The sequence below is a fragment of the Asticcacaulis solisilvae genome, from assembly GCF_017875235.1.
In the GTDB taxonomy this organism is placed as follows: Bacteria; Pseudomonadota; Alphaproteobacteria; order Caulobacterales; family Caulobacteraceae; genus Asticcacaulis; species Asticcacaulis solisilvae_A.
In genome coordinates, this window is record NZ_JAGGMI010000004.1 from 1 (window position 1) to 57671 (window position 57671).

Below are 57671 nucleotides of genomic sequence, written 5' to 3' on the forward strand. Positions count from 1 at the left end.
AAGGCCAAAGTTGGCACTTGTGACGATCGCTACCATGATGAATCCCCTGTCGCACGGCCCCAAGCCGCACCCTTCAGAGAACTAATCGAACAATCAAAGGTTGCGTTTAGACCAAATCTGTGGATAAGTCGAAAAGGGAGCAATTATTTCGCTGTGCGCCATCACGAAGGGCGGTCTTTCTGCAACGGCATAGTCCAATTCCTCGAAACGTTTACGTTCGAGGCAGACACACACAAAGAGCGGCCTAATGACGGCCGCCCTCTCTACCCGTGCGCGCGAGGCCTGTGAAAAGTGTGCGTTTGGTTTGTGCTGCTTCCAAGAGCGAAATCCGTTAACTTACTGCGCGGCGATATTGACCTCGTCTTCGGCAGTCCACAGACCGCTCATCTTCCACTGCTGTTCCAGCACGCCTGGACCGTAGGTCTTGGAGCCGCCCAGCGTCTCGGCGATGGCTTGCAGGCGCGCGCCTTCTTCCAGGTTCACGATGGTGTTGGCCAAAGCCAGGATGCCCTTGCGGCCCCAGACGGTCGAGCCGCCATTGGCTTCCAGGATGGCGAAGTGGCTCTTATCCTCTTCCAGGCGCTCCAGAATGTAGTTGGCCTCGCCCTGGCGGCGGTCGATATAGACCGGCAGTTCGCGGATGCGCGTCCAGCGCTGGACAGGAACATAAGAGATTTTCAGCGCGCGGTGGGCCTGCGACCAGGCGCCGAGATAGACAGAATGGACGTGGCTGACGGTCGTTATGTCGTCGTGCTTGCGAAAGATCGGCAGGTAGCGGCCGCCACCGCCGGCATTCTTCGCTTCGCCGTAGACGAGGTTGTTGTCGAAGTCATAGACAGCCGGCTTCAACTCGGCGTCGGGGGCGAACGGACCGGGATAGCCGATCGAGACGATCAGCTGTTCGCCGGGGACACGCTCGACGAAATTGACCGTGCCGGCCGGCGAGATGGTGTGGGTATCGCGTAAGGCCCGGAACGCAGTTGCGGCGTCGTTCTTGACCTGTTCGACGAAGGCGAGGACGGTTTCAGACAGTTGGGTCATGGGAGACTCCTTTCAATTATTCGGCTGCAATGGACAGGCTGGCCTGACGGCCACGGACGAGCGGCAGGACTTCTTCGCCGACGCGGTAGGCTTCTTCGAGGTGCGGCGTACCGGCCAGGATGAAGCCATCGGCGCCGAGGGCGATCAGTTCATCGAGGCGTTCGGCGCACTGTTCGTACGACCCGACAATGCCGAGCGCCGGCCCGCCGCGCAGCAGCGAGAAGCCGGTCCACAGGTTGGGCCCGATGATCAGGTCGTCATAGTGTTTGGCATCGGACGCCTTGAACGCGGCCTGGCGCGCGGCGCCGACCGAGTCCGAAGCCTGACGGAAACTGTCCGACCGTTTATGCGCCGTGGCTTCGAAGCCGGCTTTGGCGTCGGCCCAGGCCTCCTCTTCGGTAGGCCGCGCGATCAGGTCGACGCGGATCGAGCATTTGATGCGGCGGCCCAACGCGTCGGTCTTTTCCTTGACGGCAGCGAACTTGGCTTTGAGCTGTTCGAACGGTTCGAGCCAGGTGAGATAGAAGTCGGCGTGCTTCGAAGCCGAAGCCAGCGCGGCATCCGACGATCCCGAGAAGTAGATTTCCGGCAGATCGGTGGCGGCCAATGCGGGCGGAAGCGTGCCGCCTTCGACGGAATAAAAACGGCCATCGTAGCTGAACGGGCCGTCTTTCCAGACGCCTTTCAGGATATCGAGAAATTCGGTCGTGCGGCCATAGCGGTCGTCATGGGCAAAGCTGTCGCCCCACCACAGCTGCGACGGCCCGCCACCACCGGTGATGATGTTGAACAGCGCCCTGCCGCCCGTCGCGCGTTGCAGAGACGCGGTCAGACGCGCCGTTTCGACCGGATTGATAAAGCCCGGCTGGAAGGCGATCATGAAGCGGAAGGTCTTGGTCTCGCGCGCCAGATGCGAAGAGATCACCCACGGATCGTCGGTCATCGGGAAGCTGGGGATCAACCCTCCATGAAAACCGGAAATTTCCGCGGCCTTGGCGATCTGGGCGACGTGGTCGATATAGGTCGTGCCGTCGGACACCCCCTCATAGAGGCCGGGCGCTTGATTGCCTTCTTTCAGGGGAACCCAATCGCCGCGCGACAGGTCGGGATTGCGGACGGATGACGAGCAGCCGTGGGTCGGCAGACGCCAGAAGAAGTCGATTTGGGAAGACATATTGTGTTCCTTCCTTAAGCCGCTTGGCGTTGAGATTGACGCACCAACGGCAGGACGTGCTCGCCGATGCGGTAGGCGGTTTCAAGGCTATTGGGAGCAAAGAGGATGAAGCGGTCGGCGCCAAGACGCGCCAGTTCGGATGCAACGCCGGCAAAGTCGCCGGCCAGGGTATCGGCGTCCTCGCTGAAACTCGCGCGTTCGGCATCGAGACGCGCGCGGGCGGCATCGTCGTGGGTGAAGACTCGCGCCTTGACGGCGATTCGGACCGTGCGGCTGTGTTCGGCGGCCTGGGCCTTCAAGGTCGCGACGCGGTCTTCGAGATCGTAGGTGCCGAGCGCGAAGACATGGACATCGGCGTGTTTGGCGGAGAGTATGAGTGCTTCGTCGCTGTCGCCCGACAGGGTGATTTCCGGCAGGTCGAGGCCGCTCAACGGGCCGCCGAAACCGCCATTGAGCACTTCGAAGAAGCGCCCCTTGAAGGTGAAATCGGCTTGACTGGCAACGCCTTTCGAGACTGTCAGGAATTCTTCGAGACGGGCGGCCAGGTCCGCGTCATTAACGAAATCGCCTAGCGCGCGGCGGGCGGCGCCGTCGGCATTGCTCGCCAGCGCCCAGCCAAGGCGATTGCCGCTGTAACGCTGGAAGGTCACGGCCTGCTTGGCGGCATAGACGGCCGAGCCCAGGCCGGGGCTGAAGTCGATGACCAGTTTCGGGCGGCGAACTTCGCGGGCGATAGCGCCGGCGACGATCCACGCCGATTCGCCTTCGGCATCGTAGGGGATGCTCAGGCCATCGAAACCAGCCATTTCGGCGGCGCGGGCAATCTGGCTCAGATAGTCGAAATTGTTGAACTGGTTACGACGCAGGTCGCGGATGGTGGCATTCGGCGTCGGACGTGTATTGCGGCTAAGTTGGTCAAACGCGCCCGAGCGATTGTCGCCGCCAGTCGGTAATTGCCAATAGAATTCGGTCATAGGAACCTCACGCGATTTCAAGCGATGGCAGGGAAAGGGGTTGAGCAAGGGCTACCTTCAACGGCGCTTCGACAATCCAATCGGCGACGTCGATTGGCGCACTGATCAGGCTGTGACGGCGCAGGAAGTCGGCCTGGTTCTGGAAGGCGGCAATGCGTTCTGCCGACAGGCTGACATCGAAGCTATGGGCTAGTTTGTCGCCATCGCCCTGACGGACAGCGTCGGCCGTGGTGTTGGTCGCGGCCGCGACGATGTCAGCAACCCGGTACGGATTGGCCTTAGCCCAGTCGGAGGCATAGTTCAGCACCTGAAGGTACAAGGCGACCAGCTCCGGCTTGTCGTCGAGGAAGTGACGGTGGACGGTGATCGGACGCGGCGTGCCATTGTTGATACGCAGCGCCAAATCTTCGAGCGTGTTGAGATCGAGCACGACCTCAAGGCCATGCTTTTCCTTCAGCGCCACGGCGGGCGCGCCCTTGGCATAGATGACGTCGACCTCGCCGCTCAGTAGCGCATCCTCGCTGGCCTGTGACCAGGTCCCTCCGCGGCGTTGACCGTTCCAGTTGACCTCAGGCGCGACCAGATCCTTCAGGACCACGTCGCCGAGAGTCAGCCCGGTCAGTTTCAGCGCCGTGTCGTAACCCCGCAGGGCCATGGCGCGCCAGATATCGACGGCGCCCGGCGCATTGGACAGGCCGAGCACCTTGCCGGCCAGTTTCTCCGGTGACAGGTTCGCCCCCGGCCGGGCTAACAGCAATTGCACCTCATCAACCCAGGTCAGGCCAACGACCACCGTGTGATCAAAGCCCTTGTTGGACAGGTTGCGCGCACGATTCCAGAAAGCCGGAACATTTCCACCTTCCCGGAATAACGTCTTCAGTTCGTGATGGAAATGCTGGGCGCGCAGGTTCGGATCATTGGTGTCCTGAAGCGTATGGACCTGGTAGTTGCGTTTGGCGAAGACGTCGGCGAACCAGCGCTGATTGAGGCCGATAGCGGTCGCAGTCGGCACCGGGCAACGGGTGATCCACAGGGTATCGGCGGGAACAAGCGGGGGAAACAGGCTCATTCGGATTCTCCTTGGAACTGGCCTTGATGGATGAAGGTATGCAGGGGGCGACGGGCCGACGGTGTTTCCTGCGCATGGAAGGTTTCGGGCAGATCGCTTAGGCCTGCGCGCCGGCCGATCGTAACGGCGACGTGGACGGCGTGGGTGTTCGGCAGGTTCAGGACGATGGGCGCCGCCTTATGGTCAAACCCGCCGATGGCGCGGGTGGCGTAGCCCAGCAGATGCGCCTGATGGGCAAAGGCCGACCAGGCCGCGCCGGCGTCAAAGGCGTGGCTGTGGACCTGAACGGTCTGGCCGTTGAAGACGAAATCCTTGCGCGACAGGACGAAGATGATCGCCGACGCCTTGTGCGCCCAACTGCGGTTCTTTTCATTGAGCAGACCAAGCAGCCTGCCGAAATCCTCGCTGTCGCGGTGGGCATAGACGAAGCGCACCGGCTGGGCGTTAAAGCCCGACGGCGCCCAGCGCGCGGCTTCGAAACAGGTCAGGAGATCGGTGTCGGGGATCGGCTCGCCCGTCAAGGCGCGCGACGACCAGCGTTCAACAAAGGACGGATGGACGGGGTGTTCGGAGCGGCGGGCATTATCGGCGGTATCGAAGCTCATTGGTCCTGGTCCTTGCGCAAGGGTACGACGGAGCTGGCCTCGACTGGCGGGTTGGTCAGTTCGGCCAGTATCTCGTCCTTAAGGCGGTGCAGGACGGGCGAAGCGCGATCGCGCGGATGGCTGAGACCGACATCAACGGTGTGGACGATGCGGCCGGGATTGGCCTGCATGACGACGACGCGATCGCCGAGATAGATGGCCTCTTCGACATCGTGGGTGATCATGATCATGGTCGCGCCACTGCTGAGCCAGATGCGTTGCAGCTCGGTCTGGAGGTGGACACGCGTCAGGGCATCCAGGGCGCCGAACGGCTCATCCAGCAGCAGAACCTTGGGCTCATTGACCAGGGCGCGGGCGATGGCCGCGCGTTGCGCCATGCCGCCGGACAGCTGGTGCGGCCAGGCCTTCTCGAAGCCCTTGAGACCGACCAGGGCGATATGTTCGGCGACCAGCTTGGCCTTGGCAGCCTTGGACAGCGGCCGGTTGGTCAGGGCCAGGGCAACGTTCTGTTCCAGCGTCATCCACGGGAACAGGCGGTGATCCTGAAAGACCAGGCCGCGTTCCAGCGATGTGCCGGCGACGCGCTGGCCATCGAGCGTAATGACGCCCTCATAGCTGTCGTCGAGCCCGGCGATCAGGCGCAGCAGGGTCGATTTTCCGCAGCCCGACGGGCCGACGATCGAGACGAACTCGCCCGGATTGATGTTGAGGTCGAAACCCGAGAGCACTTTCAGTTCGCGGTCCTTGAACTGGAACTGCTTGCGGATGCCCTTGAGCGTCAGGGAACCGGTCGGCTTGGTCGAGGCGGTCAGTGTTGCAGGAGATACGTAGTCCATGGGTTAGGTCCTCACGGAGCGCCAGGCCAAGAGGCGCTGGCTGAGTTGGCGGATAAGCGTGTTGAGCAGGATGCCGGTCAGGCCGACGAACAGGACGCAGACGACGACGATGTCGAGGCGCGCCTGGAGCTGGGCCGACTGCATCAACGAGCCGAGGCCGAAGCCCGAAGCGAAGAGCAGTTCGACGCCGATGGTCGAAATCCAGGTGAAGGCCAGGGCCTGAAACAGGCCCGTAAAGATGGACAGCAGGGCCGCGGGCCAACGCACCTTCCAGAAGGATTGCCAGGGTGTCAGGCGGTAGACGCGGCTGACGTCAAGCAAGGACGTGTCCGCCTGCTTCAGGCCTTCGAAGGTGAACAGCACTGTTGGATAAAAGGCCGACAGGGCGACGATGATCAGCTTGGAGCCGTCGCCCGAACCAAACCACAGGCCGATGAGCGGCAGCCAGCCCAGGATCGGCACCTGGCGGAAGCTGTTATAGATCGGCTGCAGCGCCCATTCGACCGGCTTGAACAGCCCCATCAGGGCGCCGACTGTGGTGCCCAGAATGCCACCGATAAACAGGCCCGAAAAGGCGCGGGTGATACTGGCGGCATAGGCGCCGGTCAGTTCACCGGAGCTGAAGGTTTCACGCAGGGCGCCGACGATCTGGGCCAGCGAGACGTAGATATGGGCATTGGTGCCTCCTTGTTTCGCCTGATGATCCCACCACAGCAGGAACAGGACCGGCGGGATCAGGCCGAGCAACCAGACGAGATTTTGCGTTTTCAGGATTTTCATGACGGCCTCACGCGGCTTTCCAGCGCAGGGCGTGCGCTTGGATGAGCTGGAACAGGCGGTCGAGCCCGAAGCCGATGACACCAGCGACGATGACCCCGACCATGACGATATCGAGCCGGAACATCTGGCGGCCCATCTCCATCATCTGGCCCAGCCCCGAATCCGCGACGATCAGTTCGGCGGCGACCAGGACCAGCCAGGCCCGCGTCAGGCTGAGGCGCGCGCCGGCCAGGATGTTCGGCAGGGTCGCCGGGATCAGGATGCGGCCAACCAGCACCCACCACGGCGTCTTGTAGAGCGCCGCGACCTCGAAATGGCTCTTCGGCAGGCCCTTGATGCTGTCATAGGCGGCCAAAGCGACCGGGAAGAAGGCGGCCTTGGCGATGATGACGACCTTGAAGACCTCATCGATGCCCAGCAGCAGGATAAGCATGGGAATGAAGGCCAGAACCGGCACCTGACGCAAAGCCTGGAAGGTCGGCCCGAAGATGCGTTCGACCGTCTTGGACAGCGCCAAGGCGACGCCGAAGGCCAGGCCAAAGGTGGCGCCGAAGCCGAAGCCCCAGCCCAAGCGTGTCAGGCTTTCCGACAGGTGGCGTTGCAGCTCGCCGCTGGCGATGATCTCACCGAAGGCGGCAACGACCGCCGCTGGCGACACCAGCACTTCAGGCGGGAAGAGTTTGAGCGCGGTGACGACCTGCCAGAGCAGCAGCAAGGCCACGGGCGAACCGATCGACAGGATCAGGCGCAACCGCCCCCTCTCCCCGCTTTGGCTGCCGCCGAGGCCGGGGAGAGGGCTAGGGTGAGGGGCATTTTTACGTGTGACCTGCCCCTCACCCGGCCCTGTCGGGCCACCCTCTGCCCGTATTGCCTGCCGGCGAGGCCGGGGAGAGGGAAAGAGCGCATCGAGCTTAATCATGAGCAGCTCCCTTGATGACGAAATAGAGGACGGCGGCGGCCAGCCACAGGACAGGCAGCCACAGGAGATAGACGGTCTGGATGGCGACGATCTTGGAGACAAAGCCACCGGCCAGCGCGCCAAGGCTGGAGCCCGTCATCGAAGACAGGTTGTAGAGGCCGGAAATCTTCGACTTTTCGCCGGGGTAATCGCTGAGCAGGCGCATATTGACGAGGTGGACCAGGGCCGAGGCGGCGCTGAGCAGGACCGCGCCCAGGGCCAGTTGCCAGAAGCCGGAGGCCGTGCCGAGCAGGACCAGTGCTGCGGTCGCCAGCACCAGCCCGCCGCCATAGGCCCACCACTTGTTCAACCCCTGCGTCAGACGACCGGCGCCGAACAGGGCCAGGACGGTCGTCGCGCCATGGAACAGCATGATGTGCACGCCGTCTTCCTTGGTCAGGCCGTGGACCTGGGCGGCGACGATGATGACAAAGGCGCCGAACAAGGAGCCCGTCGCCGACGAGATGAACTCGATCAGGCAGGATTCCGACACATTGCGGTTGCGCAGGAGGGTGCGGGCTTCGTCATAGATATGACCGGCGGTCAGGCCCTTTTGCGGGGGCGCGGCCTCATCGGTGAAGAAGTAGAGCGAGCCGACCGCCATGATGGCAAACAGGGCGGCAATGACGACAAAGGCCCAGACGTAGTTGACGTTAGCGACCAGGACGGTGGCCAGGGCCGGACCGATCAGGGCCAGACCCGCCGTCAGCGCGCCGCGATACCAGCCGGCCTTGCCGACGCCGATGCGGTGCAGTTGCGCCAGGAAGGTCGAATTCATCGACACGATGCGGAAGGGAATGCACAGGCCAATCGACAGCCGCGCCGCGGCCAGGGCGATCCAGTGGCCGGCAAACGGCATCAACAGGTTGGCGATCAGCGGTCCGGTCGAGGCGACGGCATAGACGCGGCGGGCGCCGAAGCGGGCGATGACGAAACCCGCCGGTACGGTGACCAGCACCATGCCAATCGATTCCATCGCCATGATCAGGCCAATCTGGAAGGCGTCGGCGCCGATCGACAAGGCGAAGAACTGGGTCACCACCTTGCCAAGGCCGATCGACACGCCGCTGATCAGGGCCAGGGTCGTGAAGCCGGCCAGAAAGCTCCATGGCGACGGTTCGGCCCGGGTCGGCGCAACTATAACTTCAGGGGTGGCGGGATCGGCGCTCATACCGCTGTCACCGGGGTTTCCTTCCAGAAACCCTTCAGGCCCAGGTGATCGAGGCCGGCATTGATAAAGCGCGGATCGACAAAGTCGCGCGTCGCCACCTGGTTCTGCACCAGCTTGTTGGCGAAGGTGTATTTCGACACGTCGTCGAAGTGGCTGACAAAGCCCTGGTCGATAATCGGCGAGAAGTTGTCGCGCCACTCTCCGCCCTTATTGGCCAGGTCGCGTTCGACCACCGAGGTCGGATTGTTGCCGCGCGAGGCCAGCTCCAGATAGGCCTGGCGGTTTTCCGGCAGGGCCGCCCAATGTGCCGCCTTGATATAGGCGTTGACCACATTCTGGGTCAGCTCGGGCTGTTCATCGGTAAAGGCCGTGCGGGCAAAGATGCCGGTGCGCATCTTCCAGTCGGGATTGGACGTCGTCGACCAGATGATCTTGCCGGCGCCCTTGTCCTCTTGGAGGATGGCTTCGGACAGGGTAAAGACGGCATCGACCTTGCCCGCCGCCAGGGCCGAATAGGCCGCCTGAGGGTTCAGGTTATATATCTTGAAGTCTTCGAGCTTGAGCCCTTTGGAATCGAGCAGCTTGGCGAGCGTCAGTTCCCACGGCCGGCCGCGATGGATGGCCAGCGACTTGCCCTTCAGGTCCTCGATCGAGGTGGCATTCAGGCCATTGCGCACGATGAGATAGGCATTGTTGCCCGGCCCTGATGAGGTAATGGCGCGGATATCGACGCCGCCCGACTTGGCGATCAGCGCCGGGAAGTCGCCATAGCCAGCGAAGTCGATGCGCTTGGCAGCGAAGCTTTCGTTGATCAAGGGCCCGCCGACCGCCGTCGACACCGGGAAGAAGGCCAGCTTCACGCCCTTGTCGGCCAGGGTCTTTTCCAGCCAGCCCTGTTCGATGACGACCTGGGTCAGGCCGTTATAGGTCTGCTTGCCCTGATAGGGATAGGAGATGGAGGCGATGGTCACGGTCTGCGGCAGGGTGGACGCTGGCTTGCCAGCGCCCCCCTTCTTTTCGCAGGCAGTCAGCGCCGCCGCAGTGCCCATCAGGCCCGTGATAAAGGTACGTCTGAGCATGGGATATTCTCCTTAGAACTTGGCCGACAGAGTCAGGCCGTAGGTCAGCGGCTCGCCATAGGTGGTCAGGCGGGCGCCCTGCTGGGTGCCGAAGGTCAGGATCTTGTAGGTTTCGTCGGTCAGGTTGCGGACATAGGCCGAGACCTCGTAGCGCTCACCGAAGGCGGCCGTGACGCGGGCATTGCCGAGCGCATAACCCTTTTGCTTCTGGTACTGGCTGACCAGGTAGTCGAGCTTGGATGGATCGCTTTCCTGGGCGTTGACCGTGAACCACTGATCGGTGCGGTAGCTCCAGTCGGTTTGCAGCGTCACGTCGCCGAAGCTTGTCGGGATGCGGTATTCCAGCGCCACCGTCCCTGAGAAGTCCGGCGCGCGGGTGAACTCATTGCCCTTGCCAAACAAAAGGCCGGTGTTCGGATTGTTGGGGATAAAGTCTTCGGTATATTCGGTCTTGAGCGTGCCCAGCGCCGCATCGATGCGGAAATTGGGCGTCGGCCGCGCCGAGATGTCGAGCTCAAGCCCCTTCGACCAGCCCTTTGCGTTGATCAGGCGGGCGGCGAACGAGGTGGTGCCTGCCGTGACGACGGGCACGCCCTGCACCAGGACCTGAGCCTTCTTGTAGTCATAGTAGAAGGCCGACAGGTTGACGCGCAGCTTCTTGTCCCACCATTGCGACTTGAAGCCGCCTTCGTAGGAGAAGAGGTCCTCGGGCTCGATGCCGTTGGCGTCGAACTGGTTGGCCTGCGTGGCGCTGGCCTGGAAAGTGCCTGAACGGAAGCCGCGCGCGTGCTTGGCGTAGACCAGGAAGTCTTCGGAGACCTTGTATTGCGGGGTGATGTCCCAGGTCCAGCGGTTCCAGGTCTTGGACGGTTCCGCCACGAACGGCGTGTACGGCGTCGAGGACGTCACCGAAGAGCGGAGCCACCATTGGCCGGTATTGATGAAGGTGATCAGCGGGCGCGCGGTGGTCGGCGCCGTGGCCGGATCAACCGTGTTGAGGCGACGGTTGGCCGCCTCCCCTACCCCGTTCAGGATGTCGATCTTCGCGTCGCGCTGTTCCGACGTGTAGCGCAGGCCGCCGGTCAGCGAGAACTTGTCCGTCGCGTTCCAGGTCCCCGAACCAAACAAAGCGTAGGATTTGGCGACCTGTTCGTACTGGACGTTCTGGAAATAGGTGTGGCGCCAACGTTGCGCGCCCGTGCCACGGTCGAGATAGGCCGTCGTCTGGATGGTCGCGGTTGACGCGTCAGAGGAGAAGTCTTCGTAGAAGTAGTGGAAGCCGGCGATCCAGTCGAAGACGCCTTCCTTGGGCGATGTGACGCGGAATTCCTGAGTGAACTGGCGGCTTTCGATATCGCTGTAGGATCGCGAGCCTTCAAATGCGGTGAAGTCACCGTCGGACTTCGACACCTGGCGGCCATTGTCGGCAGCGGTGATCGAGGTAAAGGTATAGCCCGCGCGATCCCAGTTGAGTGTCAGGGTCGCGCCCGTCTGGTCGGTCTTGGATGAGCCATCGACATTGGACGACCCGATGCTTGGGGCATCCGTCGCGGCATTGCCGTAGTCGTCAGACGGCGCCGAAGCCCCCTTTGTCGTCACGTTGTCCGGATAGGCCGGCTCGATGTAGCGGGCGATCGGCGTGCCATCCGAACTGCGGGCGCGGAAAGAGAGTAGCGCTTCGAAGTCGTCATTGGGACGATAGAGCAGTTGGAAGCGCCCGGCATTGTCGCTGATCTTGCCGAAATCGTCTTCGCCAGTGATTTTGTTCGTGGCGATACCGCCGCGCTTTTCGGTCGAGAACGACAGACGCGCCGCCAGCTTGTCCGACAGCGGGCCGGTTACCGCACCCTGGGCATTATAGCTCTCGAAATTGCCGATGCCGGCGCGGGCAAAGCCGCCGGTCTGAAACTGGGGTTTCCGAGAAATATAGTGGATCGCGCCGCCGACCGTATTCTTGCCCCACAGCGTGCCTTGCGGGCCGCGCAGGACTTCGACGCGGTCGAGGTCGAAGGCCGGGAAGGCCTGGAACCACGGCGCGTTGAGATAGACTTCGTCGATATAGACGCCGACCGGGTTGACGACATTGGCGCCGGGGTCATTCGAGCCGATGCCGCGGATGAACCAGCGCGGACGGTTGCGCGATTCGGTCTGGGCGGCCGAGGCGTTCGGGATGAAACGGACGACATCGCCGGCCGAGCGGATTTCCTGGCGTTCCAGGGCGGCACCCGACACGACGCTGAGGGCCGTGGGGACCTTTTGCGCGCTTTCGGAGCGCTTGTTGGCCGTGACGATGACGGTCTCGACGGAACCAGCCTTGTCGTTGCGGCGCAGTTCCGCCTCTTCGGCGGCCTGGCGGGTGATCGACTGATCGTCGGCCGCGGCACTGGCGGCTGCCGCGACGACATCCGCCGCAAAGGCAGGCGACGTGAGGGTAAGCAGGGTCGTCGAGGCAAGCAGGAGCGCTCGCCGTCCGGGGAGGAAGGAGGTCATTTTGTCTTTTTCTTGGGTAAGGGTTTTACTGCGCGGCGATCGCCGGCTCGAGCTGCTCTATCGCCTTGTACGACACCCATTCGCGGGCATCGAAGTCGGACCTCAGGAAGCCGTGGCGGAACAGGAAGTCCTTGAAATCGCTCAGGGCGTCAATCGATTCCACATTGAGGAAGGTGTCGAGGTTCTGGTGGACGTTTTCGCCGTAGGCGGCGCGGACGAGGTCTGGGAAGCTCGACGTCTCACGGGCGATGAAGCTATGGGTTTCGGCCGGATGCTTACGCGCCCATTCGCCCGCTTCGACGATGCGCTTGAGGAAGCGGGCAACGATGTCCGGGCGGGCGTCGAGCAGGTCCTGATCGACCGTCAGGGTACGCGGCGCGCCATTATTGATGCGCACCTTCGGATCCGGATGGAAGCCGATGTCGGTGACGATATGGGCCGCCAGGGCGCGAGCGACTTCGACGCCGTAGACGCCCTTGACGAAGATGGCATCGACTTCACCGTTCAGCAGGGCGCGGATCTCGGCCTGATAGCCCGAGCGGCGGCGAATGCGCTGACCCGAGGCGTCAACATCGCTGCCACCCTGGTTTTGCGGGGCCGCGATAACATCGACCAGTTCGACGTCCTTGAGCGCCAGGCCTTCCAGTTCGAGCACCTTGTCATAGGCGCGAAGAGCGGTAGCGCGGTTGAAATCGATCGAGCCGGGATTGACCGGCAGGGCCAGGCGGCGATCCTTCAGGTCCTTCGGCGTTTCGATGCCCGAGCCCGGCAGGGTGATGACCAGGAGAGACTCATCGGTCCAGTTCAGGCCGATGACGCGCGTCTGGCGGCCATTGGCCCGCGCCCAGATCGCTGGGATATTACCACCTTGACGGAAGGAATTACTCAGCGTGTGATCGAAGTGCGATTCCTTGATCGCCGGGTCGAGGCTTTCCTGCAGGGATTTCAGTTCCAGCCCTTCGGCAGCGAACTCATCACGGAAATAGCCGAGCTGGACAGCGAGACCCAGCGGCGTCGGCACCGGGCAACGGGTATACCAGAGATTGGGCAGGTTATGGGGCGTGCTCATGGCGGGGCCTTTCGAAGCATGAGGGGGAGCTTTCACGCGTCTCGAATGGAGACTACGCAGCTTCGGGAAATGGGTGAGACTGTGACGGCGACCCCGTGGTCCAGCCTGTCAATAGCTGCGCTTCGTATGTGCGTTAGCGCGACATCAAAACTCTATAAACTTGGTGGTGATTTTACAATGTAGAAATTCTTACCTATCGAGTAGGAGTTAGCTATTTTCTGCCACGCGACATGGATCCAGTCGTTTGTTCTCACCGGGCACCGTCCAGGGTAGCGCGCCCCTTGGCGTTCTTCCGCCAACCTCGGCCGTCACTTTTAAAAGGCCGATCGTACTGGTTTTGGAATCGCGCCGGCGCGGCGGCTATTGGCGCGCCCATTTGACGGGCTTGCGCCCCATCACGACTTCCAGGCGTCCGCCTTTCATAATGTCGGCCTGACGGATGAAGGCGCGGTCAAGCGGCGCGCCGTTCAGGGTCGCCTTCTGGATATAGATCGCGTCCGGGCCGCTGTTACGCGCCAGGATCTCGAAGGTCTTGCCGTTCTCAAGGTGGATGTCGGTGCGTGGCTGGCGCGGTCCGTGGATGTAGAACAGGTCGCTGCCCAGCTTCGGGAAAAGCCCGATGCGGTTGAAGACATAGTGCGAGCTCATGGCGCCATTGTCCTCGTCGCCCGGATAGGCGTTTGCCGTGAAGCGGCGGAAAATCTGGTCCGCCCAGTAGGCGGACAGGTCCGGCCGGCCGACCTCATGGAACAGCCAGGGCGTCGAGAAGGAGGGCTCGTTGGTAATGTCGATGAGGTTGGCCGACAGGGCGTGCTCCAGCCGCTTGCGGAACATGTCCGGGCCGCCCATGGCCGCGATCATGCCCGGAATATCGTGCAGGATCTGGTAGGAATAGACCCAGGCCGTGCCTTCGTAAAAACCGACATTGTCGTAGGTGACCCCGTCCCAGCCAATCTTCGGGTCGAGGTCCTGGAACGCACCGTCGGCGTATTTGGGAATGATGAAGCCGCTGAAGCCGTCACTGGCGGCGTCAGGGTTCCACACCTTGCGCCAGTTTTTCGAACGCTCCATCAGGAACGCCTGGGCGTCCGCCTGACCGACCTTGCCAGCGACCTGGGCGGCGAAGTAGTCGTTCAGCGCGAAACCGATCGTCGACGAGCCCGATTTGGCCCGTTGGTTGTTCGGTTCCGGGCTGCGATCCCCGACCGCGAAATAACCGTCGACCAGATAGCGCGGACGGCGGCGTTCAAGCGCGTTGAACTGCACGACCTTCCATGCCGCCTGCCAGTCCACGCCCTCGACGCCGCGCAGCAGGCCCTCACCGATGACATTGTCCACCTCGTCGCCGCCCTGGCCGACATGATAGTTGCGGCCGGCGATGATGGCGGTATCGGCTGCGCCGAACTTGTCGAAGGTGTGGACGATCGAAGCGATGTTGGCAGCATATGCCTTCGGCTTGATCAGGGACAGCAGCGGGAATTCCGTCCGGTAGGTGTCCCAGAGCGTATAGTAGTCATCCCAGTTCGGTGCATGCAGTTCGGAATCCGGCTGGTCGACGCTGCGGTCGCGCGGCTGGATCGCCGTGTGGTAGAGAGCGGTATAGAAACGGCGCTGATCGCCTTCCGGCACGCCAGCAATCTCGATCCGGCCGAGTTCCGCATTCCACTTCGATCGCGCCGACTGTTGGACCGCATTGAAATCCCAGTCTGGAATGTCGCGGTCGAGCAGCGCCTGGGCGCGCTCGGCGCTGGTAAAGGAGACCGCGACCTTCATCAGTACGGGCTTGTCAGGCGCCGCCGCGAACGACCACCAGGCGCCGAGACGCTCGTCCGGACCGCTCTTTCCAGTCGTTGCCCCCTCCAGGACCTCGCCGTTCTTGAACACGCCCCACGCCTGAGGCTTGGTATCGATCTGGCCGACGAACCAGATATCGACCTTGGCCGGGTTCCAGTAGCCCTTGGCCTTGACCCTACCGACGATCCGGCCTTCGGCGGGATAGAGGGTGACCTCGGCATTGTCGCTGGCCGTGACGCCCAGGATCTTACGCGTGATATCGAAGACGACGTTGGCTTGGTCGGTCTTCGGGTAGGTCAGGCGATAGAGGGCGGCATGGTGCGCCGGCGTCACCTCCACGCGGGTATCGTAACGCGTCAATCTAACGGAATAGAGGTCGGCGGCCGCGCGCTCCTCGGCCTTCGGCGACAGGTGCGACGCTTCGTCGAACTCGGGCCGGCCGACCTGCGGCGAAACGAGGAATGTGCCATAGGTGGTGACACCGCCCGACCCTTGCGTATGCAGCTGCGCGAATCCGCTGATGTCCGCCTGCGGGTCGTAACCGGCATTGCTGCCCTTCACGGTCTGCGGGCTGGGGTGGATCGAGCCGTGCGGCAGTGCCGGACCGGGCACTGTATCGCCTTCGTTATTGTTGCCTACGCCGACCATCGGATCGACATAGGTGTAGAGCGGACCTTGCGCCGCGCCGGCGGGCGTGACGGCCAGGGCGAACAGGCCAGAAACAAACAGGGCTGAAGCGAACATCACGGCGGATTTCATGGTCTTGTTCCTGAGACGCGGCCGGTGCGAACGGCCCGCGGAAATTCGGATGGCAACGCCGGGCAGCGTTACCGGCTTATGCCTTGCCCCGGTGGGACTTGGCGTAGACGTCGAAGGCGACAGCGGCGACGATGATCAGGCCGATCACCACCTGCTGGAAGTAGGACGAGACGTGCATGATCACGAGGCCGTTCGACAGCACGCCGATCAGGAGCGCGCCGATCAGGGTGCCGCGGATGCTGCCGGAGCCGCCGGACAGGCTGGCGCCGCCGATGACGACGGAGGCGATGACGCGCAGCTCGTAATTTACCCCGGCGACGGCTTCGGCGGAGCCCAGCCGCGCCGCCAGCAGAAACCCGGACAGGCCGGCCAGGACACCGACGATGACATAGACACTGACGATGACGGCCTTGACGTCCACGCCGGACAGGCGGGCGGCCTCGGCATTGCCGCCGACAGCGTAGACCTGACGGCCATATCGCGTATGACGCAGGACGATGTGCCCTAAAAGCGCGACCACGGCGAAGATGATGACCGGCACCGGTACGCCCAGCACATTGCCGGTCCCCCACCAGCGAAAGCCGTCATCGAAGCCCGATATGGGCCCGCCGTCGTTGAGGATCAGCGTGGCTCCACGCCAGACGGTCATTCCGCCCAGGGTGACGATAAAGGCGGGCACCTTGAGCCAGGTCACGCATTTGCCGTGCAGAAACCCCGCCGCCAGGCCGATCAGCGACGCAACGCCGAGCCCGGTCAGCCATTCGGGAACGGCGCCTCCCAGGTGCTGGATGATCCAGGCCGCGGCAATGGCGGCAAAGGCCAGGAGCGAGCCCACGGCAAGGTCGACGCCCGCCGTCAGGATGACGAAGGTCATGCCGACCGCGATCACGCCGTAGATCGACACCTCGGTCAGGATGTTCACGGCGTTACGGACCGAGAGAAACCGCGGGTTCCAGGCGGCGAAGACGGCGATCAGCAGCAGCAGGAACAGCGTGGTGCCCCAGGTGCGCAGAAAACCCACCGTGTCAAAAGGCGGTCGGTCGGTCGATGCGGTCATAATTGTCTTTCCTGTTTCATGCGGCCCGGCCGGTCGCCATGAGGCCCATGAGTGTTTCTTCGTCGGCGGCGCTGCCTTTGACGGTCCCCGCGACCCGTCCCTCGCGGAAGACAACGATGCGGTCGCTCACCGCCATGACCTCGGGCAATTCCGAGGAGACGACGATCACGCCGACGCCGGTCGCCGCCATGTCGAACAGGACCTGGTGAACATCGGCCTTGGCGCCGACGTCGATGCCGCGCGTCGGCTCGTCGACGATCAGTATCTTCGGGGATAGCGCCATGCAGCGCGCCAGCAGCACCTTCTGCTGGTTGCCTCCGGACAGGGTGGAAATCGCCACGCCGTCGTGCGCCATCCGGATATTCAGTCGCTTGCGATAGTCCTCGACCAGCCGCCGTTCCGCTCCCTCGTCCACGAATATGCCCCAGCGTGACAGCCGCCTGAGGCTGGGCAGGGACAGGTTGTGGCGGATGGAGTGATCGAGGAAGCAGCCCTGCTGCTTGCGGTCTTCGGGCACCAGCGCGATGCCCTCCCTCAGGCCGTCGCAGGGCGAAACCAGCTGAAGCTTGCGGCCGTCCATCCGTACGGCGCCCGTGTCCATGCGATCGGCGCCGAACAGTATCCTGACCAGGTCGGTACGCCCGGCCCCGACCAGCCCGGCAAGGCCGACGATTTCACCGGCGCGCACCTCGAACCCGATATCGTGCAGCGAAGTCCCCCTCGCCTCATGCCGGCCGCGCCGGCGGCTGACGCCTTCGACGCTGAGCAGCACCTCGCCGGCAAGGGTGTGGGCCGGCCGCTTCAGGAACTCGACGTCGCGGCCCACCATCAGGCGGATCATGCCGTCTATGCCGATGTCCGCGACCCGGCCCGTGGCGACGAACCGGCCGTCGCGCAGGACGGTGTAGGCGTCGCAAATGCTCTTCACCTCTTTCAGGCGGTGCGTGACATAGATGACCGACACCCCCCGGCCCTTCAGTTCGCGGATGATCCGATGCAGGATGTCGACCTCGCGCGGGCTGAGCGCGGCCGTCGGCTCGTCCATCACGATCAGCCTGGCCTGGATCGTCATGGCGCGGGCGATTTCGACCATCTGCTGGTCGGCGACATTCAGCCGGCTGACCTCGATATCAGGGTCGAGGTCCAGCCCCAGGTCGGTCAGGATGGCCTGAGCATCGGCGCGCATCCGCTTCTGGTCGATCAGTCCAAAGCGTAACGGCTCGCGGCCGAGATACATGTTCTCAGCGACGGTCAGAAAGGGCTGGAGATTGAACTCCTGGTAGATGGTGACTATGCCGGCCGCCTGGCGCTGGAACGGCGTATCGCCCGGCCGCAATACCTTGTCCTGGAAGGTCAGCGTGCCAGCGTCGCAGGCCTGCGCTCCCGCCAGGATCTTCAGGAGGGTCGACTTGCCGGCGCCGTTTTCCCCGAGCAACGCGTGCACCTCGCCGGCTTCGACGGACAGGCGCGCACCATCCAGCGCCAGCACGCCGGGGAAGCGCTTGGACACATCCTGTATCGCCAGCAAAGCCATGACCGTCGCCTCTCCCGATCCGCGCGCTATTTGACTTCGGAAATGCGCGAGGCCGCGGCCAGGTTATCCTTGGTGATCAGGACGGGCGTCAGGCTCCTGGACTGTATTGCTTCCTGGCGTTTCAGATGGCCGACGACGGCGCGCAGGGCGGTGCGAACCTGCTCACCCGGATTTTGTTCGACGGTCGCGGCCATTTCACCGGCCTTGATACGCGCCAGGGCTTCGGGGATGGCGTCGAAGCCCAGAACCTGGACGCGCTTGCCGGAAATGCCGGCGCTGTGAATGGCTTCGAGCGCGCCCATGGCCATGTCGTCGTTGAGACAGAGGATCACGTCCGGCTGGGTCTGCCCCATGGAGGTCAGGATGTTCTGCGTGACGCTGAGGGCCTGGTCGCGCTTCGAATTGCCGGTCTGCTCGGCGACGATGCGGAAGGCCGCGCCGCCGGCTTTCAGTCCCTCATGCACGCCCTTGACACGCTCGATCGACGACGAACTGCCGGGGTCATTGGTGATGATGGCCACCCTGGCCCCTTGCGGGTAGGTCCTGACGACCCAGTCCGCCATGGCGCGGCCGCCGGCGACATTATCGGCCCCGAAATGCGGGACCGGCGTCCTGGCGCCGGAAATCTGCCGGTCGACCGACACGACGGTCACACCGTCCTGGACAAGCGCATCGGCGGCGGAGGCCAGCGCGCGCGAGTCGGTCGGCGCGACGATCACGGCCCTGATGCCCTGGATCCGCGCCGCTTCGAGGTCCGATACCTGCTTGGAGGAATTGTTCTGGCCGTCCAGAACCTGGACCTTCACGCCCAACTGCTTCGCCTCGTCCTCCAGCTCGCGGCGCATGGCCACGAAGAAGGGCTGCGACAGGTCGCTGAAGCTGACCACAACCGTATTGGCATCCGGCGCCGGGGCCGCGGAACAGCCCGAAAGCAGATGAACTCCCAGCATGGCGCTGGCCCACAGCAGCGTGCGGCGGTTGAATGGCATTTTATTCTCTCCCGGTGGACAAACTTAAAATTGTTCGACCAATTGTTAGATTTCTTATAATTGGAATTTTTATTCCAAGTCAATCTTGCCGATGATCAGCTCATGGTCGGAATAACGAAGCTTTGATCGGTGACGACATCGCCCCGGGGCCATTTCTGCGTGACAGTCTTGACCCGGGTATAGAAGCGCACGCCGTCCATGCCGTATTGGTTCAGGTCACCGAAACCCGAGCGCTTCCATCCACCGAAACTGTGATAAGCGACCGGCACCGGGATGGGCACATTGATGCCGACCATCCCCACCTCGACCCGGCTGGCGAAGTCGCGCGCCGCCTCGCCATTGCGCGTGAAGATGGCGACGCCATTGCCGTAGGCGTGGCGGCTCGGCAGTTGAATGGCCTCGTCCAAAGTCCGCGCCCGAACCATCTGCAGCACGGGACCGAATATCTCGTCCTGATAGGACTTCATGTGCGGCTTGACGTAATCGAAGAGCGTTGGCCCCAGGAAATAGCCGCCTTCGGACCCTTGCAGGCTGAAGCCCCGGCCATCCAGCACCAACTCGGCGCCTTCATCGACCCCCATCTGGATATAGTCCTCGATACGCGCCTTGTGCGCCGCCGAGACGACCGGGCCGAAGTGCGCTTCCGCGTCGGTGGATACGCCGACGCGCAGCGCCTCAGCGGCGGCGACCAGCCGTGGACGCAGGGCTTCGGCGGTCTTGTCCCCCACCGGAACGACGACGGGCAGGGCCATGCAGCGCTCGCCCGCCGATCCGTAGGCCGCGCCCATGATATCCGCCACGGCCTGATCGAGATCCGCGTCCGGCAAGACAATGCCGTGGTTCTTTGCGCCGCCCATGCATTGCATGCGCTTACCCGAGGCCGCGCCCTTCTGGTATACGTACTGTGCGATATCCGACGAGCCGACGAAGCTGACGGCCCGGATGTCCGGATGGTCGAGGATGGCGTCGACCGCCACCTTGTCGCCCTGGACCACATTCAAAACACCCTCCGGCAGACCGGCCTCGATCAGCAGCTCGGCCAGGCGCACCGGCACGCTGGGATCACGCTCCGAAGGTTTCAGGATGAAGGCGTTGCCGCACGCCAGCGCCGGGGCCAGCATCCATAGCGGGATCATGGCGGGGAAGTTGAACGGCGTGATGCCGGCCACCACGCCCAGGGGCTGGCGCATGGAATAGACGTCTATGCCCGGGCCCGCGCCTTCGGTGTATTCCCCCTTGAGGAGGTGCGGGATGCCGCAGGCGAATTCGACGACGTCGAGGCCGCGCTGGATGTCCCCCTTCGCATCGGAAATCACCTTGCCGTGCTCGGACGCCAGCAGGTGCGCCAACGGCTCCATGTCCCGTTCCAGCAGGCGCTTGAATTCAAACAGGACCCGCGCGCGCCGCTGCGGATTGATCGCCGCCCATGCCGGCTGGGCCTTACGCGCCGAGGCAACCGCGGCCGCCACGACAGAGGCTTCGCCGAGCTCGACCTGGGCCTGCGTCAGACCGGTATTGGGATCGAAGACTTTTCCGAGCCGTGAACCGTCCACAGACTGCCGTCGACCGTCGATGAAATGTGCAACCTGGCGCATCGGAATCCCCATTCTATTTTCGGAATGATTATTTCATAATATTGCCATTTGCAATAATTGTTTTATATCTGGCCTGCCCATTGAGGCGGCGAGACTGCGCGTCAGAATGACCGGAAACCGGGACAGTACAGGGACAAATCAGATGAAAAGACGCACCACGACGGCGCTCGCCGGCCTGATTGGCGCCGGCCTCCTTCTTGCACCGGCAGGGGCGCAGGCGGCCGACGCCGTACTGTTCGACGGCGCGAACGTGGCCAATGTCATCTATGATTCCCACGGGGCCGGGCGCACCGTCAGGCTCGCAGCCGAGTTGCTGGCGAAGGACCTGACGACCCTAAGCGGCCAGGCATCGACCGCGTCAGGCCGCACCGCCGACTGCCGGAACACCTGCGTCGTCATCGGGCTGCACACAGCGCCGCTGGTCCAAAAGCTGGCGCGGTCGAACAATGAAGATCTTTCAGGCCTGGCCGGCCAATGGGAGATCTATCGCCGCTTCGTCGTGCGCGACAAGGACAAGACCTATGTCGTCATCGCAGGTTCCGACCGGCGCGGCGCGGTTTATGGCGCCGTCGACCTGTCACGGCAGCTGGGCGTATCGCCCTGGGAATGGTGGGCCGACGTGACGACCGCGCGTCACGACCGCCTGGCGCTGAACGATACCCCGCTAACCTCAAAGGCGCCGTCGGTGCAGTATCGCGGGATATTCCTGAATGATGAGGACTGGGGGCTTACGCCCTGGGCCGCCAAGACCTACGACCCGAAAACCGGCAATATCGGCCCCAAAACCTATGCAAAGATCTACGAGCTGATGTGGCGCCTCAAGGCCAACACGGTCTGGCCGGCCATGCACACCATTTCCACGCCCTTCTATGGCATCAAGGAAAACCCTGTCGTCGCCGACGACTACGCCATCGTGGTGGGCACCTCGCACGCCGAACCCATGATGCGCAACAATCTGCGGGAATGGGACGAGCACAGCCGGGGCGCCTTCGATTTTACGAAGAACCGGACGGCGATCCTGGACTACTGGCGGCAGCGGGTCGGCCAGGGCAAGGCGTTCGAAAACATCTATACCGTCGGCCTGAGGGGCATCCACGACGGGCCGATGCAGGGCGCCGGCACCATGGCCGAGCGCCAGGCCATCCTGCAGAACGTCATCGGGCTGCAACGCGAAATTCTGGGCACCACCTATATGAGGCCCGCGAAGACAATCCCGCAGGTCTATGTCGCCTATCACGAGCTTCAGGAAGCCTACGACGCCGGCCTGCGCATTCCCGAAGACGTCACCCTCATGTGGGCTGACGACAACTATGGCTATATCCGCCGCTTCAGCACGCCGGACGAGATGAAGCGATCCGGCGGATCGGGCGTCTATTATCACCTGTCCTACTGGGGCCGGCCGCACGACTATCTGTGGCTCGGCACCACCCACCCCTATCTCATTCACGAACAAATGGGCCGCGCCTGGGACCTGAACGCGCGCCGGATGTGGATCGCCAATGCCGGCGACATCAAGCCGATCGAATACCTGACGCAGTACTTCCTCGACCTGGCGTTCGACGCCGACCGCTTCAAGGAAGCCCCCAGGGCGCACCTCACCGCCTTCATGGCGGACATTTTCGGTCCCTCCCAGGCCGGGGATATCGCCGACGTCATGATGGACTATTACGACCTGGCGTTTGAACGGAAGCCGGAGTTCATGGGCTTCGGACAGACCGAATGGGTGACCCAGAACCGGCACAGCGACTTTGTCCGCGGCGACGGCGAGGAAGCCCAGGCGCGCATCGCCGCCTACGAACGGCTTACGGCGCGCGCCGAAGCCCTGGCGGCGCGGATGCCCGAGGCGCGCAAGGATGCCTTTTTCGAACTGGTCCTGTATCCCGTTCGCGCGAGCTCGGCCCTCAACCAGCGGATCCTGAAACTTGACCTGGCCGATCTTTATGCCGGACAGGACCGCGCCAGTGCGAACCTGTATGTCGACGAGGCGAAAAGCGCGCATCAAAGTCTTGTCCAGGATACCGCCACCTATAATACCCTGGCGGGCGGCAAGTGGCGCGAAATGATGGACATGGCGCCGCGCCGCCTGCCGGTCTTTGACCAGCCCCTCTGGCCGCAATGGTCGCAATCCGCAAAGGACGGGTGCGAACTCGCCGTCACCGGGCAATGGTTCAACGACAACAATACGCTGCCCTTCGTCGCCGGACAGCCGCAGAGCCGGCCGGTCACCGTCTATACACACCGGCCGAAGTCCCTCACCTGGGAAACGCGCCAGAACGTCCCAGGATTTACGCTGTCGCAAACCTCCGGCCGGCTGGACACCGCCGACCGGTATGAAGCCCGGCTGACCCTGAACTACGACGGCACGGCCAAGGCCGGCGATTACACCGTTCCCGTGCAATGCGGCGACACGGTCCTGCCCATCTATATCCGCGTGCTGCCGGCCTTGCCCGCGGGCATGCCCACGGAAAACAACCGGATCGTCACCATCCCCGCCACGGCCGGCACCACGGGGAAGGATTGGCAAACCATAGCCGGATTGGGGAGCATGGGGGCCGCGCTTCGTGCCCGCCTGGACCTTCCGTCCACGCAGGCTAATGCCAGCGCGCTGCCGGATCCGGCAGTCTATGACTTCGCTACGTCGACCGATGTCGGCGCGGTCATGCGGATCATCGCGCTTCCAACCCATGCCCTAAGCCCGGACAAGGGCGTGCGCATCGCTTTCCAGCTCGACGACACGCCGCTGCAAATCGTTGACCTTGCAACCCTGGGGCGGAGCGATGTGTGGCGGAACAATGTCCTGACCAATACGGCGATCGCGACCATATCGCTGAAGCACCTGTCTTCCGGCAAGCACCAGCTCAAGGTCTACCCGCTGGACCCCGGCGTCATGCTGGACCGGGTCGAGATCGACCTCGATCGCGCTCCGGCCCATTATGGCCCTTATACTTTGCGAACACCCTCCCCGTAACAGCCTTAGGTAAACCGGAACCGCCAAAGAGGCCTTACCACTTTTGACAGCACCTATTTATAGTGTGTGCTTGGCGCCGAAAACACGTGCACTTCCGACGAAATTGGCCTGAACTGTTGTGATTTGGTAACATAATTCTCCGAAACACATCCCGGCCAAGCCTCAAGGCGGCGGGTAAAAAAGGCGATATTTTCACAATATAATCATGCTGTTAACGTTTGCGCGGCGTGAGATTTGCTGCCTAAATAATGTCTTTTTCAAATATAACATGAAATGAAAATATCATCCCATATATAATGTGGAATTGACATTTCACATGCTGGCTTTTACTCTCTTTATGTCGTCAGAGTCCGGACCAATCACGGCTCTGCGACCAAAACAACAGGACATCCGTTCTGAAATCAGGGGCCAGTATGTTCTTCCGCAAAGTTTCAGGGAAAGGCCGAAGCGCCTAGTACGACATCGGGTCGGGGCTGCCACATGCTCCTGACCCGGACGTTGGGCGTATAGCTGCGAAAAAATTGGTCGGCCAATTATTTCGCCTGTGAAACTCGGGTGGCGCAACGGCTTTCAGTAGGCAAACACATCCTGCCGGGACAAATTACAGGAGAAAACAATGTTACTGGGGTCAAAAATCAGCGGGAGGAGGTTCAGGCTTGCTCTTCTCGGTGCCACGATCTTGGCCGGCGCGGCGCATGCTGCAGCCGCGCAAGACACAGCTCAAGCGGCGGACAACGATGTCGTTGTGGTTACGGGCTTCAAGAAAAGCTACGCTGACGCCGTCAAGGCCAAGCGCAACAATATCGAAATCAGCGACGGCATCTCGTCCGACGGCCTGGGCCGTTTTCCCGACCTGAACGTCGGTGAAGCCCTGCAGCGCATTCCGGGCATCCAGATCAACCGCGAAGCCGAAGGCCGTAACGCGACCATCGGTCTGCGCGGCATGCCGGGCTATTATGCCCGCACAACGTTGAACGGACAGGCCTTTGCCGAGCCTCCGTACGTGACGACCACTGGCGGTGCCGATGGCACTCCGCTGGGCGCTTTCAACTCGGATATCTTCACAGCCTTCTCGATTCAAAAGTCGCCCATGGCCAACTCCCAGTCGGGCGGTCTGTCGGGCAATATCGACATGCAGATCTCCCCGGCACTCGGCCGCCGGGATGGCGGCTTTGCCAAGGTCGCCTACGAGTATAACACCAACGGCAAGCTTGGCGCGCCAGCCTACACCATCGGCTACAACAAGCACATCAACAGCGATTTCGCAGTGTTCGGCACCTATGCCTATCGCAAGGAAAACTTCCGCCGCGATACGCTGCGCTACAACGGTTATAACCGCCTGACCCTGGCGCAGAGCAAGCTGACGGCGCAGCAGTTCGCCGACGCCTATGGCGCCTACTACGGCACGACCGCCAGCTCCACGACCTTTACCCTGGCCCAGGCGCTGGGTGCTTCGAGCACCTCGAATCCCTGGACCGCGCCGTCCAACGTCGGAAGCTTGTCGCAGAACGGTATCTGGGCGCTGGGGCTTATGCGCCAATATACGCGGATGAACGTCGGTACGCTGCAGTCGGCCTCCGCCGGCGCCGAATGGAAGGTGAACGACAACCTGAAGTTCGGGGTTACGGCCTATCACAGCGATCGTGACCTGCCGGATACCGTCCAGTATTTCCTATTGAACGATCCGTTCGGTACGGCAACGGTCGAGCCCCTCTCCACGCCGGTCGTCATGAGCAACGGCTACTCCGTCGTCCAGCGTACCCGCAATACCAACTTCGACGCCAAGACGTCGACGCGTCTGTTCTCACAAAAGCAATCGGCCGATGGCGTGTTCCTGAACGGCGAATGGAAAGACGAGAAGTGGCGCTTCAGCGGCGTGATTGCCGCGACCAAGTCTTCGAACTACTCCGAAGAAACGGAAATGGATCTCCGCACGGTGACCTTGGGCGGCACGGCCAGCAACGGCCTGGTGGAAATCATGGACACGGGGCTTGGCGAACTGGACGACTACTTCCAGTCGGTCACTCCGGGCCCTCAGAACGTCATGCCCATCATGCCATTCCGCGCCGCCGCGAACGCCGCCGGCTTCCAGGCAGGCTACTGGAACTGGGCGCCGAACCAGCCGGACAATCTGTTCACCTCGGATGGCAGGTATCTGCTGCACGTTGGCGGCACGCACCAATACGCTGAAAAGGCTGTCAATTCGGTACAGTTCGACGTCGAACGCCAGGTCGATTTCGGCCCAATCACCAGCATTCAGGCCGGCATCAGGTCGGAAAGCAACGAATACGAGAAGCACGGCGTCCGTAACATGGCCTACGGCATCCAGACGCAGAACATCACATCTGCCATGCTGATCCGTGCGCCTTCGGTCGATGACTTCATGGAAGGCAAGGCGCCGATCAACAAGGATTGGCTCACGATTGATCCCATTCCATTCATGAACGCCATTCGCCCTGTTACGCAATACGACAATGGCGGGCTTTCGGACCTGGGCTTCAACATCTTCTACGCCGACGGTGGCTTTGCGAACAATAATTACAAGGTGACGAACACGCTTGCGGAAGCCTATGTCCAGGCCAAGTACGACACCAATATATTCGGGCATCGGGTCCGCGGTAACTTCGGCGTTCGCTCGGAATCGACGGATTACGAGGTCACCACGCTCGACCGCACCGCAAGGACGACCAGCAATGGCGGCGTCGGCGCGCTTTCCGATTATACGTGGCACACGTTCAGCAAGAAATACAGCCACATCCTGCCCTCCGCCATCGCGGTTGTCGATGTGATCGATAATCTGGTGTTCCGCACCGCCTACTATAAAACCTATGTCAGGCCCGATCCGCAATCCAGTAGCCCGATCCGCAGCTACGGGTTCTCGAACAACAGCGCGGAATCGACGCTCACCCAGACCGTCACGAACGTAAACATCAACCTGGCGAATGGTCAGTTGAAGCCTTACACGGCCGATAACTTTGACCTGTCGCTGGAATGGTACAACCGCCCCAACGGTCTGGTCTCGTTTGCCTACTTCAAGAAGAAGCTGTCCAACCGCGTTGCCGGCATTGCCGATCCAGCCATTCTTTGCCCTGCCGACGGCAGTGACTGGGGCTTTGGCCCTCTGACCTGGAACGGTACCTACTGTAGCGCGCCAACGGCTAACGACGTCGTGAACGGCGTTCCCAACTCCTACCGGATCTTCGCGTCGGGTAATCAGAACATCGACGCGCCGACCTATGTCAGCGGCATCGAATTCAATATCCAGCAGAACCTCGACTTCCTGCCTGGCTTCTGGAAAAACTTTGGTGGATCGTTCAACTACGCGTTCACCCAGGCAAAGCAGACAGGTGGCGCGGCAGCTCCATTCCCTGGGATTTCCAAGCACGCCTATAACGCGATCGTCTTCTATGAAACGACCAAGTTCGGCATCCGCGGCGTCTATAACTGGCGCTCCGAATACAACCTCGATGGCTCCGGCACCTCCTACGGCCTTGCGCGTAATGCCGCCGCCCGTGGTCAGCTGGATCTCTCGGCGTCGTACAACATCAACGACCGGGTGACCGTCTCACTCGATGCCTATAACCTCACCAACTCCTTCCGTAAGGAGTATCAAGGGGATGAGCGGATGATCCGTCAGATCGACTATGACGGTCAGACCTTCACCGCCAGCGTCAAGGCCACCTTCTAATGGTCCAACGGCCGGGATGATCTCCGTCCCGGCCGTTACTCCACGGTCCGGACGCGTCTCCCTTGTTCCGGATCGAAAGCGTTTGACATTTTCCGGAGTGCCAGACGACCTTCCCTACAGCCTGACCTTCGGTCAGGCTGTTTTTTTATAAGGCGCGCCGGTACCTGCTCGCGGCCGGTGACCAGCTTGGATTAAGGCCGGCCTGACGATTGCGCGCCTCACAATGGAACAATATTATCATTTTTATAAAAAATGAAATTGACGTTTCCCAAGACCTGACCTAGATTCGACGAACAGCCAAGACGCTCGATCCCGCAAATTGGCCGCGAATTTCTGGAAGTTTTCCCAATCCGTCCGCTCACTCAACGCAGCGACCTGCCGGTGAGCGACGCCCTCGAACCCGTCAGCACGACCTTTCCAACTCCCTAATTCGTGCTGAACCTGCAAGCCCGGCATCGCGTATGCCGGGCTTTTTTTGCGGGCTAAGCACACTTTTGGCATGTCGCCTTAGCCGGCGACGATCCATTCGTGCGCCGGATCGTTGCGGAAAATCCACCGGCGCTCGGGCCCGGCCATGACATTGAGATAGTAGAGATCATAGCCATGCGCGGTGCCGACCGGATGGTAGCCGCGCGGCACCATGACGACGTCGCCGTCCTCGATCAGGACCGCTTCGTCCAGTGAGCGGTCGTCGGTATAGACGCGCTGGAAGGCAAAGCCCTGCGACGGGTTAAGCCGGTGATAATAGGTCTCTTCCAGCGCCGTCTCCATCCCCGCCTCTGCTGTGTCATGCTTGTGCGGCGGATAGCTCGACCAGTGCCCGGACGGCGTCACGACCTCGACGACCAGCAGGCTGTGCGCCGGCCTGTCCTGAGGCAGAATATTGCGGATGTAACGCGTATTGGTGCCGCCTCCGCGCACCTCCCGGCTCATTTCCGGGCCGGGAATGGCGCGCGCCTCAAAGCCCGGCGCGCCAGGCGCGGTGCACACGGCCAGCTCGACATCGGACAGGGCGCGAACCGTGTAGTCTTTGCCTGGCGGCACAAACACGGCGCCTGGCGGCGCATCGTCAAAAGGTGACGCCCGGCCGCCAATTGCCGAGAACAGTTTATCCGCCACTGTGATATCGGCGGTTCCAGCAACCAGTACCAGACAGGTTTCGCGCGTCCCTTCTTGCCCTGTAAAGGTCTGGCCCCGTGACAGCCTCACGACGGAAAAACCGACATGCCCCCAGCCGGCGCTCTCCGGCGTGACGGTCAGCACCCGGCCCGCTTCGTCCGGCGCGTGCGGCCGGACCCTGAGGGTGCTCATGCCGCGACCGCTTCGACCAGGCCGGCCCTGCGCGCGGCGTCCTTCAGGGTCTTCAGCCCCATCTCGGCATAGGTGCGCGGATCGGCCTTGGCCGGGTCCTGTTCGGCCTCGATAATGATCCAGCCGCTATATTGAATGGCCTTCAGGCCCTGCATGACGCGGTCGAAGTCGATCGAGCCGTCGCCGGGAACGGTGAACATCCCGGCCAGCACGCCGTTCAGGAAGCTGTCGTCCTTGCCGGCCGTGGCGTCGAAGACGGGCTGACGCACATCCTTGCAATGGACGTGGACGATCCGTTCCGGACGGCTGGCGATCACCTGATGCGGATCGATGCCGCCCAGGACGGCATGGCCGGTGTCGAGCGTGACGCCGACATTGCCGCCGGTGTGGCGGAAGAAGGCCTCAAGGTCCGCGGCGTCCTGGACGACCGTGCCGAGATGGTAGTGATAGGCCAGCTTCAGTCCGCGCGCGCCGACATAGTCGGCCACGGCGCTCAGGCGGGCGCCAAACCGCGCCCAGCCGGCTTCGTCGAGATGCGGCCGGTCTTTCAGCGGCGTCTGCATCTGGCCGTGGATGGCGTTGCTGGTCTCAGCGATGACAAAGACCCGGCTGCCCATGGCCAGCAGCAGGGCGAGATGGTCCTGAAGCGCGGCGATTTCCGCCTCGGCGTCGCGCGTCAGAAGCTCACAGCTGTACCAGCCGCCGACGAGATCGAGGTTGAAGCGGCCGAGAAGCGCCTTCAGCACGGCGGGATCCTTCGGGAAGGCGCCGCCCAGTTCCGAGCCGGCGAAGCCGATCTCGGCAATGTCCTTCAGCACGTTCTCGAGCGGCGTATCCCCGCCCAGCTCAGGCATGTCGTCATTGATCCAGGCAATAGGGCTGACGCCAAATTGGATGCTCATTGGAGATTTTCCCAACCTTTCCCGAGTTCTATGTCTTTTCCGATTTCCGAGCGCTTTTGCGCGTAGGCAGCGCGGGCGGAGCGCACCGCCGCAGATGTCGACACTTCCGGAACAGCGACGTCCCACCAGGTCCCGCCGGCGTCGGTGCCGGCCGTCGCATCAGTCTCGATCACGATCACCTTCACCCCGGGCACAGTTGCGGCGCGGCCGATCGCCTCTTCGAGCGCCGCGATGTCCGCGACCTTTTCAGCCTTGGCGCCCATCGCGGCTGCATGCGCCACGAAGTCGATGTCCGGCATCACTTTTTGCCAGCTGTCGGTCAGGCGATTGTTAAACGGCTCACCGCCCACCGACCGCTGGAGCCGGTGAATGCAGCCGAAGGCACGATTGTCGACGACGATAAGGGTAAGATCGACGCCCATCATCACCGCCGTGGCGATCTCGGAATTCATCATCAGGTAGCTGCCGTCACCGACCAGGACGTAGACCGGGCGGCTGGGCTCAACCAGGGCGACCCCAAGTCCACCGGCAATCTCGTAGCCCATGCAGGAATATCCGTATTCCATGTGATATCCGCCCGAGACGCGCGTGCGCCAGATCTTGTGCATATCCCCGGGAAGACCACCGGCCGCGGCCACGACGATGGCGTTCGGGTCGGCCGTGCGCATGAGCGCGCCAAGAACGCGGGCTTCCGTCGCCTGTCCCGTGGGGGCGATCAACGCGTCGATGACAGCGTCCCAACCCTGTCGCGCGCGCCGCACCTGGTCCGTCCAGGCGGCCGGTGCGGAATAGTCCAGGTCAAGCGCTTCCAGAATGGCACAGACATCGCCGACGACCGGCAAGGCGTCGAACTTATAGGCATCGAACGCCGCGACATTGACAGCGGCCAGCCTGGCATCCGGCCGGAAAAGCGAGGCCGAGGCGGTCGTGAAGTCCTGGAGACGCGTGCCCAGCGCCAGGATGAGATCGGCCTCGGCCGCCGCCTGGTTCGCCGCGTCAGTCCCGGTGACGCCAACAGCGCCCAGGTTCAGCGGATGGTCATAAGGGATCGCACCCTTGCCGGCCTGGGTTTCGCAAAAGGGTATGCCATGACGTTCGGAAAACGCCGCCACCGCTTCTTCGGCGCCTGAATAACGCACGCCACCGCCGACGATCATGAGCGGCTTTTTCGCCGCGGCGACGCGGTCTTTCAATGCCGCAAGCGACGTCGCGTCCGCGGGCGGTCTGCGGATCAGCCATATCCGGGGCGTGAAGAAGCTTTCCGGAAAATCAAAGGCCTCGGCCTGCACGTCCTGGCACAAAGCCAGGGTGACCGGGCCGCAGTCAGCCGGATCGGTCAGGACCGCCATGGCTCTCGGGAGAGCTTTCAGGATCTGTTCCGGCCGCGTGATCCGGTCGAAATAGCGCGATACCGGCCGGAAGCAGTCGTTGGCCGAGACCGTGCCGTCGCCGAAGTCTTCGATCTGCTGCAGGACCGGGTCGGGGCGGCGCGAGGCGAAGACATCGCCTGGCAAAAACAGGACGGGCAGGCGGTTGACGTGAGCCAGCGCGGCCGCCGTCACCATGTTCGTCGCGCCAGGCCCGATGGAGGTCGTGCAGACAAAGGCCCGCTGGCGTTTCCACTGCTTGGCGTAGGCGATGGCGGCATGCGCCATGCCTTGTTCGTTATGGGCCCGGTAGGTTGGCAGGGCGTCGCGCCATTCATAGAGCGCCTCGCCCAAGCCGGCGACATTGCCATGCCCGAAAATGGCCCATACGCCTGGGAAAAACGGCAGCACGCCGTTTTCCGTCTCCACGGATTGCGCCACCAGGTAGCGCGTCAGGGCCTGGGCCATGGTCAGCCGGATGTGGCTCACGCCGCCGTTTCCTTTATGCTCGACGGCCTGGAAACGCCGTCAGGGGCCGCCCGCCGCATCTCCTGCCAACCCGAGACCAGCCGGGACAGCTTCTTCGCCATTTCACGCACGGCGCTATCGTCATCGATCGTCCCGGTCAACCATTGGGCAGCCACATCATGGAAGATGGTGCGGCCGATGGCAAAGCCTTTCACGCATGAGAAGCCAGCCGAGGTCTCAAAGGCGCGCAACAGTTCGTCCTCCGGCGCCGACTGGCCCAGGACGACGATGCCGCGGCACAGCGGATCATTGGCCGACACGACCGCGTCGATGTTTGTCCATACGGCCGTATCGGCGACAGGCTCCAGCTTCCACCAGTCCGGCTTGATGCCCAGGTCGTACATGCGCTGGATCGCACGGCTGCGGGTCTGGGCGTCGGCGGGCATGTCCGGCGGCAGGATGAGTTCGAGAAGCAACTCATGGCCCGACTTGCGGCAGGCGTCGAACAGGATGACGAGCTGGCTTTCCTGCTCGGCCCGCAGGCCCGCCTCATCATCGGGATGATAGAAGACCAGGCATTTCACGACGTGATTGGCAGGCCAGGAGTTGAGTTCCAGGCCGACGTCCGGCCCGGTTTCAAAGCGCAGCGGACGGGATTTCGGCACCTCTACGGGCCGGCCGATCCAGTAGGTCGTGTGCGCGGCCTCGCTCAGGGCCTCCGCGCCGTACTTGCCGTCCAGCAGCACACCGAAGGTTTCATTGCCGTTGGCGAGATCGTCGACGGCGCGCAGGGCCAGCCGCTTGAAGGCGGACACCCGGCTCAGGTCCGCGCCGAATTCGGCCGCGAGTTCCTCGAACTGAAAACGATGATCCATGGCCAGCACGGTCAGCGACTCGTAATCGCGGTGGCGCGTCGTCGCCCAGTGAATATGATCGAGGGCCTCGATGGCGTCCGCCGCCATCGGATGGCGCGCCTGAAGGAAGGCTTCGAGCTCACGGAAGGTTGGCATGGCCGGCGCACAGCCATGCCGGGTGACCACGATGGCGCCGCAGGCATTGCCCCATAGGCCGCATGTATAAAGGTCTTCGCCCCGCAGCCAGCCCCGCAGGAATCCGGCGCTGAACGCATCCCCGGCGCCGAGGACATTCATGACCTCGATCGGGAAACCCGGAACGGTGAGCGCTTCATTAACCTGATCCGGTATCTCGCCGTCGAAGATGGCGCAGCCTTCCGCGCCCAGCTTGCAGACCAGGATGGCATTCGAGACCTTGCGGATGGCCTTCAGGGCGTCGATGACGTTTTCCTGCCCACCGAGAATGCGGATTTCCTCTTCGGTCCCGATAATGAGATCGCAGAGCGGCGCGACGGTGGCGAGGCGCTGCGTAACCTCCGTATTGGACACGTAGCGCTGTTCGCCCATGTCCCGGGATGTTAGGCCCCACAGCACCGGACGATAGTCGATGTCGAAAATAACCTTGCCGCCCGCTGCCTTTACGGTCCGGACCGCCTGGAGACTGGCGTCAAAGACGTTCGGCCGCGAAAGGTGCGTACCATCGATGACCAGCGACCGGGCGGAAGCCAGCCAGCTGGGGTCGATATCGGCGATGTCGATCGCCATGTCCGCGCAGTTCTCACGGTAGAAGATGAGCGGGAAAGTCTCCTTGTCGACAATCCCGAGGATAACCAGGGCGGTAAGGCGCTCCGCGTCGGAAACCACACCTGTGGTATCAACGCCTTCCTTTGCAAGGGTTTCCAGGATGAAGCGCCCCATATGGTCGGCGCCGACCCGGGTTACCAGCCCGGCGCTCAGCCCCAGCCGGGCGGCGCCGATCGCGGTATTGGTCGGACTTCCACCGACATATTTGGCGAAGGACGCCATGTCCTCGAGGCGGCCGCCAATCTGCCCGCCATACAAATCGACGCTGGAACGGCCGAGCGTAATAACGTCTGGTCCCGTCTGCCTGGCATCCATTTGTCGGTTCCCTTCCCCACGGCTAAGCCACCATTTATCGATATGGAATATTTATTCCTTCTTATTAGAAAATGCAATTGTCATTTCACCAACACGCACAACTAGTTGTCGTGTTCCTGGCTGGCAAACGCATAAGAGATCACAAGACTCTGGACGAGACAGAGGGTCGCGGTGAGCGACCGGAAGGAGCGCACCTCGGCATCCCGGACAAGCAGGACCTGCCCGGACCCCTTGACCAGTGGGGAGACGTTCGAATCCGTAATGGACAGGATCGGCGCCCCACGTTCCAGCGCGATGGCGTGGCACTTGACCGTCTCCTCGGCATAGGGCCGGAAGCTGATGGCGATGAGAAGGTCGTCGGGCTGGATGCCGCGAATCTGATTCGCCCATAATCCGCCGGTGCCGTCGATAAAGCATGTGCGCTTGCCGGCGCGTTGCAGCGCGTAGGCCAGGTATGACGCGGGCGGGAAGGCGCGCCGGAAACCGGCGATATAGACCGTGCTGGCCTGGGCGATCGCCGCATTGGCTTCGCGTATCTGGGCGGCGCTGATCGACTGGCGCAAATGATTGAGCGACACCAGGTCCGCTTCGACATATTCCCCCAGGATATTGTCCGTCGCGCCGTCCGCCTCGCCGCTGGCCGCCGTGAACTGCCGCGCACGCTCGCCATAGGCCAGCGTCATATGGTTGGCGAGAAGCTCGTCCCGGATCACCTTCTGCATCTGCGAGGCGCCGGGATAGCCCAGGATCTTGGCGAACCGGACGATGGCCGAAGGCTGGACATCCGCACGTTCCGCGATCACGGCCAGCGTTTCGAAGGCGACGTCCTCCGGCTTGTCCAGGACAAAGGTCGCCACCTGCTTCATACGCCTGGACAGGTCTTCATATACCTGGACGATCGTCGACCTCAGGGTCTCAAGGGTGTCCGGCGCCTCAACCGTGGTATCAGGATCGCCATCCTCGCCTAACATATCTGCGCTCATATTCTCAATCGTCTCATTTTAGAATTCTTATTCCAAGCTTGCGGCTTGACTTTAGTATGATAACCGTAACATCATAAAATCATTCCAACAATGGAATAAAAATTTCGGGCGTCCGCAAAGGACGCCATACACAGGAGCACATGATGGACATCGCGGTTATCGGCGCCGGGCGTATCGGCCGTATCCACGCCAGGAACGTTTTCGATCATCCGCTGCTGCGCCTGCATTCCATCGTCGATCCGGTCGGCGACAACGCCCAGACCCTCGCGCAGGAGTTGGGGGCGAGCGTGAGCACGTTCGACAGCGTGCTGAGCGACCCGTCGGTCAAGGGGATCGTCATCGCCTCACCGACCGACCAGCACCTCGACCAGACGCTGAAGGCCGTCGCCGCGGGCAAGGCCGTCCTGTGCGAAAAGCCCATCGACCAGAGCCTGGCCACGGCCAGGAGCGCCGCCGGCGCGCTGGGCGGCGACAAGCCCTTGCTGCTCGGCTTCAACCGCCGCTTCGACAGACACTTCGGCGCATTGAAGGCGCAGCTTGCCGATGGACGGATCGGGGTATTGGAAAGCGTTTCGATCATAAGCCACGACCCGGCACCGCCACCGATCGCCTATGTCAAGGTCTCGGGCGGCCTGTTCAAGGACATGGCGATCCACGACTTTGACATGGCGCGGTTTCTGCTTGGCGAGGAACCCTCGGAAGTTTTCGCCAGCGCGTCCTGCCTGGTCGATCCGGGCATCGGCGCCGCCGGTGACGTCGATACGGCAAAGACCGTGCTGAAGACGCCGTCGGGCAGGATCTGCGTCATCAGCAATTCGCGCCGGTCCGGTTACGGCTACGACCAGCGGATCGAGGCCTATGGCTCGAAGGGCCTTTTGAAGGCCGACAACGTCCTGGAATCCACGGTTTCGCACTGGGGCGAAAGCGGCCCGGCGCTCGATTCGCTCCAGAACTTCTTTCTCGACCGCTATGCCGAAGCCTACCGCACGGAAATGAACCATTTCGCCGACATTCTTGCCGGCAAGGCCAAGCCCCTTGTCGGCTATGACGATGCCGTCCGCGCCCTGGCCCTGGCCGAAGCCGCCGCGGAATCGGTCGCCTCAGGCCAGGTCGTCAAACTGTAGGGCCGGCGAGAGGACGGCGTTACTTTACCGGTCCGACGCCTTCTTTTGTTGGCGTCACCAGGTTGATGGTGCCGTCCGGATTGTAGGTCATCTCCTCGATGGCGATCGACCGCTTGTGATCGCCGCCGCCCGGCAGCAGCTTGTTGTGGTAGAACAGGAAGGACCGCCCCTTCCGCTCCAGGATAGCCTGGTGATTGGTGCTGATCGGCAGGTAGTCGAGGATGACACCGCGATAGGTATAAGGCCCGATGGGGGAGGTCGAAGTCGCATAGACGATCTGCCCCGGCCATCCGGTCGAGAAGCTGAAATAATAAAGTCCGTTGCGCTTATGCAGGAAGGGCGCCTCGCCATATTTCTTCTTGGGGTCCTCCGCCGGGAAGCCTGTAATCTTCAGATCTTCGATCGGCCCGTCCAGGTGGATCATGTCGCGTTTCAGCTTGACGATCTTGGGGACGCGGGTGCCGAAAAGCATGTAGGCCTGGCCGTCGTCATCGACAAAAACAGCGGGATCGATCGGTTCGGCGCCGACATTGGTATCGCGGGCCTTGTCGACCAGGGCGTCGGACCGCGCGTCCACGTACGGCCCTTCCGGTCTCTTGCTGACGGCCACGCCTATCTTGTCCTGTCCAACCGGGGCATAGAAATAGTATTTGCCGTTACGATAGGCGGCTTCCGGCGCCCAGGCCTTGGCGGTCGGCTTTGCCCATTTGAACACCGTGACCGACAGGAAGGAGCCGTCGTCCGTCCAGTGCGCCATGTCATCCGAACTGAAGAGGCGCCAGTCCGTCGAATCCCAGTCTTTGCCGGAATTGTCCTGGTCATTCGTCGCGTAGACATAGTACCGCCCCTTGAAATAGTGCGGCGACGGATCGGCGTTGAAGCGCGTCGAAATGGGGTTTTCGGCCTGCGCGCCCGGCGCGGACGCCAGCGCAAGGAATGCGGCGGCTGCCGCTGGCAGGCAAAAACCGCTGAAAATGCGAAGCGTCATGGCGAATTCCTCCGTAATTGTCTGACTAAACTACAGGTCACATTTTGATAGGCAAACGAATAAATACCTGAGCACGGGCCTCGAAACCCTACAGCTTGATGATGATGTTGCGCCGATCCATGACGAGACCCAGCAGCCAGCACACCAGCATGTAGGCAATGGCGCAGACCAGAGACCCGAGCGCGCCGGGCAGGACGGCCTGGAACAGGTGAATACCGATCCAGTCGTAAAGGCCAAGACCATCGACCGGAATGAGCTGCAAGGTGGTTACCAGCAGTTCGGAAAACAGGTAGATGACCAGGGGGTTCTTGCCGAAGATTTCGAAGAACCGCGTCCCATCGCTCCGGTTCGCCAGGTCGACATAGCTGATCAGCGCCCCCAGCAGCACCAGGTCGATACCTATGGTCAGCAGGGCGAAGGAACTGGTCCACAGGCGCTTGGCAAGCGGAAAACCGAGGCTCCAGACCAGACTCAGCACGATCGCGGCCGCCCCCCCGATCAGCAGGTTGCGCACCAGCCGGGCCTTGTCCGCGCTGCGCGTGATGTAAAGACCGGCCAGGTAACCGGCGATGACGTTCACAATCGCCGGCAGCGTGCTCAGCAAGCCCTCTGGATCGTAGCCATGCCCCTTCTTGTACATGTGCGGCAGGCCCAGGACGGCCTGGTCCACCAGGGCGCCGGCATTGCCGAGCGGGGTGAGTTCCCGGCCGGGAACGCCAAACGCGAGCAGAATGCCCCAATAGCCAAGCAGAAGGGCGACGCAAAGCGTCACAAGGTATCTGACCGACAGGTAGCGGCAGGCGATGGCGGCTGCGCCATAACACAGGGCGATCCGTTGCAGGACGCCCATGATGCGCGTTTCTCCGATGGGATTGAACGCCCAGCCGCCGCCGGGCAGCGGATGCACGAAGGGATACCAGTACATGAGGTAGCCCAAAAGGAAGATCAGCGCGGTCCGTCTGGCCACCTTGAGCAGATAGTCCCTGTTGGATACGCCCGGGCGCATGGCGAAGCACATGGCGTTGCCCACCGCGAACAGGAAGGACGGAAAGACGGCGTCCGCCAGGGTGAAGCCGAACCATTTGGCGTGCTGCAGGGTCGCGAACGGCTCCGCGCCGGCCCCGGCGGTATTGACGACGATCATGACGCAGACCGTCAGGCCGCGAAACACGTCCAGGGCTTTATTGCGGGCCGGCTTCATCCGCACACCTTCAGAAGCGCCGCCGCATCGGCCAGAGGATCCGAGGGGACATAGCGACTGTAGGCCGTGTCGGCCGTGACCCAGTCATGCTCCCACGCGGTGATCCTGGCCGTGAACGCCGCCTGATCGAAGGGCGTTTTCGCCTCAACCGACCGGCGCAGCTCCGCCAGGAATTGCGTCCAGCGCGGCAGGTAGAAGCCGGCGTACATACCCTGCCAGGCCTTGGACGCATAGTCGTTGAGATTGCCCTTTCCACCCCACACCGACACCTGCGCCTTGGCGTTCGCGACGTAATAGGCGCGCTCCGCCGGCGTGTCCCCGTAGGCGCGCGCGTCGGCGATCCACGTCGCCAGGGTTTCCTGCTGCCCGCCGATCAGCGCATCCACGCCAAGCGCAAGGACCTTGATACGCGAGGCGAGATCGTCTCCACGGGCCAGATCGCCCGCGGCATAGGCCGACACCGCCGCCTGTAGGCAGGCGTCCAGTTCTCCGCTGACGAAGTGGCAGGTCGCGGCGACGACATCGTTCTGGAACAGCGTGGATGCGCCAAACGCCGGCCCCAGGTTCAGCAGCCCTTTGATCGCCTTGCGCAACAGGGCGCGATCGCCGGGCGCGCCCTCAAACTCGGTAACATCAACGGTCGGCCGCTTGAAGAACAGATAGGCTCCCGCCCGGCTTCTCCACCATCGCGGGGTCCAGTAGCGTGTCTTGTAAACGGCCGATGCCAGGTCGCTCCACGCCGCCGTCAGCGCCGGCGAAGACTTTCCGTAGCGCGCCCGCGTATAGCCTGCCAGCCATTGGTGGACCGAGGCTTTTCCTTCATCCCAGGCCAGGTCGTAAAGATATTCATACACGACCGAATTGTTGTGCAGGCCCTCCGGAAAGACGCCGAACCCCTTCAAATTACGGGTTTGCGCATTCTGCTCAAGCGCCGTCACGTCGCGGCGGTAGAAGTCGAGGTCGCCATAGACCGGGTTCGACCCGCCGTAATTGTGGACGTAGCCATAGATCCACGACTTGCCCTTGAAGGCCTCGGCGCGCGTCCAGACGTCCGGATAACGATCGTTGCCGATATCCAGGACCATGAGCCTGTCGTCGGGAACGCGGCTCAGGAAGGCATCGATGGCCTCGCTGGTCCAGAAGGCCTTGTCGGCGCCGAACAGCCAGCCCTGCATCACCCAGACGGCGTCCGGTTGCGCCTGGCGGATCGAATCATAGAGGGCCAAGCCGTAGTCGGCGAGGCGCGCGGCCTTTAGGGCAGGATCGACCTCGGCGGCCGCCTCGGCATTGGCGGTCGCATCGCCGTAGCTGGCCTTGGCGGCATCCGAGCCGTCGGCGGCGACCGGCGGCAGCATCTCGTTGAACGAGTCCGCCAGATAGTATTGCCCGGGCCCGTAGGTCCGGGTGTACAGCGCGATGAAGCGTCCCGCCAGCTTGGCGAACAAGGGATCGGCCGGGTCAAGCCAGTAGGTTTCGTGAAATCCCTCCCAGGCCCGCATCCGATAGATCCGCGCGTCCGGATGCTTCTCGGCGAATGCCTTGGGGACATAGCCCCCGAAGGCCGGCAGGATCGGTGTCATGCCCAGGGCGCGCATCTGCCCGAGAATACGGACCTGCAGGGCGCGTTTCTTTTCGATCCAGGCCTGCGGCAACGGGGCGTCATAACCTTCGATGTTGCCCATGCGCTGCCAGGGCGTGAAGGCCGGCCCCGAGAAGTAGCCTGACAACTCCTCTTCGCTTAAGCCCTGTTCGCGCCAAAGGGCCTGCCAGACGAACTCCTGGCCCTCCATGGCGAGCGGCATGTCGATGCCGTGCAGCGCCATCCAGTCGATTTCACGCTGCCAACGCGCCCATCCCCACCAGGGCGTCGTATAGCCGAAGGTGCAGGTGTTCATATAGACGCGGTGCCCGAAACGGGCCTCGACGCGGCCGCCCGCAGTCTCCGGCCATCGGGCAGGCATCCCCGCGCGGCTTCCTTCCCAACTGACCTGCGCCAGTCCGTTTGATTTGAGGTAGCTGTAGACACCCCGCGTCACGGCAACGGCGCTCGATCCTTCAACCTCCAGCTGCCCGTCCCGCACCGCGACCTTGTACCAGGGCGTCCGGGTTTGTCCCGAAACGACGCGCAAGGAAATGTCCGCCGCACGTTTACCGACCAGCCGCCGCACGACGGCGCCGGCCTCTTGCCCTGCGGCTCTTGCCCAGCCCGGCAGCGTCATCGCACCGGCCAGGCCCGCGAATCCCATGCCCTGGATAATGGCCTGACGCCGCGAGACGGTCTTGGACATGAGCGTTTCCATTTCAAATGTAACCCCTGGAGACCTTGACGCGGGTCACGCAGGTCGGCTTGGGCCAAATTGGCGGGCCAATTTGGCATACGGTATGTCATTGTCACGTTTAGCATGAAAATTCAAAACTATTTTTTTATAGAAAAATTGTGCCAAATCGGCGAAGGTCATATTCAGCATTACGGAACCGGCGGATGCACGGCGGACTGTGACTGTGCCCTGTTACCGGATATCCACCTTGAAAATTGTGGAACCAATTAAATATAGTCGGAATTGATCGTTAAGTCCGCTGCCCGCGGCTACCGGGCTTTCAATCGAGGCAGGACAGAGGCTGATGCCAATCTTGGGAAATAAACTTCTGAACCTCATCGATGCCGACAAGGATGCCCGTCCGTACCAGATCGTCGGCAATGCCTTGCTGGAGCGTATCCGCGCCGGCGAATTCCGCGCCAGCGGAAAACTGCCCCCCGAGCGCGAACTGGCGGAAGCCTATGACGTCGGACGCGCGGTCATTCGTGACGCACTGGTCATGCTCGAGGTCAAGGGACTGATCCAAAGCCGCCAGGGTTCTGGAATCTATATCACTCTGAAAGCCTATGACAGCCAGCCCGCTGTTTCGTCAGGCAAGATGGCCCCGGCGGGCGGACCGCTCGAATTGCTGTCCGCCCGGCAACTGATCGAAAGCCAGATTGCGCGCCAGGCCGCGATCCATGCCACTGAAACGGATATTCAGCGTATCGAGGACGCGTTCGCGCTGCATAATACGGCGCCCGACACACAGCCACGCGACGAGTTGGACCGGGCCTTCCACATCGCCATAGCGCTGGCCACCCAGAATCCGGAACTCGCGGTCGTCGTGGCGCAGCTTTGGGAGCGCCGGCAACATCACACCTTCTGGACCGGTCACAACATACGTCTCAATACGTTTCAGCATTGCGAGCGCTGGGCGGAAGACCACCATCGGATCGTGGAAGGGATACGGCGACACGACGGCGATGCCGCCTATGTCGCCATGTGGCAGCACATTGAAAATGTGAAGCAGTTCTTCATGGGTAACGCGACCCCTCAGGCCGACAGGCGCGGCATGAAGCGTAAATAGCGGTCGCGTTCCAGCTTGCCCTCGGCTTAAACCGGCAGTTCCATGGTGTTCTTGACCTCTTCGAGCACGGCGTAGGTCCGGGTTTCGCGCACGCCGGGCAGGCTGACCAGCACGTCGCCGAGGAACTGGCGGTAGGCGGCCATGTCCTTGACGCGCGCCTTGATCAGGTAGTCGAAGCCGCCAGCGACCATGTGGCATTCGAGGATTTCCGGCTGGCGCTGGACAGAGCGGCCAAACGCTTCGAAGACATCGTCGGTCGTGCGATCGAGCAGGACCTCGACGAAGATCAGCAACGCCCGGTCCAGCTTTTCCGGGTCGAGCACCGCCATGGTGCCGAGGATATAACCATTGGATTTCAGCCGCTTGACGCGATCGAAACAGGCAGCCGGCGAGACGTGCACCGCCTCGGCCAGGGCCTGGTTGGTCATGCGTCCGTCGCGCTGAAGATTACGCAGAATCTTCCGGTCGATCTCGTCTAGCATATGAATATTTTTCCAATTTTACGCATCATAGGCAAATTATCTTCGGGCATCACGCGCAAATTACCAAGGACATTTTCAAAATCGGGCGCATAATCATATAAGTTTCAGGAGATACTTATATGCCCGCATCCGACGCCATCGCGCAGATGAACGCCCTTTATCGTGCGCCCGAAGCCGACGTGCTGGCCGGGCTTTTGCCATCCGCCACGCTGACGGCTGCCGAACGCAATCAGGCGATGGCCCAGGCACGCCTGATCCTGACGGATCTCAAGGCGGCGCAGTCGACCGGCTGGGTCAACCGCTTCCTGCAGGAATACCGCCTGAACACGCAGGAAGGCGTGGCGCTGCTGTCGCTGGCCGAAGCTTACTTACGCGTGCCCGATCCGGAAACCGCCAATCTCCTCATCCGCGACAAGATCACCGATGCCGACTGGCTGGCGCACAAGGCGAAGTCGGAGTCGAAACTGGTCAACACCGCGACCTTCGGCCTGATCCTGACGCGCGCCCTGGTCGGCGAACCCGAACAGGCCGGCACCCTGAAAAAGCTGGTGGCGCGGGTCGGCGAACCTGTCATCCGCCAGGGCGTCGCGGTCGCCATGCGGTTGATGGGCGAGGTTTTCGTCATGGGCCGGACCATCGAAGAAGCGCTCGATGTCGCCGCCAAACCCGAAAACAAGGGCTTTACCGCCTCCTTCGACATGCTGGGCGAATCGGCGCGCACATTTGCAGACGCCGACCGCTATTTTGCCTCCTACGAAGCCGCCATCGATGCGGTGGGCAAGGCCGGCAATACCGGCCATTCGGTCTCGGTCAAGCTGTCGGCCCTGCATCCGCGTTACGAAGTCGCCAATGCCGCCGCCTGCGTGCCTGAGCTGACGGCGCGCATCCGTCACCTGGCCCTGCGCGCGGCGGCGTCGGGCATCGACCTGACCATTGACGCCGAAGAAAGCGAGCGCCTGATCATGTCGCTCAACATCATCGAAGGCGTTCTGCGCGATCCGCTGCTCAAGGCCTGGGACGGGTTTGGCATGGCGGCACAAGCCTACGGAAAAAGGGCCCGTCCGCTGATCGCGTGGGCGCAGGATGTCGGCAAAGCCACCAATCATCGTCTCAAGGTCCGGCTGGTCAAGGGCGCCTATTGGGACGCCGAAATCAAGAAGACCCAGGTCGAAGGCTTGAGCGACTATCCTTTGTTCACGCGCAAGGCGGCGACCGACGTGTCGTACCTGGCCTGTGCGCGCGACATGCTCGACGCCTCGCACATCTATCCGGCCTTTGCCGGCCATAACGCCCTGACGGTCGCCACGTTGATGACCTGGGCCGGCACCCGCCGCGACTTCGAGTTCCAGCGCCTGCATGGCATGGGCGAAGGCCTGCACGAACGGCTGGTGCGCGATCTGGGCTATAACTGCCGCACCTATGCCCCGGTCGGTGGCCATAAGGACCTGCTGGCCTATCTGGTCCGCCGCCTGCTGGAAAACGGCGCCAATTCGTCCTTCGTCCATCAGTTGGCCGACCCGACGGTTGATGAAGCCACCCTGCTGGCCGATCCGGCCGAACACATCGCCAAGGTCGGTGGCCGCCCGCACCCGGCAATCCCCCTGCCCGCCGATATCTTCCCGAGCCGCAAAAACTCCAAAGGCCTCGATCTCAGCGACCGGGCGACGCTCGACAAGACCCTGGCGGCAGTCACCCAGTCCAAGACCTACGCAGCCTCGGCCCTTGTTTCCGGCAAGCCAGTGCACGGCACGGCGCGCACCGTCACCCGCCCGGCCGATCGCGAGACGTCGATCGGCACCATCATCGAAGCGACACCCGACGACGTCCGTCGCGCTGGCGTGGCCGCGCATGACGCTGCACCCCGCTGGGATGCCACGCCGGTTGAGGACCGCGCTGCCTGCCTGGAACGCCTGGCCGACGCCTTGGAGGCCAACCGGCAGGAACTGATCAACCTCTGTGTCCACGAAGCCGGCAAGACCCTGGGCGATGCTGTCGCCGAAATCCGCGAAGCCGTCGATTTCTGCCGCTACTACGCCGTCAATGCCCGCACACAATTCGCGCCCGAAATCCTGCCCGGGCCGACGGGCGAATATAACGAGACGCGCCTGACCGGTCGCGGCGTCTTTGCCTGCATCGCGCCGTGGAACTTTCCGCTGGCCATCTTCCTGGGCCAGGTCGCGGCAGCGCTCGTCAGCGGCAATGCCGTCCTGGCCAAGCCGGCGCCGCAGACGCCTTTGATCGCCTACCGCGCCGTGCAAATGGCGCACGAGGCCGGCATTCCGGCTGATGTGCTGCACTTCCTGCCCGGCGGCCCCGATGTCGGCGCGGCACTCACCCGCGCCAAGGAAGTCTCAGGCGTCGCCTTTACCGGCTCGACCGCGACGGCGCGCACCATTGCGCGCTCCCTGCTGGAAGACGACAGCCGCCCCATCGTGCCGCTGATTGCCGAAACCGGCGGGCTCAATGCCATGATCGTCGATTCGACTGCCCTGCCCGAACAGGTCGTCAATGATGTCATCACCTCGGCCTTCCGCTCGGCCGGTCAGCGCTGTTCGGCCCTGCGCCTCCTGATCGTCCAGGAAGACGTCGCCGACACCATATTGCACATGCTGAAAGGTGGCATGGATACCCTGATCCTGGGCGATCCGGCCGACGCCCGCACCGATGTCGGCCCGGTCATCGACGAAGCCGCCCGTGATAAGCTCATGGCCTATCGCGACAGCATAAAATCGCAATGGGTGCACACGGTCGCGGCGCCCGCCACCGGCCTGTTCGTGCCGCCGACCCTGATTCGTCTTAAGCGCATCGAGGACCTCAAACAGGAATGGTTCGGGCCAGTACTGCATGTGGTCACCTGGAAGGCCGGCGAACTGGAGGACGTCGTCTCCCGTATCAATGCCAGCGGCTACGGCCTGACCATGGGCCTGCATTCGCGCGTGGCGGAAACGGCCGACCGCGTCAAGGCCATGGCAAAAGTGGGCAATCTCTACGTCAACCGCTCGATGATCGGCGCGGTCGTCGGCTCCCAACCCTTCGGCGGCGAAGGCCTGTCGGGCACAGGGCCCAAGGCCGGCGGCGCGCATTATCTGCTGCGCTATGCCGGCGAGCGGACCGTGTCGATCGACACGACCTCGGCTGGCGGCAATGCCAGCCTGCTGTCGTTGGGCGAAGCGGACGTATAGAGTTGACGGACGTGTTTCATAAGGAGGCGCACATCGTCAGCATGGACGCCGTCGCGCGCCATCAACAGGATGATCGCATCCTCATTGAGGATGTCATCCAGGGTGGGCTCCTTGAAAAACATCATTGTCGTCTCCTGCGGATGTCTCCGGCAAACCCATACATATCGCAATTGAGAATTATTCGCAAATATAAATGAATTTGTCGGGTGATTAATCGTTTGCACGCGCCACACGTCACAAAACCGACATCCGGATCGCAAAAGACCTACACACAACAGGGTCATTTAGACGCCTTTCCAAGATTCAAGGAGGGGCTCGGTGTCCGATATCCATCTCACGGGCCGTCACGATGACGGCAATGTCCAGCTCAACACATCGGCCAATCCGAGCCTGAGCGACATCATCGAACAACGCGCATCACGCCGCCAGATCCTGGGCGGCATGGCGTCGGTTGCCGCCCTGTTCGGCCTGAGCGCCTGCGGCAACGGCGATGATGACACCTCTTCGGCGCTGATCTCGGCCGGCTCCTCGGGCGCCACGACCTCGGGCCGCGTCGTCACCCTGAACGGCAATGCGACGGCCGGCGCCACCGGAATGATGTGGACCCAGGTGTCCGGCCCGGCCGTGACCTTGACGGGTACCGGTGCGACGGCGACCTTCATCGCCCCGTCGGTCGATACGGCCTCGGACGTCGTCTTTGCCTTTTCCGCGACCTCGCGCAACCTGCCGCTGGTCCAGAACACCACCGTCAAGGTCAGCCCGGCCGAGCTCGGCTTCACTGCCGTCGCCAAGCACAAGAACGACGTCGTTACCGTACCCGCCGGCTATACGGTCTCGGTGCTTTACCGCATGGGCGACCCAATCCTGTCCGGCGTCGCCGCCTACACTAATGACGGCAGCGACACCAACTTCGCCGGCCGCGCCGGCGACCACCACGACGGCATGGCCTATTTCGGCCTGGCCGCCGCCGGCAGCGATCGCGACGACAACAGCTCGACGCGCGGCCTGCTGGCCATGAACCACGAAAACATCACCGCCCCCTACCTGCATGTCAGCGGCGTCACGGCCGGCGCCGCCCGCGTCGAGGCCGAGGCGCTCAAGGAAATCGAAGCCCACGGCGTCAGCGTCGTCGAAATAACGCGCGGAACCTCCGCCTGGTCCTACGTCCAGGGCTCCAGCTTCAACCGCCGTGTCACGCCATTTACACCCACGGCCATCAATGGCCCGGCGCGCGGCGACGCCCAGCTCAAAACCGCTTATTCGACCGATGGCACGGCCGGCCGCGGCACGATCAACAACTGCGCCAACGGCTATGCGCCGTGGGGCACCTACCTGACCTGCGAAGAAAACTGGGCCGGCTATTTCCGCCGCGGCGCCGGCGACAATGCCAACCGCTCCACCAAGGCCATCACGGCGCTGAACCGTTATGGCGTTTCTCAGGGCGCCGGCGGCGCCAACAACTGGGCCAGCGTGACCGCCGCAAATCCGGCTGACCAGTGGAAGTTTTCCAAGTGGAACACCACGGTCAATACGGCTGCCGCCGCCGATGGGTCGGGCGATTACCGCAACGAAGCCAATCAGTACGGCTGGGTCGTCGAAATCGATCCGTATAATCCGGCCTCGACACCGCGCAAGCGCACGGCTTTGGGCCGCATGGGCCATGAAGGCGCCTGGCCGTCGAACTTCGTTTCGGGCCGCAAGCCGGTCTTCTACATGGGCGACGATTCGCGCGGCGAATATTTCTACAAGTTCGTTTCGGCCACAGCCTGGAACCCGGCCGACGCCAACACGGCCGACCGCCTGGCGATCGGCGACAAATATCTCGACGCGGGCACGCTTTACGTCGCGCGCTTCGACGCCACGGGTCAGGGCGTGTGGCTGCCGCTGGTCTTTGGCACCGCGCCGCTGACCGCCGGCAATGCGACCTATCCGTTCGCCAACCAGGCGGACGTGCTGATCAACACCCGTCTGGCCGCCGACGCGGTGGGCGCCACCAAGATGGACCGTCCCGAATGGGCGGCGGTCAACCCGGCCAATGGCGAGGTCTACCTGACCCTGACCAACAACAATGCCTCCAACCGCCCGCTCAATGGCACCAATGCCGCCAATCCGCGCCACTACAATGATCCGGTGGGGGCGACCAATAACTTCGGCAATCCGAACGGCCACATCATCCGCCTGAAGGAAACCGGCGACAACCCGGAAGCCACCACCTTCCAGTGGGACATCTACCTGTTCGGCGCCGGTTCGGACCTGGATGCGGCCAATATCAACATCTCGGGCCTCACCGCCGACAACGACTTCTCGAGCCCCGACGGCCTGTGGTTCTCGCGCGCCAGCAACCCCGCGGGCAAGGTCAATCCGCTGCTGTGGATCCAGACCGACGACGGCGCCTATACCGACACCACTAACTGCATGATGCTGGCCGCCATGCCGGGCACGGTAGGCGACGGCGCGGCGCGCACCATCACCAATACCGGCACGGGCGGCGCCACGGCGACACAATCGACCTTCATCGGCAAGGCGCCCGGCTTGCAACTCCGCCGCTTCCTGGTTGGCCCGAAAGAGTGCGAAATCACCGGCATCGATTCGACGCCGGACGGCCGCACCCTGTTCGTCAATATCCAGCATCCGGGCGAACTCGGCTCGCCGGCCACACCATCGTCCAACTGGCCGGCCAACCAGTCGGGCGCGGCCTCAACCGCCCGGCCACGTTCGGCGACCATCGTCATCACCAAGGATGATGGCGGGGTCGTCGCGCTTTAACACCACAAAGCCTTTTGAAGCTTAGGAAGAGCGGGTCCATCGAGCCCGCTCTTTTTCATTGGAAAATTCCGTTTACTTCGGTGCGAAAAATTTCTGCTTGACAGATATGCATCACCGGGATCATAACAACGCATGTTAGCGCTACCAAACGACGCTGACGGGTAAGAAACGCCACACACCGACCTTTTGTGCCAGTAATCACATTACGATATAAAATAATTCGGATCTCATAAATCCGGACTGCGATGTACTGCGCCCAAAAGACAAAAATAAAAAGGGCCACGAACCATGTATATGGGGATCGATGTCGGAACATCCGGCATCAAGGTTGTTATCATTGATGACGCCGGCACTGTCATAAGTGAAGCCCGCGCAGACCTGAGCGTTTCGCGCCCTAAGCCGCTGTGGTCGGAACAGGACCCATCCGACTGGTGGGCCGCGACCAACAAGGCCGTCAGCCTCCTCGATTCAGGCGCGCGCGCCAAGGTCCGCGCCGTCGGACTGTCGGGCCAGATGCACGGCGCCGTCCTGCTGAACAAGGCCCGCAAGGTTATCCGCCCCGCCATCCTGTGGAACGACGGCCGCTCGGGTGCCGAATGCGAGGAACTGCTGCGCCGCGAATCGCGCGCCCACGAACTGACCGGCAACCTGATCATGCCGGGCTTTACGGCGCCCAAGCTTTTGTGGGTCAAGGGCAATGAGCCTGCCGTCTGGGATGAGGTCGACCTCGTCCTGCTGCCCAAGGACTATATCCGCCTGCGCATGACCGGCGAGGCCGCCACCGATCTGTCGGACGCGTCGGGGACGCTGTGGGTCGACGTCGCCAAGCGCAAATGGTCGGACGAGATGCTGGCCGCGTGCGACCTCGAAACTGACCACATGCCGTGGCTCTACGAAGGCAATGCCGCGACCGGGATCCTGCGCGACGAACTGGCCGAGGCCTGGGGCATGGCGCGCGTGCCGGTCTGCGCGGGCGGCGGTGACAATGCCGCGGGCGCCGTCGGTGTCGGCGTCATCGACGACGGCGACGCCTTGCTGTCGCTCGGCACGTCGGGGGTTCTGTTTGCCGCGACGCGCGAATTCCGCCCCAATGTCGCCGGCACGGTCCATGCTTTCTGCCATGCCGTGCCCGAACGCTGGCACCAGATGTCGGTCATGCTCAATGCCGCTTCGTGCATCGACTGGGTTGTAGCCGCGACCAATGCGGCATCGGTCGGCGGTGTGCTGGCTGACCTGGAAGCCTCTGGCCGCACCGATACGACCGAACTCTTCCTGCCATACCTGACGGGCGAGCGGACGCCGCACAACAACCCGCACGCCAAGGGCGTCTTCTTTGGCATGACGGCCGCAACCGACAGCCTGGCCCTGACGCTGTCGACGCTGCAAGGCGTGGCACTGGCCCTGGCGGACGGCATGGACGTCCTGACCGACGCCGGCACGCACTTCGACAGCATCACCGTCATCGGCGGCGGGGCGCGCTCGGGCTACTGGGGCAAGATCCTGGCCTCGACGCTCAACAAGCCGCTGATCTACCGCACCGGCGCCGACCTTGGCCCGTCCTACGGCGCCGCCCGCCTGGCGCGTCTCAGCATCGGCGACGGCGACGTCGCCTCGGTCTGCACCGCTCCGCCGATCGAGCACGTGGTCGAACCCGACCGCCGCCTGTCGGACGTCATGGCCGCCAAGCGCCCGACTTTCAAAGCCCTGTACCAAGCCCTCAAGCCTCTCTTCTGAAATTCCAAAAACGGGAAACGACCATGCCGACCTATTTTGACGCCATTCCGAAAATCGCCTTTGAAGGCCCCGCCTCCAAGAACCCGCTGGCTTTCAAATACTACGACCCGAAGAAGGTCGTGCTGGGCAAGACGATGGCCGAGCACCTGCGCATCGCCGTTTGCTACTGGCACTCCTTTGCGTGGCCCGGCAATGACATCTTCGGCGCCGGCACCTTCGATCGCCCATGGAAGCCGGGTGTCCCGATGACCAAGGCCGCGGCCGAACAACGCGCCGAAAACGCCTTTGCCTTCTTCGAGCGCCTTGGCGCGCCCTTCTACTGCTTCCACGATGTCGATGCCATGGCCGACGGACCGACCCCAGCCGAATATAAGTCGAACCTGGCGCACATCACTGACATTCTGGCCGAACACCAGGAACGCTCGGGCGTGAAGCTTCTGTGGGGCACCGCCAACCTGTTCTCGCACCCGCGTTACATGGCCGGTGGCGCTACCAATCCCGATCCGGACGTGGTTGCCTGGGCCTCGCTGCAGGTCCGCGAAATGCTGGAAACGACGCACAAGCTGGGCGGCGTCAACTACGTCCTTTGGGGCGGCCGCGAAGGCTACGACACCATCCTCAACACCAACCTCAAGCAGGAGCTGGACCAGCTCGGCCGCTTCGTCAGCATGGTCGTCGAACACAAGCACAAGATCGGCTTCAATGGCACCATCCTGATCGAGCCGAAGCCGCATGAGCCGACCAAGCACCAGTACGACCGCGACACCGCGACCGTCTTCGGCTTCCTGAAGAACTACGGCCTGGAAAACGAAGTGAAGGTCAATATCGAAGCCAACCACGCCACCTTGGCCGGCAACAGCTTCGAACACGAAATCGCTACCGCCGTGGCGCTCGGCATCATGGGCTCGATCGACATCAATCGCGGCGACGCCCAGAACGGCTGGGATACCGACCAGTTCCCGAACAACGTCATGGAAATCACCCAGGCCATCTATGAGTTGCTGCAAGGTGGCGGCTTCACGACGGGCGGCTTCAACTTCGACTCCAAGGTCCGCCGTCAGTCCGTCGATGCCGAAGACATGTTCTACGCACACATCGGCGGCATGGACGTTCTGGCGCGCGGCCTGCTGGGCGCCGCCAAGCTGATCGAAGACGGTGAACTGAAGAGCTTCACCGAGCAGCGCTATGCTGGCTGGAAACAGGGCATGGGCCAGAAGATGCTGGCGGGTACCGCCTCGCTGGCCGACATGGCCGACCACGCGGTTGCCGCCAACCTGTCGCCGGTCGGCAAGTCCGGTCGTCAGGAGTACCTCGAGAATATCGTCAACAACGCCTGCTGATACAGGCGTGAACACGTCCTCCTGGGAGGCAACCCGTTCCTGCCCTTCCAGATCCTTGCCCCTTGCCATCCCTTGGCAAGGGGCTTTTTTATGATCGAAACCTTATGGCGCAAGGGTCAGAATGAAATTCACCATTCCGATTTTCTGGAAATCAGGAGTTTCGTCATGACCGATACACCCGTCAAGCAAGACCCAAAGCCGCTCGATATCGAGGATAATCAACCGAACGATCCGGCTGAAGGTCCGCGCGACGATGACAAGAACAAGACCGGCAACAAGGTCCCGAGCACACACGTGCCTGACACGCGCGCTTTTGATCTATAAGCCCGGCGGCAGCAGGGTTTCCAGCACGGGCAATTGATCGGCCTCTTGCGCCGGCTTGTCCCAGCGGATGCGATTAATGCGTGGAAAGCGTAGGGCATAGCCCGACTTGTGCCGCGACGAGCGTTGGACGGCATCGAAAGCGACCTCAAAGACCAGTTCCTTTCGCACCTCACGTACGGGCCCGAAAGCTTGCAGCGTATTGTGGCGTACCCATTTGTCGAGTTCCTTCAGCTCGGCATCGGTAAAGCCGAAATAGGCCTTGCCGATCGGCAGCAGCTGGTTGCCGCTCCAAAGGCCGAAAGTGAAGTCGGAATAGAAACTCGACCGCTTGCCCGATCCGCGTTGGGCGTACATCAGGACGGCATCGACCAGTTTCGGATTGATCTTCCACTTGTACCATGGTCCCGTCGGGCGTCCGGCGACGTAAGCGCTGTCGCGGCGCTTCAGCATCAGGCCTTCGATGACCGAGGCATTGTCGACGCTGCCGCGCAAATCCTCCAGTTCGGAAAAGGCCGTGTAGGGCAATTCAGGAGACAGGCGGATGCCGGCCGGCTGATAGTGATCTAGCGCATTGGCCAGCAGCGTGCGCCGTTCGGTGTAGGTTTGCGGCCGGACATCCTCGCCCTCCAGCATCAGCACGTCGTAGGCGATGATGCCGGCGGGATAGTCAGCCATATGTTTCGCCGAGGGGCTCTTGCGGCCAAGGCGTTGCTGCAGGTCGTTGAAGCTGCCGACCTCATCGCCGCGCTGGACCAGCAGTTCGCCATCGAGCACGGCATGGAAGTTCAGATGCTCGAGCACATCAGGAAAAGAGCCAGAAATGTCGTCGCCGGTGCGGGTGAACAGCGCCCGGCCGATACCGGAATGGACGACCTGGACGCGGATACCGTCATACTTCCATTCGGCGGCATAGCGATCGGGCGTGATCAGGCCATAGTCCTTTTCCTCAAGCGCATGGGCCAGCATGACGGGGGTAAAGGTCAGTTTCTCGATGACCACCGGCGCTTCTGCGCGGCCTTCCAGCCAGGCGAACAAAGGCTCATAGGGCGGATCGACGCCGTGCCACAGGGTCTCGACCGTTTCGACCGGCTGGTTGCCATACCTGGCCAGGACCTGTTTCAGCAGCCGCGCCGAGACGCCGATGCGCAAACTGCCGGTGCCGATCTTAAGCAGTGCCCAACGTTCGGGCGAGGTCATGCGGTCGAGCAGTCCTGCGACATAGTCGGGCAGTTGGGCCTTGGGGGTATGGCGCAGGGCATCAACGACATCTGAGAGCGACGGCAGGTCCTCTTCGGATGGCACACCGGGCCATAGATGGGCGACGGTTTCGGATAGCTCGCCGACATAGTCGTGGCTCATGGCCCACAGGTTCGGGTCGGTGCGCGCCCGGATCAGCTCCAGCACCATGCCGCGTTTGAAATTCGGCAACGACAGGGAGTCACCGATGATCGCCACGGCATAACCGCGATCCGGGTCGGGCGTCTCGCGAAAATAGTCGAGCAGCAGGCGTTCCTTGCCGAGCGTCGAATGTTCGTAATAGAGGCGTTCCAAGAGGCGCGAAAAGGCTTTCATGCAGTGCCTCCGGCATCGGTCATTAGCCCCTCACCCAGCCTGGCAAGCCAGGCCACCCTCTCCCCGTAAACGGGGAGAGGAAAAGTTAAGTCCCCTCTCCCTGCTTTGCCTGCCGGCGAGGCCGGGGAGAGGGCTGGGGTGAGGGGCAAGCCGTCAGCGTCACGAGTCATTCACTATCATCCTCATACCCCAGCAGATGAAGCGCCTGCGCCTTCAACCCCATTTCGTGCGCCGCATAGACCAGGGCGTCGTCGCGGCCGTGCGTCACCCAAACCTCAGGCGCACCGACATCCTTTAAGGTTTCCAGAAGTTCGTCCCAGTCGGCATGGTCTGAAATCACCAAGGGCAACTCGACACCCTTCTGCTTGGCGCGCGCCCGGATGCGCATCCAGCCGGAAGCCGCCGCCGTCAGCACCTCCGGCAGTTTTCGCGACCAGCGATCCTTCAAGGCCGACGGCGGGCACAGGACCACCCTGCCCGCCAGCGTCTTCGCGTTCTCAGGCGTCACCACGTCCCAAGGCCCAAGCGCCACGCCCAACTGCTCATAGAGCTCGCACAGCCTGACCATGGCGCCATGCAGATAGATGGTCTCCGCATAGCCCGCCTGGCGCAGCGCCACCATCAGCCGCTGGCATTTGCCGAGCGCATAGACGCCGATCAGATGGCAACGGTCGGGAAACTGCTCCAGCGAGACCAGCAGGCGCGCGATCTCGTCCTCCAGGGGCGGATGACGAAATACCGGCAGAGCAAAGGTTGCCTCGGTGACAAAGACATCGCACGGCACTGGCTCGAACGGCTCACAGGTCGGATCGAAGCGGCGCTTATAATCCCCCGAAAAGACGATGCTGGCGCCGTCATAGTCCAGCTTGGCCTGCGCGCTGCCCAATATGTGCCCGGCCGGATGCAAACTGACCTTCACGCCGTTGATCTCCAGCGCCTGCCCGTAGGGCATGGGGTGTTCGGCGCCGTTGAAATGGTCATCGCCATAGCGGCTGCGCATGATGGCCAGGGTTTTCGGCGTGGCAAAGACATGGCCGTGGCCTGAGCGGGCGTGGTCGGCGTGGCCATGGGTGACGACGGCCACCTCGACCGGATGCATCGGGTCGATATAAAAGTCGCCGGCGCGGCAATAGACGCCTTCTTTGCGGACCTCGATCCATTCGCGGGGATGGCTCATTGTACCCTTATATTCCGACGCCATATACTTTTGGCATGGCCAGGATTCCGTCAGCTTTTCAGCAGTGGTTCGATCAACAGGGCTGGACCATCCTGCCGCACCAGACGGAGATGGCGGCGCGCTACCAGGCCGGGCGCTCGACGCTTCTGACGGCGCCGACCGGCACCGGCAAGACGCTGGCGGGATTCCTGGGTTCGCTGATCGACATTACCGAAAGCGGCGGCAGCAAGGGCCTGCACACCCTCTACATATCCCCGCTCAAGGCGTTAAATTACGATATCGAACGCAATGTGCTGGCGATCATCGAGGCGTTAAGCCTGCCTGTCCGGGTCGAGAGCCGCACCGGCGACACGACGCAATATCGCCGCCAGCGCCAGCGCGCCAAGCCGCCCGACATCCTGCTGACGACGCCGGAATCGCTGATGCTGCTGCTGACCTATCCGGACGCGGCTGAGATGTTCGGCAAGATCAAGGCCGTCGTCATCGATGAGATCCACCAGGTGGCGGCGTCCAAGCGCGGCGACCTGATCGCGCTCGCCCTGGCGCAACTCGAGGTCTACAGCCCTAAATATCGCCGCATCGGCCTGTCGGCGACGGTGGCCGATCCTGAGGTCTTCTGCAAATGGCTCGGGCCAACAGGTGCGCCCACAGAGCATCTCGACAGCCCTGCTGGCAAACCACCCAAGGTCGCCATCCTCAAGACCAAGGCCGTGGTCCCCTACAGCGGCTTCATAGCGCAATATGCCGTGCCTGAAATCGTGGCGGAAATCGCGAAAGCCAGGACCACAATCGTCTTCGTCAATACCCGCCACCAGGCTGAACTGCTGTTTCAATTCCTGTGGGAGGCCAATACCGACAGCCTGCCCATCGCCATCTATCACGCCTCGCTGACGCGTGAGATGCGGCTGAAGACCTTGGGTATGATGGCCGATGGCAAGATCCGGGCGCTGGTCGCTACGTCCGCCATCGAACTGGGTATCGACTGGGGCGATGTCGACGTCGTCATCCAGGTCGGCGCACCCAAGGGCGTGTCGCGGCTGCTGCAACGGATCGGCCGGTCAAACCACAAGGTCAATGTGCCGTCGAAGGCCTTTCTGGTCCCCGCCAACCGCTTCGAGGTTCTGGAATGCGAAGCGGCGATCACCGCCATAGCCGAGCGCCACTTGGACGGCGACCTGCCTCTGCCAGGCAGCCAGGACGTCGCCATTCAGTTCATCATGACGGCGGCGTGCAGCGCGCCCGTCACGCCCGATGACCTGTATAATATCATTCGGACGTCGTGGTCGTACCGCCATGTGACGCGCGAAGCCTTCCAGGCCCTGTTCCAGTTCGTCATCGATGGTGGCTATGTGCTGCGCAACTACGACCGGTGGCACCGCCTGGTCCAGAACGACGACGGCGCCTGGGTCGCGGCGTCAAAAGCCGTCATCCAGCGCCACCGCCAGAATATCGGCGTCATCATCGAAGCCGGCAAGCTGAAGGTCCGCAAGCGTCACGGCCGCGGCGGCAAGGTCCTGGGCACGATCGAAGAACAGTTCGGCCAGTCCATGCGGCCCGGCGACACCTTCTACTTTGCCGGCGAGGTCCTTGCCTTTGAACGCATCTACGACATGACACTGGAAGCCCGGGCCAGCGCCGCCAGCGAGCCGCTTGTACCGACCTATTCCGGCGGTCAGATGCCGCTGTCGACCTTCCTGGCCGATGGCGTCCGGCGCCTGCTTCAGGACGACCGTGCGCTCGACGCCCTGCCGAAACAGGTGCGCGCCTGGCTGGCCCTGCAGGCGCGCTTCTCGGTCCTGCCCGACCGCAAACACCTGCTGGTCGAGGCCTTTCCGCGCGGCAAACTGCATGCCTTCGTCGTCTATACCTTCGAGGGCCGCCGCGCCAACCAGACGCTCGGCATGCTGATCAGCCGGCGGATGGAACGGCGCGGCCTGCATCCTTTGAGCTTCACCTTGACCGACTACGGCCTCGCGATCAACAGCGTCGAGCCAGTCACGGCCGATATCGTCCATGACCTCCTTTCGGCTGACATTCTTTCGGATGAACTGGAAGAATGGCTGGCGGAATCGCCGATGCTGAAGCGATCCTTCCGTAGGGTTGCCACCATTGCCGGCATTGTCGAGCAGAACAGCAATTCCGCGCGCAAGACGTTAAAGCAGGTGACATTTTCGACCGATCTGATCTACGACGTCCTGCGTAAATATGATCCTGACCACGTGCTGTTAAGCCTCGCCCGCGCCGATGCCATGCGCGAACTGCTCGACCTCGACCGTCTGACCGAAATGATTCTTAATTTCCAGAACCATATCATCTTCCAGGACCTGCCGCGCCCGTCCCCCCTGTCGCTGCCGGTCATCCTGGACGTGCGCACCGAGCGGCTGCCCGGCGGGGGCATGGAGGCGCTGCTGGCGCTGGAAGACGTGGAGGCGACGGCCGACCGCATGATCGAGGAGGTCGAGCATGGCCTCATGGTCTGACATTGTCTTTGCCGGCCATGAGATGGTGCTCGATGCGGGCCTGGCGCTCTATTGGCCCGCCAAGGATGCCCTTGTCGTATCGGACCTGCACCTGGAAAAGTCGACCTACCTTGCGCAATTCGGCTCGGCGGTGGCGCCTTACGACACGCACGACACTTTGCTGCGGCTCCAAGCGCTGGTGACGCGCTATCGGCCGAAAACGCTGATTCTGCTCGGCGACAGCTTTCACGACCATAAGGCCTGGCAGAGACTGGAGCACGGCGCCCGGTCGCAACTGCTCGATATCTGCGGCTCGGTCGAGGCCTGCCACCTGGTCGAAGGCAATCACGATGTCGGCCTGGTGAAGGATGGGAGATTAAGCTTCTGCGACGATGTGATGATCGACGGCGTGACATTCCGCCACGAGCCCGAAGGCTCCGATCGGCAGGTTATTGGTCCGCAGATCATCGGCCATTTCCACCCCAAGCTGGTCACCCACCTGCGTGGTCATCGCGTTGCCGGCAAATGCTTTGCCGTCAACCGCGACATGCTGATCATGCCGGCGTTTGGCAGCTTCACCGGCGGGCTCGACCTGACGCACGTTGCGTTCACAGCGCTCGCGGGCAATGATCCTTTCCAGCCGTATCTGGTCGTCGGCAATACCGTCGCCGCCCGGCCGAAAACCATATATTCCGCATAGACGGTTTATCCGGCAACGCCCGATTGCTCATATCGAATTTATCGGAAGCGATCGATTTTAAGGCATGCATGATACCGGGGTGCTGCCGTGTCCGAGAAAAAAACACCGTTCCGCGTAACGCAACTGGTCGTCGGCATGGCGCTTCTGTGTGGTGTCGCCGCGCTGCGCCACCACCGCGATGCGCTGGATGAAGCGGCGACGCCCGCTCACCGGCCGGTAACGATCAGCGCGCTGATCGACATTATCAAACAGACCTGGCAGGAATGGAACGACGACGAAGCCCCGCGCCTGGGCGCCGCACTCGCCTTCTACAGCGTCCTGTCGATCGGGCCGCTCCTGCTGGTGTCGATCTGGGGCGCGGGCCTTATTTTTGGCGAAGACAATGCCAGCCGCTATATTCTCGATGAGATGCGCGGCATGTTGGGCGCCGACGGCGCCAAGGCTATCGAAGATATCCTGCTGCACACCCACAATGAAGCGGGCGGCGTACTGACTGCCATTATCGGTCTTGGCACGCTGATATTCTCGGCGACGGGCTTCTTCGATCAGTTGCAAAGCACGCTCAACCTGATCTGGAACGTCCCGAAGCAGAAGACCGACC

41 protein-coding genes (1 of these 41 running past the window's edge) are annotated in these 57671 nt (G+C 62.6%); 12 read left to right on the forward strand and 29 right to left on the reverse strand.

Features of this window, described 5'->3' with window-relative positions:
- Positions 1–336: 336 nt before the first annotated feature.
- The 17 genes from J2X24_RS08425 to J2X24_RS08505 all read right to left on the reverse strand — a co-directional run bounded on the left by J2X24_RS08425 (position 337) and on the right by J2X24_RS08505 (position 20974).
- Positions 337–1041 carry a class II aldolase/adducin family protein gene (locus tag J2X24_RS08425; protein ID WP_209719547.1) on the reverse strand — a complete coding sequence of 235 codons (705 nt, stop codon included), beginning with the start codon at positions 1039–1041 and terminating at the stop codon, positions 337–339.
- Between the two features lie 16 nt (positions 1042–1057).
- Entirely contained in the window at positions 1058–2215 is a 1158-nt protein-coding gene (locus J2X24_RS08430; RefSeq protein ID WP_209719549.1) for an LLM class flavin-dependent oxidoreductase, read from the reverse strand.
- A gap of 14 nt (positions 2216–2229) precedes the next feature.
- Positions 2230–3189, reverse strand: coding sequence for an LLM class flavin-dependent oxidoreductase (locus J2X24_RS08435; RefSeq protein WP_209719552.1), 960 nt, complete (start codon positions 3187–3189; stop codon positions 2230–2232).
- A gap of 7 nt (positions 3190–3196) precedes the next feature.
- Positions 3197–4258 carry an ABC transporter substrate-binding protein gene (locus J2X24_RS08440; RefSeq protein ID WP_209719555.1) on the reverse strand — a complete coding sequence of 354 codons (1062 nt, stop codon included), beginning with the start codon at positions 4256–4258 and terminating at the stop codon, positions 3197–3199.
- Positions 4255–4863 carry a nitroreductase family protein gene (locus J2X24_RS08445; RefSeq protein WP_209719558.1) on the reverse strand — a complete coding sequence of 203 codons (609 nt, stop codon included), beginning with the start codon at positions 4861–4863 and terminating at the stop codon, positions 4255–4257. Before J2X24_RS08445 ends, J2X24_RS08440 begins: the two co-directional genes overlap by 4 nt.
- Positions 4860–5699, reverse strand: a complete 840-nt coding sequence (locus tag J2X24_RS08450; protein WP_209719561.1) for an ABC transporter ATP-binding protein — start codon at positions 5697–5699, stop codon at positions 4860–4862. The genes J2X24_RS08445 and J2X24_RS08450 overlap by 4 nt, the downstream gene beginning before the upstream one ends.
- A gap of 3 nt (positions 5700–5702) precedes the next feature.
- Complete coding sequence (locus J2X24_RS08455) at positions 5703–6479, reverse strand: ABC transporter permease (protein WP_209719564.1); 777 nt, start codon at positions 6477–6479, stop codon at positions 5703–5705.
- 7 nt (positions 6480–6486) lie between these two features.
- Entirely contained in the window at positions 6487–7230 is a 744-nt protein-coding gene (locus J2X24_RS08460; RefSeq protein ID WP_209719567.1) for an ABC transporter permease, read from the reverse strand.
- A gap of 160 nt (positions 7231–7390) precedes the next feature.
- Positions 7391–8608: an MFS transporter gene (locus tag J2X24_RS08465; protein ID WP_209719571.1), complete on the reverse strand. Its 1218-nt coding sequence runs from the start codon at positions 8606–8608 to the stop codon at positions 7391–7393.
- The gene (locus J2X24_RS08470; RefSeq protein WP_209719573.1) at positions 8605–9687 is read right to left on the reverse strand and encodes an ABC transporter substrate-binding protein; all 1083 of its coding nucleotides are present in this window, start codon (positions 9685–9687) and stop codon (positions 8605–8607) included. The genes J2X24_RS08465 and J2X24_RS08470 overlap by 4 nt, the downstream gene beginning before the upstream one ends.
- A 12-nt stretch (positions 9688–9699) precedes the next feature.
- The gene (locus J2X24_RS08475; RefSeq protein ID WP_209719575.1) at positions 9700–12177 is read right to left on the reverse strand and encodes a TonB-dependent receptor; all 2478 of its coding nucleotides are present in this window, start codon (positions 12175–12177) and stop codon (positions 9700–9702) included.
- Between the two features lie 25 nt (positions 12178–12202).
- On the reverse strand, positions 12203–13246 hold the full coding sequence (locus J2X24_RS08480) for an ABC transporter substrate-binding protein (RefSeq protein WP_209719578.1): 1044 nt from the start codon (positions 13244–13246) through the stop codon (positions 12203–12205).
- Positions 13247–13606: 360 nt separating this feature from the next.
- A complete protein-coding gene (locus J2X24_RS08485) occupies positions 13607–15799 on the reverse strand; it encodes a GH92 family glycosyl hydrolase (RefSeq protein ID WP_209719582.1) in 2193 nt (730 codons plus the stop codon).
- 76 nt (positions 15800–15875) lie between these two features.
- Entirely contained in the window at positions 15876–16856 is a 981-nt protein-coding gene (locus J2X24_RS08490; RefSeq protein WP_209719585.1) for an ABC transporter permease, read from the reverse strand.
- 16 nt (positions 16857–16872) lie between these two features.
- Complete coding sequence (locus J2X24_RS08495; RefSeq protein ID WP_209719587.1) at positions 16873–18390, reverse strand: sugar ABC transporter ATP-binding protein; 1518 nt, start codon at positions 18388–18390, stop codon at positions 16873–16875.
- 26 nt (positions 18391–18416) lie between these two features.
- Positions 18417–19379 carry a substrate-binding domain-containing protein gene (locus J2X24_RS08500; protein WP_209719590.1) on the reverse strand — a complete coding sequence of 321 codons (963 nt, stop codon included), beginning with the start codon at positions 19377–19379 and terminating at the stop codon, positions 18417–18419.
- A gap of 95 nt (positions 19380–19474) precedes the next feature.
- Positions 19475–20974, reverse strand: coding sequence for a CoA-acylating methylmalonate-semialdehyde dehydrogenase (locus J2X24_RS08505; protein WP_209719593.1), 1500 nt, complete (start codon positions 20972–20974; stop codon positions 19475–19477).
- Positions 20975–21116: 142 nt separating this feature from the next.
- Here J2X24_RS08505 and J2X24_RS08510 point away from each other — a divergent pair, with 142 nt between their 5' ends.
- Positions 21117–23942 carry a glycosyl hydrolase 115 family protein gene (locus tag J2X24_RS08510; RefSeq protein ID WP_209719596.1) on the forward strand — a complete coding sequence of 942 codons (2826 nt, stop codon included), beginning with the start codon at positions 21117–21119 and terminating at the stop codon, positions 23940–23942.
- A gap of 616 nt (positions 23943–24558) precedes the next feature.
- On the forward strand, positions 24559–27630 hold the full coding sequence (locus tag J2X24_RS08515) for a TonB-dependent receptor (protein WP_209719599.1): 3072 nt from the start codon (positions 24559–24561) through the stop codon (positions 27628–27630).
- Positions 27631–28137: 507 nt separating this feature from the next.
- On the opposite strand, the gene iolB is transcribed toward J2X24_RS08515, so the two are convergent.
- The 5 genes from iolB to J2X24_RS08540 all read right to left on the reverse strand — a co-directional run bounded on the left by iolB (position 28138) and on the right by J2X24_RS08540 (position 34634).
- A complete protein-coding gene (iolB, locus tag J2X24_RS08520) occupies positions 28138–28941 on the reverse strand; it encodes a 5-deoxy-glucuronate isomerase (RefSeq protein WP_209719602.1) in 804 nt (267 codons plus the stop codon).
- Positions 28938–29843 (reverse strand): myo-inosose-2 dehydratase, encoded by a 906-nt coding sequence (iolE, locus tag J2X24_RS08525; protein WP_209719606.1) that lies wholly within the window; start codon positions 29841–29843, stop codon positions 28938–28940. The genes iolB and iolE overlap by 4 nt, the downstream gene beginning before the upstream one ends.
- Positions 29840–31699 carry a 3D-(3,5/4)-trihydroxycyclohexane-1,2-dione acylhydrolase (decyclizing) gene (iolD, locus tag J2X24_RS08530; RefSeq protein WP_209719611.1) on the reverse strand — a complete coding sequence of 620 codons (1860 nt, stop codon included), beginning with the start codon at positions 31697–31699 and terminating at the stop codon, positions 29840–29842. Before iolD ends, iolE begins: the two co-directional genes overlap by 4 nt.
- Positions 31696–33651: a bifunctional 5-dehydro-2-deoxygluconokinase/5-dehydro-2-deoxyphosphogluconate aldolase gene (locus J2X24_RS08535; protein WP_209719614.1), complete on the reverse strand. Its 1956-nt coding sequence runs from the start codon at positions 33649–33651 to the stop codon at positions 31696–31698. The genes iolD and J2X24_RS08535 overlap by 4 nt, the downstream gene beginning before the upstream one ends.
- Positions 33652–33752: 101 nt before the next feature.
- Positions 33753–34634: a MurR/RpiR family transcriptional regulator gene (locus J2X24_RS08540; protein ID WP_245344567.1), complete on the reverse strand. Its 882-nt coding sequence runs from the start codon at positions 34632–34634 to the stop codon at positions 33753–33755.
- 140 nt (positions 34635–34774) lie between these two features.
- Between J2X24_RS08540 and iolG the strand changes: the two genes are divergently transcribed.
- Positions 34775–35758, forward strand: coding sequence for an inositol 2-dehydrogenase (gene iolG / locus J2X24_RS08545; RefSeq protein ID WP_209719618.1), 984 nt, complete (start codon positions 34775–34777; stop codon positions 35756–35758).
- A 19-nt stretch (positions 35759–35777) separates the two neighbouring features.
- Here iolG and J2X24_RS08550 read toward each other — a convergent pair whose 3' ends face one another.
- The 3 genes from J2X24_RS08550 to J2X24_RS08560 all read right to left on the reverse strand — a co-directional run bounded on the left by J2X24_RS08550 (position 35778) and on the right by J2X24_RS08560 (position 40235).
- Positions 35778–36746 (reverse strand): family 43 glycosylhydrolase, encoded by a 969-nt coding sequence (locus J2X24_RS08550; protein WP_209719621.1) that lies wholly within the window; start codon positions 36744–36746, stop codon positions 35778–35780.
- 88 nt (positions 36747–36834) lie between these two features.
- Positions 36835–37947 carry an acyltransferase family protein gene (locus tag J2X24_RS08555; protein ID WP_209719624.1) on the reverse strand — a complete coding sequence of 371 codons (1113 nt, stop codon included), beginning with the start codon at positions 37945–37947 and terminating at the stop codon, positions 36835–36837.
- Positions 37944–40235: an alpha-N-acetylglucosaminidase gene (locus J2X24_RS08560; protein WP_209719627.1), complete on the reverse strand. Its 2292-nt coding sequence runs from the start codon at positions 40233–40235 to the stop codon at positions 37944–37946. Before J2X24_RS08560 ends, J2X24_RS08555 begins: the two co-directional genes overlap by 4 nt.
- 334 nt (positions 40236–40569) lie before the next feature.
- Here J2X24_RS08560 and J2X24_RS08565 point away from each other — a divergent pair, with 334 nt between their 5' ends.
- A complete protein-coding gene (locus J2X24_RS08565; protein ID WP_209719630.1) occupies positions 40570–41334 on the forward strand; it encodes a FadR/GntR family transcriptional regulator in 765 nt (254 codons plus the stop codon).
- A 26-nt stretch (positions 41335–41360) separates the two neighbouring features.
- Here the strand turns inward: J2X24_RS08565 and J2X24_RS08570 are convergent, their stop codons facing one another.
- Complete coding sequence (locus J2X24_RS08570; protein WP_209719633.1) at positions 41361–41816, reverse strand: Lrp/AsnC ligand binding domain-containing protein; 456 nt, start codon at positions 41814–41816, stop codon at positions 41361–41363.
- A gap of 119 nt (positions 41817–41935) precedes the next feature.
- Between J2X24_RS08570 and putA the strand changes: the two genes are divergently transcribed.
- Positions 41936–44998: a bifunctional proline dehydrogenase/L-glutamate gamma-semialdehyde dehydrogenase PutA gene (gene putA, locus J2X24_RS08575; protein ID WP_209719636.1), complete on the forward strand. Its 3063-nt coding sequence runs from the start codon at positions 41936–41938 to the stop codon at positions 44996–44998.
- Here the strand turns inward: putA and J2X24_RS08580 are convergent.
- A complete protein-coding gene (locus tag J2X24_RS08580; protein WP_209719639.1) occupies positions 44911–45123 on the reverse strand; it encodes a hypothetical protein in 213 nt (70 codons plus the stop codon). The two genes, putA and J2X24_RS08580, sit on opposite strands and share 88 nt — an antisense overlap.
- A gap of 193 nt (positions 45124–45316) precedes the next feature.
- Between J2X24_RS08580 and J2X24_RS08585 the strand changes: the two genes are divergently transcribed.
- From J2X24_RS08585 to J2X24_RS08600, 4 genes are all read left to right on the forward strand, one after another.
- Complete coding sequence (locus J2X24_RS08585) at positions 45317–47764, forward strand: PhoX family protein (protein ID WP_209719643.1); 2448 nt, start codon at positions 45317–45319, stop codon at positions 47762–47764.
- 288 nt (positions 47765–48052) lie between these two features.
- Positions 48053–49498 (forward strand): xylulokinase, encoded by a 1446-nt coding sequence (gene xylB / locus J2X24_RS08590; RefSeq protein ID WP_209719646.1) that lies wholly within the window; start codon positions 48053–48055, stop codon positions 49496–49498.
- A 23-nt stretch (positions 49499–49521) separates the two neighbouring features.
- Entirely contained in the window at positions 49522–50838 is a 1317-nt protein-coding gene (gene xylA, locus J2X24_RS08595; protein WP_209719649.1) for a xylose isomerase, read from the forward strand.
- Between the two features lie 165 nt (positions 50839–51003).
- Entirely contained in the window at positions 51004–51162 is a 159-nt protein-coding gene (locus tag J2X24_RS08600) for a hypothetical protein (protein WP_209719653.1), read from the forward strand.
- Here J2X24_RS08600 and J2X24_RS08605 read toward each other — a convergent pair.
- Together J2X24_RS08605 and J2X24_RS08610 are read right to left on the reverse strand one after the other, a co-directional pair.
- Positions 51157–52734 carry a cisplatin damage response ATP-dependent DNA ligase gene (locus J2X24_RS08605; protein WP_209719657.1) on the reverse strand — a complete coding sequence of 526 codons (1578 nt, stop codon included), beginning with the start codon at positions 52732–52734 and terminating at the stop codon, positions 51157–51159. The genes J2X24_RS08600 and J2X24_RS08605 overlap by 6 nt on opposite strands.
- Before the next feature lie 166 nt (positions 52735–52900).
- A complete protein-coding gene (locus tag J2X24_RS08610; protein ID WP_209719659.1) occupies positions 52901–53911 on the reverse strand; it encodes a ligase-associated DNA damage response exonuclease in 1011 nt (336 codons plus the stop codon).
- Positions 53912–53946: 35 nt separating this feature from the next.
- On the opposite strand from J2X24_RS08610, the gene J2X24_RS08615 reads away from it, so the two are divergent.
- The 3 genes from J2X24_RS08615 to J2X24_RS08625 all read left to right on the forward strand — a co-directional run.
- On the forward strand, positions 53947–56391 hold the full coding sequence (locus J2X24_RS08615) for a ligase-associated DNA damage response DEXH box helicase (protein WP_209719662.1): 2445 nt from the start codon (positions 53947–53949) through the stop codon (positions 56389–56391).
- Complete coding sequence (pdeM, locus tag J2X24_RS08620) at positions 56375–57070, forward strand: ligase-associated DNA damage response endonuclease PdeM (RefSeq protein WP_209719665.1); 696 nt, start codon at positions 56375–56377, stop codon at positions 57068–57070. Before J2X24_RS08615 ends, pdeM begins: the two co-directional genes overlap by 17 nt.
- Positions 57071–57157: 87 nt before the next feature.
- Positions 57158–57671: the 5' end (the start) of a YihY/virulence factor BrkB family protein gene (locus J2X24_RS08625; RefSeq protein WP_310002997.1), read on the forward strand. It continues 521 nt past the right edge of the window; 514 of the gene's 1035 nt are visible here — the first part of the coding sequence; the start codon lies at positions 57158–57160; the stop codon falls past the right edge of the window.

Bases quoted from the DNA above. Each gene is read 5' to 3' on its own strand.
- J2X24_RS08425 (WP_209719547.1), bottom strand. From the start codon at position 1,041: ATGACCCAACTGTCTGAAACCGTCCTCGCCTTCGTCGAACAGGTCAAG.
- J2X24_RS08430 (WP_209719549.1), bottom strand. From the start codon at position 2,215: ATGTCTTCCCAAATCGACTTCTTCTGGCGTCTGCCGACCCACGGCTGC.
- J2X24_RS08435 (WP_209719552.1), bottom strand. From the start codon at position 3,189: ATGACCGAATTCTATTGGCAATTACCGACTGGCGGCGACAATCGCTCG.
- J2X24_RS08440 (WP_209719555.1), bottom strand. From the start codon at position 4,258: ATGAGCCTGTTTCCCCCGCTTGTTCCCGCCGATACCCTGTGGATCACC.
- J2X24_RS08445 (WP_209719558.1), bottom strand. From the start codon at position 4,863: ATGAGCTTCGATACCGCCGATAATGCCCGCCGCTCCGAACACCCCGTC.
- J2X24_RS08450 (WP_209719561.1), bottom strand. From the start codon at position 5,699: ATGGACTACGTATCTCCTGCAACACTGACCGCCTCGACCAAGCCGACC.
- J2X24_RS08455 (WP_209719564.1), bottom strand. From the start codon at position 6,479: ATGAAAATCCTGAAAACGCAAAATCTCGTCTGGTTGCTCGGCCTGATC.
- J2X24_RS08465 (WP_209719571.1), bottom strand. From the start codon at position 8,608: ATGAGCGCCGATCCCGCCACCCCTGAAGTTATAGTTGCGCCGACCCGG.
- J2X24_RS08470 (WP_209719573.1), bottom strand. From the start codon at position 9,687: ATGCTCAGACGTACCTTTATCACGGGCCTGATGGGCACTGCGGCGGCG.
- J2X24_RS08475 (WP_209719575.1), bottom strand. From the start codon at position 12,177: ATGACCTCCTTCCTCCCCGGACGGCGAGCGCTCCTGCTTGCCTCGACG.
- J2X24_RS08480 (WP_209719578.1), bottom strand. From the start codon at position 13,246: ATGAGCACGCCCCATAACCTGCCCAATCTCTGGTATACCCGTTGCCCG.
- J2X24_RS08485 (WP_209719582.1), bottom strand. From the start codon at position 15,799: ATGAAATCCGCCGTGATGTTCGCTTCAGCCCTGTTTGTTTCTGGCCTG.
- J2X24_RS08490 (WP_209719585.1), bottom strand. From the start codon at position 16,856: ATGACCGCATCGACCGACCGACCGCCTTTTGACACGGTGGGTTTTCTG.
- J2X24_RS08495 (WP_209719587.1), bottom strand. From the start codon at position 18,390: ATGGCTTTGCTGGCGATACAGGATGTGTCCAAGCGCTTCCCCGGCGTG.
- J2X24_RS08500 (WP_209719590.1), bottom strand. From the start codon at position 19,379: ATGCCATTCAACCGCCGCACGCTGCTGTGGGCCAGCGCCATGCTGGGA.
- J2X24_RS08505 (WP_209719593.1), bottom strand. From the start codon at position 20,974: ATGCGCCAGGTTGCACATTTCATCGACGGTCGACGGCAGTCTGTGGAC.
- J2X24_RS08510 (WP_209719596.1), top strand. From the start codon at position 21,117: ATGAAAAGACGCACCACGACGGCGCTCGCCGGCCTGATTGGCGCCGGC.
- J2X24_RS08515 (WP_209719599.1), top strand. From the start codon at position 24,559: ATGTTACTGGGGTCAAAAATCAGCGGGAGGAGGTTCAGGCTTGCTCTT.
- iolB (WP_209719602.1), bottom strand. From the start codon at position 28,941: ATGAGCACCCTCAGGGTCCGGCCGCACGCGCCGGACGAAGCGGGCCGG.
- iolE (WP_209719606.1), bottom strand. From the start codon at position 29,843: ATGAGCATCCAATTTGGCGTCAGCCCTATTGCCTGGATCAATGACGAC.
- J2X24_RS08535 (WP_209719614.1), bottom strand. From the start codon at position 33,651: ATGGATGCCAGGCAGACGGGACCAGACGTTATTACGCTCGGCCGTTCC.
- J2X24_RS08540 (WP_245344567.1), bottom strand. From the start codon at position 34,634: ATGAGCGCAGATATGTTAGGCGAGGATGGCGATCCTGATACCACGGTT.
- iolG (WP_209719618.1), top strand. From the start codon at position 34,775: ATGATGGACATCGCGGTTATCGGCGCCGGGCGTATCGGCCGTATCCAC.
- J2X24_RS08550 (WP_209719621.1), bottom strand. From the start codon at position 36,746: ATGACGCTTCGCATTTTCAGCGGTTTTTGCCTGCCAGCGGCAGCCGCC.
- J2X24_RS08555 (WP_209719624.1), bottom strand. From the start codon at position 37,947: ATGAAGCCGGCCCGCAATAAAGCCCTGGACGTGTTTCGCGGCCTGACG.
- J2X24_RS08560 (WP_209719627.1), bottom strand. From the start codon at position 40,235: ATGTCCAAGACCGTCTCGCGGCGTCAGGCCATTATCCAGGGCATGGGA.
- J2X24_RS08565 (WP_209719630.1), top strand. From the start codon at position 40,570: ATGCCAATCTTGGGAAATAAACTTCTGAACCTCATCGATGCCGACAAG.
- J2X24_RS08570 (WP_209719633.1), bottom strand. From the start codon at position 41,816: ATGCTAGACGAGATCGACCGGAAGATTCTGCGTAATCTTCAGCGCGAC.
- putA (WP_209719636.1), top strand. From the start codon at position 41,936: ATGCCCGCATCCGACGCCATCGCGCAGATGAACGCCCTTTATCGTGCG.
- J2X24_RS08580 (WP_209719639.1), bottom strand. From the start codon at position 45,123: ATGATGTTTTTCAAGGAGCCCACCCTGGATGACATCCTCAATGAGGAT.
- xylB (WP_209719646.1), top strand. From the start codon at position 48,053: ATGTATATGGGGATCGATGTCGGAACATCCGGCATCAAGGTTGTTATC.
- xylA (WP_209719649.1), top strand. From the start codon at position 49,522: ATGCCGACCTATTTTGACGCCATTCCGAAAATCGCCTTTGAAGGCCCC.
- J2X24_RS08600 (WP_209719653.1), top strand. From the start codon at position 51,004: ATGACCGATACACCCGTCAAGCAAGACCCAAAGCCGCTCGATATCGAG.
- J2X24_RS08605 (WP_209719657.1), bottom strand. From the start codon at position 52,734: ATGAAAGCCTTTTCGCGCCTCTTGGAACGCCTCTATTACGAACATTCG.
- J2X24_RS08610 (WP_209719659.1), bottom strand. From the start codon at position 53,911: ATGAGCCATCCCCGCGAATGGATCGAGGTCCGCAAAGAAGGCGTCTAT.
- J2X24_RS08615 (WP_209719662.1), top strand. From the start codon at position 53,947: ATGGCCAGGATTCCGTCAGCTTTTCAGCAGTGGTTCGATCAACAGGGC.
- pdeM (WP_209719665.1), top strand. From the start codon at position 56,375: ATGGCCTCATGGTCTGACATTGTCTTTGCCGGCCATGAGATGGTGCTC.